We start from the raw sequence: 57671 nt of genomic DNA, 5'->3' as shown, positions 1-57671 counted from the left end.
GCGGTAATGGATTTAATTCGAGCAAAAACAGATCGAGCGATGAACGTCGCACTTGGACAAATGGATGGGAAGCTTTCAAGATTAATCGCTAGCTTAAGACAAGCTTTACTTGAAACACTCGCTCAAGTTGAAGTGAATATCGATTATCCAGAGTATGACGATGTCGAAGAAATGACATTGCCAATGATTATAGAAAAATCGGGATGGGTCAAAAAAGAAATCGAATATTTATTACAAACCTCTACCCAAGGGAAGATCTTAAGAGAAGGTCTTTCAACGGTTATTGTAGGGAGACCTAATGTAGGGAAATCCTCCCTATTAAATAGTTTAGTGCAAGAAAACAAAGCAATTGTTACGGATATCGCCGGGACGACGCGTGACATTATCGAAGAATATGTAAATGTACGTGGAGTTCCATTAAAATTGGTCGATACTGCGGGAATTCGTGAAACAGAAGACATTGTAGAGCGAATAGGCGTAGAAAGGTCTAGACAAGTCCTTAAACAGGCTGATTTGATTCTTCTAGTCCTAAACCAGTCTGACGAGCTAACACCTGAAGATGAGCGTTTATTCGAAGCGATCGAAGGTATGGATGTAATCGTCGTTTTAAATAAAACAGATTTAGAACGAAAAATGGATTTAGACCTTGTGAAACATTTAGCCGGTAACAGCAAAATTGTTACAACTTCCTTGTTATCAGATGCTGGTGTTGATCAGTTAGAAGAAGCCATCGCTACGATGTTCTTTGAAGGATCTATCGAAAGCGGAGATTTAACGTATGTATCGAATGCTCGTCATATTGCTTTATTACACCAAGCTAAAAATACAATCGAAGATGCGATTCAAGCTGCACATGATCGTGTACCAATCGATATGATTCAAATCGATGTAACAAGAACATGGGAAATATTAGGTGAGATTACTGGGGATACAGTGGAAGAAAGTTTGATTGACCAACTGTTTTCACAATTTTGTTTAGGAAAATAAAAGCTGCTGCGACTTTAAAGCTTAAAGGCAAAGCAAGCTTAATATAGAACTCGAAAGGAATGAACGAACATGCCGAATTTTGAAGCGGGCTCGTTCGATGTAATTGTAATTGGAGCAGGGCACGCAGGTGCTGAAGCAGCTTTGGCTGCAGCAGGTATGGGTGCAAAAACGCTTGTTCTTACCATCAATTTAGATATGATTGCATTTATGCCATGTAATCCATCCATCGGAGGTCCAGCAAAAGGAATAGTTGTCCGTGAAATAGATGCATTAGGCGGAGCGATGGGAAGAGTCATCGACAAAACACATATTCAAATGAGAATGTTAAATACAGGTAAAGGACCTGCTGTACGAGCATTACGTGCACAAGCAGACAAAGTGCTTTACCAAGCAGAAATGAAACGTTTAATGGAAGAACAAGATAACTTATCTATTCATCAAGCAATGGTTGAAGAACTGATCATTGAAGAGAATGAAGTTAAAGGTGTTATTACGCAAGTTGGAGCTATTTATAGAGCATCAACAGTGATTGTTACGACTGGTACCTTTTTACGAGGCGAGATTATTATTGGCGATTTAAAATATTCAAGCGGTCCAAATAACCAACAACCTTCATTAAAATTAGCAGATAATCTGCGTGATTTAGGTTTTGACTTAGTTCGATTTAAAACTGGAACACCGCCTAGGGTTAATAGTAAAACGATTGATTTTAGCAAAACAGAAATACAACCTGGTGACGATGTAGCAAGAGCCTTTAGTTATGAAACGACTGAATATATCACCGATCAATTACCATGTTGGTTAACGTATACAAATGAGCGTACACATCAAGTGATTGATGAAAACCTTCATTTATCACCAATGTACTCAGGGATGATTAAAGGAACTGGACCTCGTTATTGTCCATCAATTGAAGACAAAGTGGTTCGTTTTAATGACAAACCACGTCATCAAATTTTCTTAGAGCCTGAAGGTCGAAATACAAGAGAAGTGTATGTACAGGGTCTATCTACAAGTTTACCTGAACATGTTCAACGTAAGCTGTTAGAAAGTATTCCAGGGTTAGAGAAGGCAGAAATGATGCGTGCTGGCTACGCTATTGAATATGATGCAATGGTACCAACTCAACTATGGCCAACACTAGAAACGAAAAAAATTCGCAACCTATATACAGCTGGACAAATTAACGGTACATCGGGTTATGAAGAAGCAGCAGGACAAGGCTTAATGGCAGGGATGAATGCTGCAGCTCGTTCTTTAAATAAAGAAGAGATTATTTTAAGTCGTTCAGATGCGTATATTGGTGTCTTAATAGATGATTTAGTAACGAAGGGCACGAACGAGCCATATCGATTACTAACATCAAGAGCAGAATACCGCTTACTATTACGTCATGATAATGCAGATTTACGATTAACTGAGATCGGTCATAAAGCTGGATTGATTTCGGAAGAACGTTATAGTCGTTTTGTATCGAAGAAACAACGTATTGAAGATGAAATTAAACGTCTTCGTCAAACAATCATTAAACCGAATGAAGAAACTCAATCTGTAGTTCGCGAAAAAGGCGGTACAGAATTGAAGGATGGAATTCGAGGAAATGACTTAATGAAACGTCCAGAAATGACTTATGATGACATTGCAAAATTATCACCATCAACGATTGAATTAACGGACGAAATGAAAGAACAAATCGAAATTCAAGTTAAATATGAGGGTTATATTGAAAAATCTCTATTACAAGTCGATAAATTAAAAAAGATGGAAAACAAAAAAATTCCAGATCATATTGATTTTGATGCAATTTCTGGTTTAGCTACAGAAGCGAAACAAAAATTAAAAGAAGTTCGACCATTATCCATTGCTCAAGCTTCTCGTATTTCTGGTGTAAATCCTGCTGACATTTCCATATTACTAGTGTATATTGAACAAGGAAGAATCGCTAAAATATCCGGATAATTTTGAAGTGGCTATGTGCTCTAAAAGCTTATAGCCACTGTTTATATACGGAAGGGGAACATTATGAACGAAAAGCAATTTATCGAAGCTTTAAAAGCGAAGGGTATCGAATTGAATGATAAGCAAGTCAAACAATTCAATTTATATTTTGAACTTTTAGTAGAGTGGAACGAAAAAATGAATTTAACAGCAATTACAGACTTACCATCCGTATACTTAAAACATTTTTACGATTCAATCAGTATGGCTTTTTATGTAGATTTTACTAAACAACAATCTATTTGTGATGTTGGAGCGGGAGCGGGATTCCCGAGTATCCCATTAAAAATTTGTTTTCCTGATTTAAAAGTTACTATTGTAGATTCATTAAATAAACGAATTCAATTTCTCACTCATTTAAGTGAACAATTGAAACTATCTGACGTTCAATTCGTACATGCTAGAGCAGAAGAATTTGGACAAGATCCAAAATATAGAGAAAAGTTCGACGTTGTTACAGCTAGAGCTGTTGCTAGACTAAGTGTCTTGTCGGAATTATGTATTCCTCTAGTTAAACCAGGCGGTCAATTCTTAGCGATGAAAGCATCTGCAGCACAAGATGAATTAAGTGATGCCAGTAAAGCAATATCAACTTTAGGTGCCAGTAAAAAAGAAGAATTCACCTTCCAATTACCAGTAGAAAATAGTGAAAGATCACTATTTATATTTGATAAAATAAAAAACACACCTAAAAAATACCCAAGAAAACCAGGTGTTCCAAATAAAACACCTTTATAAATGATTTGTTCCACGTGAAACATTAATAGAGGATTGATGAGATTAATAGCGAATAGTACTTAAGTAGTGAGTTTCTTAAAGGTGGTGCCAAGAGGATGAAAAGTCCTTTTTCACGTTTTTTCAATAATGTAGATAAAGAAGAAGTTGAAACAAAGTCGAATGTTGAACATAACGAGGAAGTAGTCAAGATTCCCCTAATGTCGATCATTCCAAATAGATTTCAACCGCGAACAATTTTTGATGACTCAAAAATTGAAGAATTAGCGCGGACAATTCATACACATGGTGTTATTCAACCAATTGTTGTTCGAAAAATTGAGAACGACCAGTACGAGATTATTGCTGGTGAAAGACGTTTCAGAGCTATGACGAAATTGGAATGGTCAGAAGTGCCAGCCATTGTTCGAAATTTGAGTGATAAAGAAACAGCCTCAGTAGCACTCATAGAAAACCTACAACGTGAAGAGTTAACCGCAATTGAGGAAGCACTAGCTTATCAGAAACTATTAGAATTACATGAATTAACACAGGAAGCCTTGGCCCAAAGACTTGGGAAAGGGCAATCAACTGTTGCTAATAAAATTCGTCTACTCAAGTTACCTGATGCTATTCAAGAGTCTATATTAAAAAGAGAAATTTCTGAACGTCATGCACGAGCACTTATGCCGATCAAAGATAAAGAAGTTCAGATTTCGATATTCAAAGAGGCATTAGAGCAGAATTTCAACGTGAAGCAACTAGAAAAACGTGTGGATGAATATTTAAACCCTCCAGTAAAAGACGATTCGAAAAAAGAAAAACCGAAGCGGAAAGCAGTCAGTCGTGATGTACGTATTGCACTAAATACGTTAAGACAGACGTTCGCGATGGTTGCTAAAAGTGGAATTCGCATGGAAACTGAAGAAGAAGAACTTGAGGAATACTATCAAATCACGGTAAAAATACCTAAAAAGAAATCATAATTTAATCAAACTTGTGAACTCTTACTGTAAAAAGTAAGAGTTTTTATTTTGTAATCATAATATAATCCTATTTAGTTGAATAATTTGATAGAATGAGAGATAGCGAACAAAAATAAGGGATTTAATGAAGTTTTATTGTGAAGAAAGAGTCATTTTTTCATTCATATAAGTTGTTTTACTAAATAAATCACATAATTGGCTAAGACTTTGATGTTAAGAAGTACTAACTGAATTAGCTCATTTGTCGAAGAACGCTAAATATCAAGAGATATAATTAAAGAAAGCAGGTGCGAGGGTGGGAAGAATCATCGCAATCGCCAATCAAAAAGGCGGTGTTGGGAAAACAACTACATCAGTAAACCTTAGTGCATGCTTAGCTTATCTAGGGAAAAAAGTATTATTGATGGATACCGATCCCCAAGGCAATGCTACAAGTGGGGTAGGAGTCAATAAGGGTGATGTTCATCAATGCATTTATGATGTTTTAATAGATGATGTGGATGTCAAAAAAGTGATTATTGAAACAAAAGTTGAGAATTTACATATCATTCCGGCTACGATTTCATTAGCAGGTGCTGAAATTGAACTTGTTTCTACCATCTCACGTGAAGTAAGACTCAAACGTTCTTTACAAGAAGTGAAAGAACAATACGACTACATTATTATTGACTGTCCTCCTTCATTAGGACTTTTAACAATTAATGCGTTAACAGCATCAGATGCGATATTAATTCCTGTACAATGCGAATATTACGCACTTGAGGGATTAAGTCAGTTACTAAGTACAATACGTTTAGTTCAAAAACACTTAAATAATCAATTAGTGATTGATGGCGTACTACTAACAATGTTTGATGCCCGTACAAACTTAGGCATACAAGTAATCGAAGAAGTGAAAAAATACTTCCAAGACAAGGTCTATAAAACAATCATTCCTCGTAATGTTCGTTTAAGTGAAGCGCCAAGTCATGGTGAACCAATTATTATTTACGATCCAAAATCACGTGGTGCAGAAGTATATCTAGATTTGGCGAGGGAAGTGATTCGTAATGTCTAAAGGTTTGGGTAAAGGAATTAATGCACTTTTTCCAGGAGAATCGATTAATCAAATGGAAACCGTAGAAAAAATCTCGTTAAAAGAAATTAAAGTAAATCCGTTTCAACCGAGAAAGATTTTTGATGAAGCAGCGTTAAATGAGTTAGCGGAATCAATTAAAGAACACGGTGTTTTACAACCCATTATTGTTCGTCGAAAAGGGAAATCCTTTGAGATTGTGGTGGGTGAAAGAAGATTTAGAGGTTCGAAAATCGCAGGACTTACCGAAATTCCAGTAGTAGTAAGGGAATTAACGGATCAACAAATGATGGAAATTGCGATTCTCGAGAATTTACAACGTGAGGATTTAACGCCTATTGAAGAGGCGGAAGCGTATCAAAACTTGATGGAAAGCCTAAACTTAACACAAGAGCAATTGGCATTCCGTTTAGGGAAAAGCCGCCCTCACATAGCCAATCACATAAGATTGCTGTCATTACCTGAAGTAGTTCGTGGACATATTTCAGCTGGTAATCTATCGATGGGGCATGGTCGTGCGCTCCTTGGAATAAAACGCAAAAAACTAATACCAAGTATTTCAGATAAAGTGATGAAAGAAAATCTGAATGTAAGACAATTAGAATCACTTGTCCAAAAAATGAATGACGATGTTTCACGTGAAACATCAACAGGTGAAAAGAAGGATATCTTTATTGAAGAAAAAGAATCCCAACTTCGCGAATATTTTGGAACAACTGTAACGATTAAAAAATCAAAGAATAAAGGGAAAATTGAAATAGAGTTTTTCTCTGAAGATGATTTAGAAAGAATATTAGAATTATTAGAAGATTAATCTTGGCTGCCTATTCGCTCAATCTTGAGAGAATAGGTTCTATTTTTAACTGAAGCGGGGAACAACTATGGTTTTATTAGGAACAGTGATTAATGCGCTTCTTATAGTACTTGGAACAGTTATAGGGCGTTTATTGAAGAACATTCCAGAGAACATGAAGCAAACAGTCATGTATGCAATAGGTCTTGCAGTGACTGTGATTGGTTTACAAATGGGATTTGAAAGTGGTCAATTTTTAATTGTCATTATCAGCTTAGTATTTGGTGCTGTAATAGGCGAATGGATTGACTTGGATAAACAATTAAATCGATTTGGTCATTGGTTAGAATCTAAGGTGGGGAAAAATGCTAAAGGTGAAAACGTTAGTATTGCTCAAGGATTTGTTTCTGCAACGTTGATTTTTGTGATTGGATCTATGGCTGTGATTGGTTCATTAGATAGCGGTTTGAGGAATGATCACGATTTATTAATCGTCAAAGGATTAATAGATGGATTCACATCCATCATATTGGCTACAACCCTTGGAATAGGCGTTATGATATCAGCGATACCTGTCTTTCTATACCAAGGAACCATTGCTCTATTCGCTACTCAAATCAGTCGTGTCATACCGGATGAAGCGTTAGCTCTATTCATCCAAGAGATGACAGCAACTGGTGGCGTCATGATTGTAGCGATAGGTTTAAATATGATTGGATTGACGAAAATAAGAGTAGCAAATTTACTTCCAGGCATACTCATTGTTGCGATCGTCGTGACGATTGCTTATTACTTTCAGTTGGTGCCTTTGCCAAGCGAGTAACAAGGCACGAACTATTACTTTACCCATCTTATATGGAACTTGAAGCCGTGTATTTTGTAAAACGGTGTATTCCATAAAACCACTTACATTAACAATTCCCTTTATGGAAAGGTCGCCAATAGGTGGGAGTTCTTTTTTAACGGCTTTTCCTGGAAAAAGGGGCCCATCTTCAACTAAAATAAAACCAATACGGTCGAGCTGCCCTAAGCATGCGTCGATTGCAACGACAAAAGGGGCTTCCGATCGATCTTGAATACTTTGGGTCGTCTCACTTAAGTTTAAGGCGTGTAACGGCTGCTCTAATGTCCCAATAACCTCATAAGGAAATGTTGGGTGATCTTTTAACCAAGTTCCGATTAAAGGACCTAATGTATCCCCGGTAGAACGGTCAGTCCCAATGCAACAAAATGTAAGATTGGGTTGTTCGAAAGGGATACTTTTTAGAAAGTGAGAACTTAATCGCCAAGCAGCGCTAGAATCAGTATGTGAAAATAACTCTTGTCCTTTAGGGGAAGTATTTAATAGCATATTTGTAAACTCACTCTCTTTTTTTCTCAGTATACGTGGGAGGAAAGAGTTTTATTCAAAGGATGGTTGATTGAATGGAATTAACGAAAATGTTGAATCGCGTACAAGACAAACTTCTTCAAGAAGAAATATGGATAAATGCTGGCTTTGTTATATTAAAGATTATATTTATTATGCTTTTAGCAGCAATTGTTGTGAAAGTTGGCAAAATTATTATTCGCCAAGTTTTTTTGGTGCGAATGAAAACACCTTTACGCTACTCAGAGAGACGACAAAACACGATGCTAAAATTGCTTGAAAATGTGATTGCGTATGTCGTTTATTTCGCAGCCATTTTAGCCGTATTATCAGCGGTAACAATTGATGTAACAGGATTATTAGCAGGGGCTGGTGTATTAGGACTTGCCATTGGTTTTGGAGCTCAAAATTTAGTGCGTGATGTTATTACTGGGTTTTTCATTATATTTGAAGATCAATTTTCCGTAGGGGATTATGTTCGAATTGGACAAGCAGAAGGAACTGTGGAAGAAATTGGGTTACGTACAACTAAATTAAAAGGCTTGAATGGGGAAATTCATATCTTCCCAAATGGAACGATTATTGAAGTGGTCAATTTTTCGCTTAACAATTCTGTTGCGATCGTGGATGTCAGCATGGCTTATGAGGCGGATATTCCGAAAGCGGAAGAACTCATTCGAGATTTCTTAGCGGCGTTGCCCGCTAAATATGAACAATTAGTTAAAACTCCAGAATTGTTGGGCGTACAAAACCTGGCAGCTTCTGAAGTGGTTTTACGAATTACGGCTGAAACAAAACCAATGCAACATTTTGCGATTTCACGAATCATCAGACGCGACCTGAAAATATTTATGGATGAACATGGAATCGAAATTCCATATCCAAAAATGGTCATGTATCAGAAGAAAGCTGGCAACGCAGATGGTGGCACGGGTGATCCTGTAAAGATAGAAGATAAGGGGAAAATCTGATGATTGAAAAAACATTTGAACTTGGCGATATTGTAGAAATGAAAAAGCAACATCCTTGCGGAACAAATGAGTGGAAAATTATTCGCATGGGTGCGGATGTGCGAATAAAATGCGAAGGGTGCCAACACAGTGTGATGATTCCTCGACGTGAATTTGCGAAGAAGATGAAAAAAGTGTTGGTTTCTGCAGAGCGAACAACTGAAGAAGAATAGACTTTTATTCAGCAAAAATCTATAATAGAAGAGTTGTACGCGTAAGGTGTGCATTCGTTCATATAGCTTACCGATAATTCGTTTGTTCAATCATATAGAGAAATTTAAGAATCATGAGAGGTTGGGAATAAATATGGCATTAACAGCCGGAATCGTTGGATTACCTAACGTAGGGAAATCCACATTATTTAATGCAATAACAAAAGCTGGAGCAGAGGCAGCAAACTATCCTTTCTGTACAATCGATCCTAACGTAGGAATCGTAGAAGTACCAGATGAGCGTTTACAAAAGTTAACAGAGCTTGTTTCTCCTAAGAAAACAGTTCCAACTGCTTTCGAATTCACTGATATCGCTGGAATCGTAAAAGGGGCTAGTAAAGGTGAAGGATTAGGAAACAAATTCTTAGCTCACATTCGTGAAGTAGATGCAATTTGCCAAGTGGTACGTTGTTTTGCTGACGATAACATTACGCATGTTTCGGGTAAAGTAGATCCGATTTCTGATATCGAAGTGATTAACTTAGAGTTAATTTTAGCGGATTTAGAAAGCGTTGAAAAAAGATTGCAACGCGTTGGAAAAATGGCTAAACAAAGAGACAAAGATGCTTTGGTAGAAGAACCAGTCTTAATCAAATTGCGCGATGCTTTTGAAGAAGAATTACCGGCTCGTTCTGTAGAGTTTACAGAAGAAGAACGTCGTGTAGTGAAAGGTCTTCACTTGTTAACAGCTAAACCAATGCTTTATGTTGCAAACTTAGCTGAAGATGAAATCGCTCAAGCAGATGAAAACGAATACGTTCAAAAAGTACGTGAATTCGCAAAAGCGGATAATGCACAAGTGATTGTTATTTGTGCGAAGATTGAAGAAGAAATGGCTGAATTAGATGACGAAGAAAAAGCGATGTTCATTGAAGAGTTAGGTATTCAAGAATCAGGGCTTGATCAATTAGTTAAGGCGTCTTATAACCTACTTGGTCTAGCAACTTACTTTACTGCTGGCGTACAAGAAGTACGTGCATGGACATTCAGAAAAGGGATGAAAGCACCTCAATGTGCTGGCGTTATTCATACTGATTTCGAACGTGGATTTATTCGTGCAGAAACAGTATCTTATGATGATTTAGTTAAGAACGGATCGATGGCTTCTGCTAAAGAGGCAGGTAAGGTTCGTCTAGAAGGAAAAGAATATATCGTACAAGATGGCGATGTTATGCTATTCCGTTTTAACGTATAAGCAAGGTTACTATAAGTCGGGGGAGTTTCAAAAGTCATGAGAGGTGACTTTTGGAACTCTCTTTTTCTGTAGTAATAAATGTAGGGGTAGCCACACAATCTTAATTACTGCATGGCACTATTTATTCAAAAATTCTTAGCTACCTAAGGACGACTCAAACATCTTTGTAGGTATTAAATAATTTCCACTTAATCATCTTTTTTTATATGCCAATATACTAGGTAAGAATAAGCGTTATTGAAATTTTCATTTTTTTTAGGCATTAAGATTCAACTATTGAGAAGAGCGTTTAAATGTTCTTTACAAATCATTTTTATGTTGGTAATACTCTTTTAATTAGAAAGCTCTCTTCCTATTAAATACACCTTCATCCCCGAATTGCTCACTTCAATTATCGTTTAACTTTTAATCATTATTTTAAAAATGCACGTCTTTATCATTCTTGAATAACGTTAGTTATATTGGGTTAAAATGGCTATACAATCTATTGTAATTAATATTAGAAAAAGAGGCGAAATCATGTTATCAAACTATTTTAAATCGACATCATTCTTACTTATTCTTTTGATTTCTTTTACAGTCTTTGCAACACAAGTAAGTGCAGCTGGTGTAACAATTGATCTTAAAACAGCGAGTTCTTATGGTATTTTAGCTGATACGGCAACAGTCACTAATCAAACCCATATAAATGGGAATCTTGGCAGTAGAGGAATAACAGGAACTGCTGATGTTAAAGGGCAAACAAATGTAGCTAACACAGCATACTCAACAGCATTTTCAGATTTAGGGATAGCGATTGCAACTGCAGAATCACAGGCAACTGATATTACGCCTGTAAATTCTGATCTTGGAGGTCAAACATTAACTCCAGGTGTTTACAAATTTACGAATGCTGCATCAATTGGTTCAGATATGATACTTAACGGAGACGGGGTTTACATTTTCCAAATTGGTGGAGGGTTTACTACTGCGGCAAACACTAAAATTACTTTGATGGGTGGCGCACAATCTTGTAATATCTTCTGGGTAGCAGATGTAGCAACAATCGGAGCAGATAGCACATTAGAAGGAACTTTAATGAGTAAATCAGCTATTACACTTGGTGCTAACTCAACAACTAACGGTCGTATTCTTGCACGAACTGAAGTTACAGCTAATGCTGCAAATACAATTATTAATGTTCCGTCAAATTGTACTCCTGTACCAGAACCAGAACCAGAACCAACACCAGAACCAACACCAGAACCAGAACCAGAACCAACACCAGAACCAGAACCAGAACCAACACCAGAACCAACACCAACACCAACGCCAGCACCAACACCAACACCAGCGCCAGCACCAACACCAGTCTTTAATCCAATAGAAGCAGAATGTGTATCTCCTTTAGTTAGTGTTGAATTGACTTCACAAGGAGATTTGATTATTCATGCTACGTTACCTAATGACGCAAAAGGAACAGGTACTTGGGTTTTTAATGTAGGTGGAAAAACGTACAAAGTAAAAGGCAGTGAAGAAATAACCTATACAGCAGTGAATGTACCAGTCGGAACTTACAAAGTTGATGTGCAATTTATTCCAGATAATGATGGAGAAGTTGTTGATTTATCTTCATGTACAGTGTCTGTACCTACTGTGACAGGAGGTACTCTTCCAGATACATCTACACCTTGGTATAATGTGCTTCTAGTTGGAACAGTTCTATCGTTATTAGGGATAGCATTCTGGGCAAGAAGAAGGAAGATGTATGCATAGGAAACGTTCATCAAAAAAAAAGTTGAAAGGTTTTCATATGTTGCTGTCACCAGGATTATTGATTCTGGGGATTAGTTTTATTATTTGGGCGTCATATCAAATTCATGAAAATAAAGTGTCAACAACAGCACCACCCACACCACCCACACCAGAACAATTAGAAACCGCTATCCTTCCTCCTGTCTCAAAAGAAGTTATAGTAGAGAATCAAATTTTGTACCCTATAAGACCAACAGTAGGTGAAGATATTGGGAGTTTAACGATTCCAGCATTAGATCAAACGATACCTATTTTCCATGGGACAGATGAGGATGAATTACAAAAAGGGATAGGTCACTTTGCGCAAAGTGTGCTACCAGGTGAAAATGATAATTCGGTTTTATCAGGACACCGGGACACTGTATTTAGAAAATTAGGGCAGTTAAAACTTCAGGATAAGCTTATTGTGAAAACATCTGCAGGTGTGTTTACCTATGAGATAAAGGAAATTAAAATAGTTGGACAGTATGATAAAACAATTATTACACCAACAGAGGATGCAGCTTTAACCGTAACCACTTGTTATCCTTTTGATTTCATTGGAAGTGCGCCAGACAGATATATCCTTATCGCAGAGTTAATCAACAGTGAACAACTTTGAGGATGAAAATGACTGTGAGAAAAAATATTTAAGATTATAAAATAAAATTGTATACTAGTTATTAGAATCCAACAAAATAGACGTTGTTGGATTCTTTTTTTGTATTAAATATGTAATCGTATTTATTTACCTTAGATTTCTTTACTAATAAACAAATCTCCTTACAAATTTTAACTTCTAGGATATCACTTTATGAACCAATTATTTCGAGGTGGAAAAAATCAAAAACAAGTAGAGAAAAACCATTTGTTTCTCTCTACTTGTTTTAATAAGATAGTTATTGGACAACCGCGTTCCACTGATACGTAAAAGGAGGAATGCGAAATGAAGTTATTTGTTTATGGAACGCTGTGCCTGGGCGAGAGCAATCATCATGTGTTAAAAGGGGCAACGCGTTATAGTGAGAAGGCTTCCATTCATGCAGTCTTGTATGACACTGGATGTGGCTATCCAGCCGTTGAATTAAGCGAGTCTTCTACTGTTGTTGGAGAGATATATGAGGTTCCAGATCATCTATGGCCCGCATTAGATGAACTAGAAGGATACAGCGGAAATTCAGAAACGGATTTATACAACAAGGTAACTGTCATTGCGAAGATGGGTTTAGAAGAAATTGAAACGGTAGTTTATACGATTTGCGATGAGAGCATGAAGAAAAAAAATATACATTCAGGAGACTGGATAAAATATCGAAAAACAATCCATCAACAAAAGTAAAGCTACTCTTCAAATAGAAAGAGTAGCTTTACTTTTCTTCATAGACATAAAGTTTCGGAAGTTCCGGGTCATCCTTTATGAAAGCATTGTTAGAAACCTTCCGGAGTTCTTTATACATGGCAAAATCACCGAATGCACCAGCAATTAAAAAAGCACCTAATAATACAAGCAGCGAATGATTCATCCATAAACCTATGACAGTTGGTAATACACCTGTCGTCCAAAAGGGTAGGAGAAGTACACGTTTCATCGCTTTATTTCGCAAAGGTTCATGGGTCGTTGCATAGGCGATTCCTAATTTTAGGTTAACTCCATAGTTAAGAGAAGACCAAGGAACCTTTCCAAATAGAACAAAACCAATTAAATGAGATAGTTCGTGCAGAACAATTAATAGAATATAACCACTTATAAAGAGGATTAAGTTAATTAATGATAAGTTGAAATGAAAATCGTTATGAAGGAATGCCTTTAATAGTATTAATAAAATACTTAGTAATGCCGTTCCCAAAAAACTTTGCCAAGCAATTCGCTGTAAATTCAGTTCGATAATTTGTGTAGGTTGATTGATTGTGTTCATAATATTTCCCCCTGAATTTAGTATACAAGATGACCTTGTGAAATAGCATCTTGCACCGCTAAGCCATTTGTGCTACAATCAATTGATGTGAGTAATGAACGTTACTTGCTCCTTGTCCTGCTGTTAATCAGCCGGGCCAAAGTCCATAAGGAGGTGTCAAGAGATGAGAAAGTACGAATTAATGTACATCATTCGACCAACAATTGAAGACGATGCGAAAAAAGCTTTAGTAGAGCGTTTTAACGAAATCGTTACTTCAAATGGTGCTGAAATCATCGAGTCAAAAGAGTGGGGCAAACGCCGCTTGGCTTACGAAATCAACGATCTTCGCGAAGGTTACTACCAAATCGTGAAAATGAACGCTGATTCTAAAGCAGTTGATGAGTTCATCCGTTTAGCTAACATCAACGAAGATATTATTCGTTACGTAGCTGTACGCATTGAAGATAAAAAAGTTAAAGCTAAAAAATAATTTAAAGTCGAAAATTTTCGATACTACTTGCAGATGAGGGAGGTTAGATTCTGATGATTAACCGAGTCGTTTTAGTCGGAAGACTGACAAAAGATCCGGAGCTTCGTTATACACCAAGTGGTGTAGCGGTTGCACGTTTTACACTAGCTGTAAATCGTTCATTCTCTAACCAACAAGGTGAGAAAGAAGCGGATTTTATTAACTGTACTGTTTGGAGAAAACCAGCTGAAAACACAGCAAACTTCTTAAAAAAAGGAAGCTTAGCAGGTGTTGAAGGGCGTATTCAAACGGGGAGCTATGAAGGCCAAGACGGAAAACGTGTTTACACGACTGAAGTTGTAGCTGATAGTGTTCAATTCCTTGAACCACGCAATAGCTCTGGTGGAGATCGTCCACAACAAGGACAACCTTACGGTGGCGGTTCAAACCAAAACAATCAATATTCTTCAAATCAGCAGAATCAATCGCCAAATCAGCAAAACTATACACGTGTAGATGAAGATCCATTCTCTAGTGGAAGCGGTCCAATCGAAGTTTCAGACGACGATTTACCATTCTAAGAAACCTAGTAAATGTCTTTTAAACACACAAATAAAACCAAAAACTAAGGAGGCGAAACGATATGGCACCACGTCGCGGAGGCAAAAGACGCAAAAAGGTTTGTTATTTCACGTCTAACAATATTACGCATATCGACTATAAAGATGTTGATTTGCTTAAGAAGTTCGTATCAGAACGCGGAAAAATTCTTCCACGTCGAGTTACTGGAACAAGCGCGAAATACCAACGCAAGTTAACTTCAGCAATTAAATTATCACGTATCATGGCATTACTTCCATTCTCTTCTGAGGAGAGATAAATCGGTTCAGAACCCTTTAGGTCAATATGACTTAAAGGGTTTTTTGTTTGTTCAAAATTCATAAGTTTATGTAAAACCGAATTGGAAAAGCACCTTGAATCACAAGTACATATTTCTAACGTTTGAATTTTTTGTAACAAAATCATTCAGCCTATTTATATTTAAATATAGAATTAGTTTTGCACTGAAAACCAAAGAATGCTTATATACAAACAAATTTTTATTCCTTATTTGCCCTCTTAATTATGTTAAAAAAGTATCTCTTGAATATTTCCAAGATCTACCGATTTATTTTGTCGAAATTTGTTGAAAAAAGTAGGTAATAGGTCGATATAACATAGTATATTCAAAAGAATATCAAGATGGAAAAGGGGTGGGATTATGAAAGCATTTCAAAACATTCGAACGAAGTTAATTGCAACGATGGTTATTACATTAATCTTAGCTTTTGCAAGTTTACTTGGGATCGCGTCATACCAATTAAAAGAAAAAAACGAAAAAGATGTAGAGCAGCAATCAAAAGCGATTGTTAGTGAGCTCTCAAATAATTCTGAGCAATATTTATATCGAATTGCCAGTGGGATTGAGCAGTTATCTTTTAATGAAACAGTTGAAGAGTTTTCAGCTGCTGATTTAACAGCTGATGGAGATCAAAGTAATCCTGAATTAATAGCAACGACAACTCAATTAAACAATCAATTGTCATCTTATTTAGATACATATAAAGAAGCGACATCTGTTTATGTAGCTTTAGCGAATCAATCGATTTATATTGTCCCTAATGTAGACTTACCATCTGATTTTGATGCACGTACACGTGAATGGTATAAGCTAGCATCAGACGATTCCTCTAAAGTTCATTGGAGTGAACCGTATATCGATGTGGCTACTAATGAATATGTCATCACGGCTTCAAAAGGTTATTCTAATGGGGTAGCGGGCGTAGATGTGAAATTAGAAGATTTAACGAACCAACTTAGTGCAGTTAACCTAGGCTATAAGGGGTACCCGGTAATGTTGTCAGCGAATGGTCTTGGTATTATTCATCCTGACAAGAAAGGGGAAGACCTATCAGCTGAACCTTATGCTGAATTAACGTTAGGATCAGAAGACGAAAGTGGCGTAGTACCTTATAAACAAGGCGGAAAAGAGTACTTATTTATTTATGAAAAAGTACCAAGTACAGGTTGGATTATCGGTGCTATTTATGATCAAGCTGTCATTGCACAAGCATCGAATGATATTATCTTTAGTCTATTACTTACAGGTTTAATTACTTTACTAATTGTGATTGTTCTCATGTACTTTATTTCAAACCGATTTAGTAAACCGATTTTACACATTCGTGATGTAGTGAGCGAAGTGGCAGCTGGACGTCTTGATGTCCGAGCGAATGTGAAAGCAAAAGATGAAATTGGTGAATTAGGCGATCAATTAAATATCATGGTGGCTAAGCTTCATAATATTTTGCAAGTTGTACAATCATCTGTGATGAACGTACGTGAATCAGCTGAAGGTCTATCGGCTGTAGCAGAAGAAACGAATGCTTCAGGCGAACAAGTGGCCCTAGCAGCGAATGAAATTGCAGTCGGTGCCACCCGCTCAGCTGAAGAAGCAGAGGCTGCGAACCAGCGCTCAAATGATTTAAGTACGCAAATCAACCAAGCGGCAGATCAAACACATGAAATGTCAAAGATGGCGTCTCGAGCAGAAGAAATGAATAAAAATGGATTAACACAAATGGAGAAACTTCAAGACTTCCATCAATCGTCTAGTAGCTCCATCTCGTCGATGCAAGAAGTGATTAACGGACTTGGCGATAAAGTTCAAACAATCGAAACAGTTATGTCTACCATTACAGAAATTTCAAATCAAACAAATCTATTAGCATTGAACGCAAGTATCGAAGCTGCACGTGCTGGTGAGCACGGTAGAGGATTTGCAGTTGTAGCTGATGAGGTACGTAAATTGGCTGAGCAATCCGTTCAAGCTACTGATGAAGTGAAGAAAACCATTCAACTTATTCAAGAAGGTTCACGCTCAGCTATTATTGAAATGAGTAAAACGAATGATATTTTCACACAACAATCAGAAGTAGTAGACGAAACAAGTAAAATTTTCGCCCAAATTTCAAGCTTTGTCTCTCAAATGCAAGGTGCGATTGTATCGATTGTTAAAGAAATCGAGCAAGTGGCGGGTAGTAAGGATGAAGTCGTTAAAGTGATACAAGAAATGGCCGCAATGTCTGAAGAAACAGCAGCTGCAGCTGAAGAAGTAAGTGCATCAACTGACGAGCAACTTCGCGCAGTTCAAACTGTTTCGGAATCTGCTGAACACTTAACTCGTTTAGGTGAGCAACTACAAGAAGCGGTAGATCGCTTTAAAGTTTAATCAACAAGAGAGGATGCCGAGACGTTCAGTGTAAACTGAGTGACTGGGCATCCTTTTTTCATTTTCTTCGCTAGCTAGCCATTTTTGGCAAACTAGTTTTTATTTATTTACTTTTTGTATATCAACTACAAATAAATTAAAATCGTTTGCTTTAGCAACAGTATTAACAATTGTTTGAATGTTTTTTAGAGTATCTTTATCTTGTGGATCTAAGTTCTCCATAAGAATTGTCACGTATTGTTTATCGGACGAATATATCTGAAACGCAACTCCTCCATGAGGACTGTAACTATTCTGTTTTAATGCTTCTTCGATTTGAAAAGCCAATTTGGTTTCGTGTATTTTTTCCAAAATTTCATTAGCTTCTGTAATGCCATCAGTTTCTGTAATTTTATTATTATTAGATTCTTTAGCTAACGGTGAATTATTATAAAAAATAAAAATTGTTACCGTTAATAGTAAACAAATTAGTATAAAAACTTTATTAGGTTTTTTCATTTAATCCCTCCAATAAAGATTTCACTATAGGATATGCCTGTAACTACTCATTAATTAGAAAATAAAAAAAAGGTAGCAAATAGTTAATCTGTTTCAATTCCATCAATTTTCGCAACTTGAACATTGAAATCAAATCTTCATCTAAAACGAATAAAAACATGATAAACCGTCTTGTGACATAGTCTTTGTTAACAACAGTTTCGAACTTTTGTTGCATCTTGTCCGGCATGATACAATATAGAGATAAATGATTTTTAGTTAGGAAGGTTTTTGCATGCCGAATGAACAAACGAAACGGCTAACAATGGGCGCAATGATGATTGCACTCTTTACGATTTTGTTGGCGGTTTCTTTTTATGTACCAATCCTCAATATTGTGACTTCCTTTTTTATCGCACTCCCCATTATTTGGTACAGTGTTAAGTTTGATCGGAATTCAGCTATTTTAGTGACTGTGGTCAGTATGGGTATGTCCTTTTTTGTTGGAGGCCTATTAGCACTACCATTGGCGTTCATTCATGCACCATTAGGTTTGGTGATTGGAGATTCGATTCGAAGAAAGAAAAGTAAATTGTATTTATTTATTGCAGCGGGGATGATGTTTTTATTTACTACCGTTGTGCAATATTTAGTGGCTGTTCTATTGATGGGAATCAACCCAATTGAAGAGTTTATGGTTATGGTGCGAGAATCTTATGAGCAGTCAGGAAATATGCTCGAACGTTATGGAGCTCTTCCTGAAGGTTATGACAAACTGGTAGCTGAAACGCTATCCATGTTTGAAATTGTATTGCCTTCTATTATTATAATAGCTGTGTTTGTCTCAGCTTTAATCATCATAATCGTGAATTTACCTGTATTAAGACGTCTAGGTGTAGATGTTCCGAAATTCCCTCCTTTTAGCGAGATGCGTTTACCTAAAGCTGTTCTATGGTATTATTTAGTCGTATTAATCGTTAGTTTGTTTGTTGAATTAGAAAAGGGAACTTTTGCATTTATGGTATTTGCCAATGCAACGATTGTTCTCCGTGGGTTATTATTTTTACAAGGTATTTCATTGATTCATTTTTATATTCACGAACAAAAATGGCCGAAGTTTGTTGTAATTGTGGCTACTATTTTGGCGTTTCCACTTCAATCATTCGTCTTATTGTTAGGTGTAATAGATTTAGGATTTAATATTCGTTCATTCATGAAAGACATGAACAGAAAGTAAGGAGCTGAATCGATGGCCGCCTTTTTTAGAAAACGACCACTACGTTATCCGTTAGTTGTTCTATCCATCATCGGTGTAGTTGGTGCTCTGATGCTCATGTTTTGGCATGTTTGGGCTGGTATAATCTTTGCTGTTGTGTTTGCAGCAGCGATCTTTGCAGCTTGGCAAACGGAGAAACGTTCATTTATTGAAACAGAAAAACATCTTGAAACCTTATCGTTTAGGATGAAACGTGTTGGAGAAGAAGCACTGTTAGAAATGCCAATTGGGATTATGTTAATAAATGACCAATTCATTATCGAATGGGCAAATCCTTATATGACGCGTGAACTCGAATTTGATACCCTAATCGGTGCAGACTTATTTTCACTTTCAGATGAGTTACATACGTTAGTGAAACAAGATGATACAAAAGAGTTAACCATTTCATTAGCAGATAAGAAATATAAAGTCTTTTATAAGCAACAAGAGAAACTATTATATTTCTTCGATATAACTGAACAAATTGAAATGGAATCTTTATACTACGCAGATCGAACGGTTCTAGCTGTTTTATATATTGATAACTATGATGAGCTAGCACAAGGAATGGATGATCAGACACGCAGCCAGTTAAATAGCTTAGTGACTTCATTGATTAATAACTGGGGAGCGGGTCAAGGGATTTACGTAAAACGTATTTCTTCAGACAAATTCTTAGCGGTATTAAATGAATCCATTTTAATTGAGCTTGAAAAAACCAAATTCTCTTTGTTAGATGATATTCGGGAAGCAACATCTAAAATGAACCTAGCGTTAACACTGAGTATCGGTGTTGGAGCGGGATCTGCTTCACTATTAGAATTAGGTGAGCTTGCCCAATCAAGTCTTGATTTAGTACTCGGACGCGGTGGAGACCAAGTGGCGATTAAACAGCCAAGTGGTAAGGTGAAGTTTTACGGTGGGAAAACAAATCCAGTCGAAAAAAGGACGAGGGTTCGTGCACGTGTTATTTCCCACGCATTACGTGACTTAATTCAAGATAGTGATCAAGTATTTGTTATGGGCCATAAGCTACCTGACATGGATGCCATAGGAGCATCCGTTGGGGTTCGAAAAATGGCTGAGATGAATCAAATCGATGGATATGTTGTATTAGACTTTGATGAGCTTGACCATAGCGTTACACGCCTTATGGATGAGATTAAAAGCAAGCCTGCGTTATTTGATCGATTTATTTCACCTGAAGAAGCATTATCCAAGTTAACGGACAAAACACTGTTAGTAGTTGTCGATACACATAAACCTAGCATGGTTATAGATGAAAAGTTATTAAATAAAGCAGAGAAGGTTGTTGTTGTCGATCATCATCGACGCGGGGAAGAATTTATCTCCAATACGTTATTGGTATATATGGAACCCTACGCTTCATCAACTGCTGAGTTGGTGACAGAGTTACTAGAGTATCAACCAAAACACGATAAAATCTCCATGTTAGAAGCAACAGCGATGCTTGCCGGTATTATTGTAGATACGAAGAGTTTTACATTACGAACCGGTGCACGAACATTTGAAGCTGCTTCTTACTTAAGAACACATGGTGCAGATACTGTGCTGGTGCAACGATTATTAAAAGAAGATATAGAAACGTATATAGAACGTTCTAAAATCGTACAAACGGTAGAATTTTTCCGTGAAGGAATTGCAATTGGGCATGGAGAAGAAGATTCAGCATATAGCCAAGTTTTAATTGCACAAACAGCAGATATTTTATTAACAATGAAGGGAGTTTCGGCTTCCTTTGTTGTAGCGAAAAAAGATAATGGCGAAGTGGGAATTAGTGCAAGATCCCTTGGAGACATTAATGTTCAACTTATCATGGAACGATTAGGCGGAGGCGGTCATTTAACGAATGCGGCTAGTCAGATTCCAGATGGAAATGTTCAAGAATCAATTGAACAACTTAAACAAGCAATTGTCGAAATTGTCGAAGGAGGCCAAACAGAATGAAAGTTATTTTCTTAAAAGATGTTAAAGGCAAAGGGAAAAAAGGCGAAATCAAAAATGTAGCAGATGGCTATGCACATAACTTTTTATTGAAAAACAATTTAGCGATTGAAGCAAACCAAGCAAGTATCAGTGCATTGGATGGAGCAAAACGTAAAGAAGACAAGCAAGCTGAACAAGTGTTAGAAGATGCAAAAACGTTGAAAGAACAGTTAGAAAAACTAACGATCGAACTAAAAGCTAAGTCTGGTGAAGGCGGTCGGTTATTCGGTTCAATTACGACGAAGCAAGTGGCAGAACAGCTTCAAAAATCACATGGCATTAAAATTGATAAACGCAAAATGGACTTAGACGATGCAATACGTGCTTTAGGAGTTACGCAAGTACCTGTGAAGCTCCACCAGGAAGTAACGGCTACTTTGAAAGTTCATGTTACAGAAGAAGCGTAAGGAGAGACAAAAATGAGCGATCCAATATTGGACCGGATTCCCCCTCACAACCAAGAAGCTGAGCAGTCCGTCATTGGGGCTATCTTTTTAGAACCACAAGCGCTCATTACAGCAGCAGAAATTCTGCAGTTCGAAGATTTCTATCGAGTAGCGCATCAAAAGATTTTCCAAACAATGAACAGACTGAGTGACCAAGGTAAACCGATTGACGTTGTTACGGTAACGGAAGAATTAGCTTCAAAGAAAGAGTTAGAGGATGTTGGTGGGTTATCTTACTTAACGGAGATTGCCAATGCTGTGCCTACAGCTGCTAATATTGCGCACTATGCTCGAATCGTTGAAGAGAAGGCATTATTAAGAAGACTGATTCGAGTAGCTACGAACATTGTGGAAGATGGCTTTACACGCGAAGATGAGGTCGAAGCTTTACTATCAGAAGCTGAAAAGAAAATGATGGAAGTTTCAAGTCGAAAAAATGCTGGTGACTTCAGACATATTAAAGATGTTCTCGTGCAGACGTACGATAATATCGAACTTCTTCATTCACGCAAAGGCGATATTACAGGTGTCCCAACAGGCTTCCGCGATTTAGATAAAATTACCGCTGGATTCCAGCGCAATGATTTAATTATCGTTGCTGCTCGTCCTTCTGTAGGTAAAACGGCGTTCGCATTGAATGTTGCACAAAACGTTGCCACGAAGACAGAAGAGAATGTAGCCATCTTTAGTTTAGAGATGGGTGCAGAACAGCTTGTTATGCGTATGCTTTGTGCTGAAGGGAATATTGATGCTCAAGTTTTAAGAACGGGTGCATTAACAGTTGAAGATTGGCGCAAACTAACTATGGCCATGGGTAGTCTATCGAACGCGGGTATTTTCATCGACGATACACCTGGTATTCGTATTAATGAAATTCGGTCAAAATGTCGTCGCTTAAAGCAAGAGTATGGTTTAGGCATGATTTTAATCGACTATTTACAACTGATTGCAGGAAGCGGGAACGGCAAAGAAAACCGTCAACAAGAAGTTTCCGAGATTTCACGTTCTTTAAAAGCGTTAGCTCGTGAATTAAAAGTACCGGTTATTGCTTTGTCTCAGTTATCCCGTGGTGTAGAACAACGTCAGGACAAGCGTCCAATGATGTCCGATTTACGTGAATCAGGAAGTATTGAGCAGGATGCTGATATCGTATCTTTCCTATATCGTGAAGATTATTACGATAAAGAAACGGAAAATCAAAATATGATTGAAATCATCATTGCTAAGCAACGTAATGGTCCAACTGGAACGGTTACTCTTGCTTTCGTAAAAGAATTTAATAAATTCGTAAATGTCGATTGGAGCCAACATTCAGCTCCACCAGCTTAATATACGGTTCAACGAATACCTGTAAGATAGGTTTTACCAGAACACGAACGATAAATGTCAGAATACATTTTTACGTTCGTGTTTTTTGGTGTTTTGGATTGACTTCGACCTGTTCGGTTGATACAATGAGACTTGTTTGATTCAGGACGCGTGAAAGCGTCTGACGGAGGTGCTGACCATGACATCAGTAGTAGTAGTTGGAACACAATGGGGAGACGAAGGAAAAGGTAAAATTACCGATTTTCTTTCAGAGCATTCAGAAGTAATTGCTCGCTACCAAGGTGGTAATAATGCAGGACATACCATTATTTTTGGTGGAGAAACGTATAAACTTCATTTAATTCCTTCAGGGATTTTTTATAAAGATAAAATCTCTGTTATTGGAAACGGAATGGTTGTAGATCCTAAAGCATTAGTAAAAGAATTAAAAGGTCTTCATGAACGTGGCGTAACGACAGAAAATTTACGAATTTCAAATCGTGCACATGTCATTTTACCTTATCACTTAAAACAAGACGAAGTTGAAGAAGCACGACGTGGGGCTAATAAAATCGGAACAACTGGTAAAGGGATTGGTCCAGCTTACATGGACAAGGCTGCGCGAGTTGGGATCCGTATGGCAGATTTGTTAGATCACGTTGTATTCGAAGAAAAACTTCGCCATAACTTAAACGAGAAAAACCGTATGTTCGAGAAATTCTACGAAACTGAAGGCTTTACAGTGGAAGAGATTATGGAAGAGTATTACGGTTACGGGCAAGAAATTGCGAAATATGTAACGGATACATCTAAAGTGTTAAACGATGCTTTAGACGAAGGACGCCGCGTGTTGTTTGAAGGCGCACAAGGCGTTATGTTAGACATCGACCAAGGAACATATCCATTTGTGACGTCATCTAACCCAGTAGCGGGTGGGGTTACAATTGGAGCGGGTGTTGGGCCAACGAAAATTAGTCATGTTGTAGGGGTTTGTAAAGCTTATACATCACGTGTTGGTGATGGTCCGTTCCCAACTGAACTATTTGACGAAGTTGGAAATCAGATTCGTGAAGTAGGGAAAGAATACGGAACGACAACTGGTCGTCCACGTCGAATCGGTTGGTTCGATAGTGTTGTCGTACGTCATGCTCGTCGTGTTAGTGGTTTAACGGATTTAACAGTTAACTCAATTGACGTATTATCTGGACTGGATACGGTAAAAATTTGTACAGCTTACAAGTACAATGGTGAATTAATTACAGAATATCCTGCAAACCTTAGAATGCTTGCTGACTGCGAACCTGTTTACGAAGAGCTTCCAGGCTGGCATGAAGATGTTACGTCATGTAAATCATTAGATGAACTACCTGATAATGCACGTCATTACTTAGAACGCGTGTCACAGTTAACAGGCGTACCAATCTCTATTTTCTCAGTAGGACCTGATCGAAACCAAACGAATATTGTAGCGAGCGTGTGGCGCTAAAATTTTTAAAGCGGAGAAAGGAAACTTTCTTCGCTTTTTTTCGTATGTAAAAGATAGAAGGTTTTTCCAGGTGGGGGAGATTGAAATGATGTACGTTAAAAAGTATTGGTTTTGGTTAGCTATAATGGCAGTTTTAATCAGTTGGACAGCAAATACATGGTACTTTAAGTCAAAACAGATTGATGCACCCATATTTTTAACTCATTATATTGAGGAAAGCATCGGTAACACTACTTTTTTAACGCTTTATTACATTACAAACAAGTCCGATCATAAAGATCTACAATTGGTTAAGTTGGATGATTTACTATTATATCCGCAGCAGCACGATGGGTTCATTTATATGGACAGTGATCAATTACAGCGACAAAATGTTCACCAAGAATTTACTCATCATTATATTAGAAAAACAACCTTTGAGATTAATAAAGATCTTCTAAGTCCTCAGCACTTAAAAGACGGGATGGATGTAAAAAATATCGAAGCGATATTTTCAGAAAGAGCACCAATGACTGTTCCAATTGGACACATTCGGTTGTTACCTCCCGTTTCGGATACTAGGGTACTACATAGTCAAAGCAGTTCAAGTAGTAATGATGGTTCTAGGAGAGTAGCTTATACTGTAAGCGAACGAATGACAATTGAGGAAATTAAGAAGCCATTTGAGAAAGAAATAGGAAATGAATTTAAAATCCAGTTTATCAAACATAGTTCATCGCCAAATCAAGGTGCGAATAAAACACCAAAACAACAGCCAATCACCGAATGGCCACTTGAACTAGAAGTAAATGATGTGTTAATTACGAAGATACAATATAATTTGGAGTCAAAGAATGCGCTTAGTCCTCAACTTTTGATAAAAGGTAAGACTGATAGTGGAAAGGCGTTTCAAGTTCCCATATTTAACTACGGAGGAACATATTTAGAACTAGCAGACATTAATTGGTATATTAATCGATCGAAGGAGGTAAGGTGACATGCGAAATGCCTTTAAATATATCCTGACAGGTTATCTTCTCATCTTTCTCGATATCCACTTGATCATAGACATACTTCCAGACCCCATTGGCTATTTCATGATTTTACTGGGGACACGAAAAATCGAATTGAATGAATCCGGAATGCATCCAACTAGGATCGTAGCAACTTTATTGATATTTCTCTCAATGCCAACCGTCCTTATTAATCCTCAACTGTATCAAAATCAAGCTCCGGAATGGTGGGGAATGTACACCACAGCTACGGGTGTATTAGATCTCATATTGGTATATTTTTTATTTCAATTAATAAAGAGAGTGGTAGAGCTTCTTCATTCACCAGAGCTTACATTAAGAACGGAGAACACGTATAAATGGTACATGGTTGTCATGTTGATTATACTATTCATCCAACCGTTTTTAACAAATATGAGTGAACATACAGCTACAGGTTTCGCCATTTTCTTAGTATTAGCTGGTTTCATTATTCAAATTACATTTTTGGTTTTCTTACGTACTCTTCAAAAGCAATTTCCATACAAATCTTCTGATACAGGAGAATTCCTGAATTTAAAAGTATAAGAAAAGGTTCTCCCTACACGTTGTGAAAGGAGAACCTTTAGACTTTAGATAAATAAAAATGTTGATTTCCATTGTGGCGGACGCTTTCCGCGGGCAAGACTTCAGCCGCTTCCCTCGCGAGGCTCAGTCCAGGGTCTTCAGTTCTTGCTGATTCCGCCGGAGTCGCCACCACCATTCCAATCAACTGAAATAGAGTTCCATATCAATATATTAATGTGCAATTACACTCATAAAAGGTTATACATAACTGATATTATTAATTCCGACTACAAAATAATTTGTCAATACACGAGGTATGATTTGAAGCCTCAATAGTTAGATTAAAATACTTTGGAAAAGTCCACTGCTAATTTATCTTTGTAGTAAAGGGGTCAGCTATTTCTGAAGACTCCTGCGGAAAAACGAAATACGCTAGACCCTGCAGGACACTTGTCAGAGACAGCTGATCCGAGGAGGCTGGCGTTTCGTCCGCGGAAAGCGAAAGAAATAGCTGACCATCTACTTTTAAAAAGAGATTCAGTTTTAGTCTTTTTCATTAATACAACAGTCTTCTTCAAATAAAAGGTTCTCCCCACACGTTGTGGAGAGAACCTTTTAGCATTAATGAATATTTCGTTTCTTAAAGCGTCCGCCACGTACTTCTGCAATATTACCAATCGCAAGGAAAGCGTGAGTGTCAATATCTTCAACGATCGTCTTTAATTTGGCTTCTTCTAATCTTGTAATGACAGTAAAAATGATTTTCTTTTCGTCACCAGTATAAGCGCCTTCACCATGTAAATAAGTAACCCCACGACCAAGGCGGTCCATGATTGCTTGACCAACATCATCCACGTAATCACTGATAATATAAACAGATTTAGATTCATCAAAACCTTGAATCACAATATCTATTGTTTTAAATGCGATAAAATAGGCAAGTACTGAATACATAGCTTGTTCCCAAGTAAAAACGAAACCAGCAATCGTAAAAATCATTAAGTTAAAAAACATAATAATTTCGCCTACAGAAAGAGGGGTTGTTTTATTAAAAAGAATAGCAAGAATTTCAGTTCCGTCTAGTGAGCCACCATAACGGATAACTAAACCAACACCAACGCCTAAAGCAATACCGCCAAACACAGTAGCTAATAGTAAATCGTCAGTGAAACGTGGAACTGGGTGTAACAAATATGTACTAATCGAAAGAACAGTAATTCCTAAAACGGTTGAAAGTGCAAAGGTTTTACCTATTTGTTTATAACCGAGGAAGAAAAATGGAATGTTTAATAAGAAAATAAATAGTCCGAGCTCAAATCCAGTTAAGTGAGCAAGAATAATGGAAATTCCGACGATCCCGCCATCTAGCAAATGGTTTGGAACTAAAAAGAGTTCAAGACCCATTGCCATAAAAATAGCACCAGCAATGATCATAATAATCCTTTTGACCACTACTTTTTTGGGAGTTTTACGATGAGCCACATGAAGTTTCTGCTTGGATGGATTCAAAACAGTGTTTTCGACCAATTTCAGACCTCTTTTCATACGTGTGTATATCTAATTTTACCTTAAAAACGGTCAATCTCCTACGTTGTGGTCTTGAAATATGACAATTATGACAAAAAAATTGTAGAAAGAGTGAAAAAGAGGAAGAAAGATAGAAGAAAAATATCGAATTTTCAAATAAATTAGGTTTTCAGACATGATTTAATGACAAAATAAACCAATTAATACTAATTGATGGAATGAATGAGTCATTTTCTTTACATTATGGTCTATGATTACCAATTGAGAAAAAGAGTGTGGTAAATTAGAGGAGCGTGAAAATTCACGTCAATGCTACATTCGAATCAATCGGATGGAATTTTGGAAGGGGCTTTATCATGAATTTGAAATGGAACACTGGCGATAGTAAGAGGATTTCATCCGATCACAAGCCGTACCGCACATCAAATGTGATGAAAAAAGCAGCCGTTACAGCTTTGCTTATTTCTAGTTTTACATTCAACATAGGTTTTGCAAAAGATAACAAATCGGAATCATTGCAAAAAATCTATCATATATACGCTAGCGGTCAATATGTAGGGGCAGTATCTGATGAAACAGCAGTAGATACATTGGTTGATAATAAGATTGATCAAGCAAGCACCCAATACGATGGACTTAGCTTAAAAGATGGATCAGATATAACTGTCATCCCCGAGCAAGTATTTGCATCAAATACAGATGATCAAGAAACATTGGATAAGCTAGACGACTTGGTAACAGTCGCTGCTAATGCATTTGCATTATCCGTCAATGACGAGATTGCCGTCTACGTCAAAGACTTAGAATCTTATCATGAAGTAATTAAACAACTAAAACTTCAAGCTGTAACTGAAGCAGAACTCATCGAATTGGAAGCTCGCAAAGACTCTACTGACTCTTTACCACAATTAAAAGAAAACGAAACACGTATTTTAGATGTTTTGTTAAAAGAAAGTGTCTCAGGTGTTTCGAAATTAGCGAAACCAGAAACGGTACTGACTGTTGAAGAAGCTGTTAAATTTCTTCAAAAAGGTTCTTTAGAAGAAAAAGTATATGCGGTGCAAGCTGGAGATGTCTTTAGTGAAATTGCTCAAAAGCATGATTTATCTACTTCAGAATTAACAAAACTTAATCCTGGTTTTACGCAAGAAAGCGTTCTACAAATTGGACAAGAATTAAAAGTTACAGCCATAAAACCTCTTATAAATGTAGAAGTATTAAAAGAGAAGAAAGTTTCTGAAACAGTGAAATTCGAGAACCAAGTAGAAGAAACCGACACTATGTATAAAGGCGACACGAAAGTGAAGCAAGAAGGCAGTGACGGGAAAAAAGAAATGACTTACTTAATTCGAGAACAGAATGGTGTTCGAACTGGAAAGTCTGTTAAAGAAGAAACTGTTACAGTTGAAGTGAAAAACCATATTGTGTTAAAAGGAACAAAAGTCATTCCATCAAGAGGTTCAGGATCATTTATGTGGCCAGCTGAAGGTGGATATATTTCAAGTCATATGGGTCATCGATGGGGCAGAATCCATAAAGGGATTGACATCGCACGTCCAAGTGGTTTCACAATTAAAGCGACTGACAATGGGATCGTAACATTTGCAGGCAGAGATGGATCTTTCGGAAATAAAGTCGTTGTAGACCATCAAAACGGTTATCAAACAGTATACGCTCATCTTGCATCGATCGATGTTAATGTGGGACAAACCGTTCCTCAAGGTTCTAAACTAGGAATAATGGGTTCAACAGGTAGATCAACTGGAACTCACTTACATTTTGAAGTAATTAAAAATGGTAAACAAGTGAATCCAATTAGTTATTTAAGAAAATAAGAAGTAGGGACGGTCAATTTTGTATAAGTTGGCCGTCTTTTTATATAGAAATTTGTCGAATTATTACCCGGGAAATACTTCATTCCCATATGGATATCCGAGATAGATGCGTATTGATGAAAACCGTGATAGAGTAGGAATATAGAAGTTAATAAAATTTCCTGCCTATATAGATTGTATGAGAGAGGATGAAATATATGAGTAAAACAATTTTAGTAGTAGATGACGAGAAGCCGATTGCTGATATTTTACAATTTAACTTAAAAAAAGAAGGCTATAACGTAGTCTGTGCTTACGATGGAGACGAAGCGCTTGCGAAGGCTGAAGAGATTAAACCAGACTTAATGTTACTAGATATTATGTTACCGAACCGTGATGGGATGGAAGTATGTCGTGAAATCCGTAAAAAGTATGATTTTCCGATTATTATGCTGACAGCTAAAGATTCTGAAATTGATAAAGTTTTAGGATTGGAGCTTGGTGCAGATGATTACGTAACAAAACCATTCAGCACCCGTGAATTAATTGCCCGTGTGAAAGCAAATATGCGTAGACATCAAACGGTACAGTCTGAAGATGAAGAAGCTGCATCAAATGATATTGTCGTAGGCTCACTGATTATTCAGCCGGATGCTTATATGGTATTAAAACGAGATGAATCGATTGAGTTAACGCATCGTGAATTTGAATTGCTTCATTATTTAGGGAAACATATCGGACAAGTTATGACACGTGAACATTTACTTCAAACGGTATGGGGCTATGATTATTTTGGTGATGTGCGAACAGTTGATGTAACGATTCGTCGTCTTCGTGAAAAAATTGAGGATAACCCAAGCCATCCAGCATGGATTGTAACACGACGCGGCGTTGGGTACTATTTGCGTAATCCTGAACAGGAGTAATAAAAATGCAAAAGGTTGGTTTTTTGAAATCCATACACGTTAAAATTGTTCTTATTTATATTTTACTCATATTACTCGCTATGCAAATTATCGGATTGTACTTTGCACAGGAGTTAGAACAAAAGCTCAAAACTAATTTTACCGATTCGATTAAAGAGCGGGTGAATTTGGTTGAGTTTAGCGTGCGTGAAGAAATGACTCGAAAACGGGGAGAAGAAGATCCAACCCCTGAACAAAGTTTAAGAATGGCATTATCTAGTTTGAATTCGGATGACATAATTGAGCTTCGAGTAGTTGATAATCGCTACCGCATTTTAGCGACTTCGGATACAGAAAATCAATTAATCGTTGGGCAAAAATCAACGGAAAGTTTAGTGAGAAAGTCAATCACAGCTGCTAATCAATATGACGAAGTTAAACTCGATCGAGGAACGGGTGACCGTGTTTGGGTGCTATCTTCACCAATTGTATCGAATGGTGAAGTTATCGGTACATTATATCTTGAATCAAATATTGAGTCTGTCTATAAACAAATGACTGAAATTAATCGGATTTTAGCGGGTGGTACAGCTATGTCTTTAGCTATCACCGTTATACTCGGTATCTTTATTGCGCAAACCATTACACGTCCAATTGCTGATATGAGAAGACAAGCTCAAGCCATGGCAAAAGGAAACTTTTCGAGAAAAGTACGCGTTTATGGAAATGATGAAATTGGTCAACTAGCCATTTCATTTAATCATTTAACCAATCGATTGCAAGAAGCACAGTCAACAACAGAAGGTGAACGAAGAAAGCTCGCATCCGTTCTATCGAACATGACCGATGGAGTTATAGCGACAGACCGAAAAGGACGTATTATTCTAATCAATGATCCTGCGTTAAGACTATTAAGAGTGCCAAGGGATTTAGTTCTTCAACGACCAATTTCATCAGTGCTAGGGATTGAATCTCAATATGCTTTTGAAGATTTAATTCATATGAAGGAATCCATTAATTTAGATTTTAGTACCCCAGAACGTCCCTATATTTTGCGTGCTAATTTCTCGGTTATTCAAAAAGAAACAGGGTTTGTAAATGGACTGATCACGGTCGTTCATGATAATACAGAACAAGAGAAAATTGATATGGAACGTCGAGAGTTTGTTGCGAATGTTTCGCACGAGCTGCGCACACCTTTAACAACGATGCGAAGTTATTTAGAGGCACTTGCAGATGGTGCTTGGCAAGATACGGAATTAGCACCAACCTTCCTAAAAACGACACAAACTGAAACCGAGCGTATGATTCGTCTTGTAAATGATTTATTGCAATTATCTAAAATGGATAGTCGAGATTACGATTTGAATAAGGAAATGGTCGAGTTTAATAAATTCTTTAATCGGATTATCGATCGTTTTGAAATGTCCAAATCAAATAATGTGAATTTACAACGATTATTGCCGGATGCACAATACTTTGTGGAAATTGATACAGACAAATTGACTCAAGTAATCGATAATATCATTTCAAATGCTTTAAAATATTCACCAGACGGCGGGAACGTTCGATTTGGTGTTATCGTACAAGAAGGCTTTTTGAAAGTCATGATTTCTGATGATGGGATGGGCATACCGAAAGAGAACGTTGAACGAATTTTTGATCGTTTCTATCGCGTCGATCGTGCACGTGCAAGGTCGATGGGTGGAACTGGATTAGGTTTGGCTATTGCCCGGGAAATGATTGAGGCTCATGGTGGATTAATTTGGGCTGAGAGTGAAGAAGGGCATGGTACGACGATTTTCTTCACCTTGCCATTTGAGTTAGATGAGGCAGGTGAATGGGATTGAAATATGTTGAACATGTGAAGACAGCTATTTTATGGTTACTCGTCGTCCTAAGTATTTCTTTAACATTCTCTATTTGGACCTATACACCATCATACCCCACTATTCAACAAGCCCCAGTTGTCGATATTTCGATTGCTGATCGGAAAAGAATTAATGAGGTAGTAAAACCATATAAAATGGTTTTTAGTTTAAAAGATGGACTTTCAGGCACTACTTCTTTTCCTCAAGTAGAGAGAGTATTAGGCGTAATGAAGGATTGGGAGATACGAAATTTATCGTTAGTTAGCAATAATTTATCCCCAGCAGAACTAAACGAATATAGTCTAACGACAAATCGATTTACAATGATATATCCAACGGAAATTCCATTCGCTGTGTACGATAACATCATCCCATTTACCTCTACCAATATTCCAGGAGATGGTTTTGACCGTATGATTATTGACTGGAATCGACCTGAAGATGATGAATTAACGGTTTATTTCGCTAGCTCAATATCAAAACAACTCTATTCAGCTAAAGTGACGAAAGTAGATCCACAGCAGTTTCAAGAAAAAGTATTAACGCCGGCAGCAGATTTCACCAAATATACGCATGTTCATCGAAACGGCCAATTATCGATGTTTGTACCAACTGAAGAAATTGCTTCGATTCGTTATACGTATATTTTGAGAGATGTTCCACCAGCTCGATTTAAAGATGCCTTATTCGATAATCCAAATAAAGTTCGTCGAAGTTTTGTTGGAACTTATAATGAAGAGTATTCAGACGACACGGCACTATTGACTGTCGATTCGCTCGATCGAACATTAAGTTACGTATATCCTGCTGCAGAAACTGATGTCCCAGGTATACCTCATGAACTTGTATTTGATAGTATGGATTTTGTGAACGAACACGAGGGTTGGACAGACGATTACCGTTTAGTAGGGATTAATCCGGCTACTCAAAAAGTGGATTATCAACTTTTCTTATTAGGATATCCAGTTTTTAGTGATATGACGTCCACAACGATTTCGACTTATTGGGGAACAAACCGGATTTTCCGATATATTAGACCTTACTTCACATTAGACTTATCTTTACCATCCGAAACCGACGCAGCAATCCTACCTTCAGGTGTGGAAGCTGCAAAATTACTCGAACAAGTGGAAAGTATTGAAGAAGTAAAAGCATCTGGATTAACAGTTGGATATTATCTGACACGTGACGATGAAAGAGGTCTGTTGAATTTAGAGCCTTCTTGGTTCTATTTAGCAAATGGAATCTGGTCGAGACTTACTCCAGAAACAATAGGAGGTGGAGCATTTGGATTGGAATAAAACCAAAACCATCTTTATTATTGTATTTTCGATTCTAAATGTCTTTTTGTATACCCTCTATTTAAATAGACACACCGAGTCAAAAGAAATAGAACCACTTTCTGAAGCTTCGGTGTCTGACAGACTTCAAGCGGATAATATTCAATATGAAAATTTAGATTCCACAGTTGAACCAGAATCGTATGTAGCTGGAAACGTTCGAATATTTAAGAGTGAAACGATGGAACCGAGAGAGAACCAAACATTTGAGATTATTGAAGAAGGTTCTAAATTACTTGCTACTTTTAAAACGCCAGTTGCTATTCCAAACGTAAAAGATGCAGCAAGCTTTGAGGATTTTGCAGTCAAAAATATCGATAATGGATCTGTCTATAAACTATGGAAAATCGATAAAGAAGCACGGAAAGCGGTTTTATTCCAAACGGTTAAAAATCGTTTTATCTACTACAATTCTGGTGGAACTTTAACAATTTATTGGAATGAGGAAAGTGAAATCATTCGATACGAACAAACTCAATTTGCCGAACTGGAAGATTTCCCAGAAACGGTGGATTTATTACCTGAAGAGGACGCAGTTAGTGCTTTATATGGTCAAAGAATACTTCAGCCAAATTCAACGATTCTTGATCTTACTTTAGGATTCTCAACGCTCGTACAATTTACAGAGTCTCAAGTTTTTGCTCCCACTTGGCGAGTGAGAGTTGAGTTAGAAGATGGATCCGAAGAAGATTACTTTGTAAATGCAGTTGAAGGAAAAATAATTGAATTTGAAAACGAACCAAAGGAATTAGAAGAAGAGTAAGGAGTTTTTGTCATGCGTTTTAGTGTTCTAGCAAGCGGCAGTAGCGGAAATGCCATATACGTCGAAAATGATGAGCATGCTTTTTTAGTAGATGCCGGATTGAGCGGACGAAAAATGGAAGAATTATTTGCTTCTGTTGACCGCAACATGAAAAAATTAAGCGGAATTTTAGTAACGCATGAACATAGTGATCATATTAAAGGTCTTGGAATATTAGCACGTAAATACAATGTTCCGATCTATGCGAATGAAAAAACGTGGACGGCAATGGATCCCCTAGTGGGCAAAATTCCACTCGAGCAACGCTTCCATTTTGATATGGAAACGGTGAAAACATTTGGATCCATCGATATCCAATCATTCGCCGTATCACATGATGCAGCTGACCCGATGTTTTATGTCTTTCACGAAAATGGACGCAAATTAGTCCTAATTACAGATACCGGTTATGTAAGTGATCGGATGAAAGGTCATATTCAAGGTGCTGACTCATTTGTTTTCGAAAGCAATCATGATGTTGGCATGCTTCAAATGGGCAGATACCCTTGGTCAGTCAAACGACGCATCTTAAGTGACGTAGGTCATGTCTCCAATGAAGATGCTGCTGTTGCGATGAGTGAAGTGGTAGAACAAAAACCAACTCGCATGTATCTCTCGCATTTAAGCAAAGATAACAATATGAAGGATTTAGCCAGAATGAGTGTTGCCCAAACGCTTCAATCGTGTGGCATAGTACCAGGCGAATTTCTTCAGTTATATGATACCGATGCGAATAAACCAACTGAACTCGTCACCGTATAAACCTCACATTTTGTGGGGTTTTTATTTTGCGCAAAAATGTGTGTAGGGCTATGGAGATGGGTATTCTAGATTTCGTGGGGTGTATTCGAGGATCGGATGGTGGGATTCTAGATTTCATGTGGGACATTCAAGAATTCGAAAGGTGCATTCTCGATTTCACCGCTTTCATTCAAAAATTCATTTTTTTAAAACAATTTTAAATGCATTTTCATCTAATTTTAATGTTCGGTTGGTAAAGTAAGGATAACGAATAGAGAGAAAGGACGATGAACATGGGATATTACGATAGCCATACGCAAGAACCTCAAACAAGGGTTGTGAAAAAAGGAAGCAAAGGAGGTTATTTCTTTAGCGGTTTAATCGGAGTCATGATTGGGGCACTAATCGTTTGGCTGATGATGCCTTCGTTAGTGGGAATGATGCCCGGAGGAGTAAACGGAACATCATCCGATACTGAATCATCTTCTTTGCCATCGAACACGACACAAGTGTCAACTGACATAACGACAGATGTCACGTCGGCTGTTGAAAAAGTTGCAGGGGCAGTCGTTGGAGTGACCAATATACAATCATCTTCAGATTTCTTAAACCCATCCGGTGCATCACAGGAAGCGGGAACAGGATCTGGCGTTATATACAAAAAGTCTGGTGACAAAGCATATGTAGTTACGAATAACCACGTGATTGAAGGTGCCAATCAAATTGAGGTGACTCTCGCTGATGGTGCAAAAGTAGAAGCGAAATTGTTAGGAACTGATATTTGGACTGATTTAGCAGTGCTTGAAATGGATGCTGCCAAAGTGACGGCTGTCGCACAATTTGGTAACTCCGAAAAATTAAAGCAAGGTGAAACAGTCATCGCAATCGGAAATCCGCTGGGGCTTGATTTCTCAGGATCGGTTACTACTGGTGTCGTATCTGGTAAAGACCGAACCATACCAGTGGACTTAAACGGTGACGGCCAGCAAGACTGGCAAGCTGAAGTTCTACAAACGGATGCTGCGATTAATCCCGGAAATAGTGGGGGCGCATTAGTAAATTTAGCAGGAGATTTAATTGGCATTAACTCCATGAAAATTGCGCAATCATCAGTTGAAGGAATCGGTCTTGCGATTCCAATAAACTCAGCCATCCCGGTCATTGAAGATTTAGAACAATTTGGTGAAATGAAACGACCATCAATGGGTGTCACGTTAGTTGATGTAACAGATGTATCTGCCTTCCACCAACGAGACACACTTCGATTGCCTGAAGAAGTTACAACAGGAGTGGTAGTGGATGAAGTTGTAGGAGAATCTCCAGCAGATGTGGCCGGATTACAACGTTATGATGTCATTGTTGAAATGGATGGTGAAAAAATCGAAAACATCATTGAATTACGAAAACATTTGTACAACGAAAAAGAAGTCGGAGATTCTTTAACAATTAAAGTGTATCGTGCAGGACAACTGATGGAAATGAACTTAGAACTTACGGATAATTCGGCTCTATAATTGCTCGAAAATCACATGTGGATGAAGTAAAAGCATTGTGGATAAGATCCTGAGCTTAACAATTGATTTACACAGCGAGTAGGAGGTGCAAACCCGCACCTTTCCTACTCGCTTTAACTTTGTTAAAATAGATTGTGGATAAAGTTGTGTGAATTGTGTATAACTTAGTGAATACTTCGAAAATCGAAAGGAGAGGAAATAATGAAAATTACTTGCTGTCAAACCCATATAGACCATGCACTCGACATGTTTGTAGCGAAGCAAAATACCTTTCCGATTTTAACCGAATTAACAGATGAAGAAAAGTTATCCACAAAATGCGATCACTGTGATGACGCAGCAATATATTTAGTAGCGAACGAATGATTGCATACTATATATAGAATAAGCCTGTGGATATGTGCATAAGTCCTGTGGATAGCGTGTTTGTAAATTATATGTAAAGGTGGATAACCTGTGAATATCGCAATTGTCTCCGTAGGAAAATTAAAAGAAAAGTATTTAAAAATGGGCATTGAAGAATATTCAAAAAGACTTGGAAGCTATGCCAAAATCGATTTAATTGAAGTCCAAGACGAAAAAGCACCAGAAAATCTAAGTGATGCCGATATGGAAATCGTCAAGAAAAAAGAAGGCGAACGCATTTTAGCTAAAATTGGACCGGATACCTATGTCATTGCCTTAGCAATTGAAGGTAAAATGAAATCTTCCGAACAACTAGCCGATGATTTACAATCCCTCATGACGTACGGTCGCAGCAAAATCGCCTTTGTCATCGGTGGCTCACTTGGATTACATGAAGACGTTATGAAGAGATCTGACGAAAAGTTATCATTCTCGAAAATGACCTTGCCACATCAATTGATGAAATTAGTATTGGTGGAGCAGATTTACCGAGCATTTCGGATTATTAAAAATGAGCCTTATCATAAGTAAGTGAGGATTCTTATCATTGGGGAAAAGCTAAGCTTTATAAGAATAATATCTTTTTTTATTAAAACACAGTTCTTATATAGCCAAATACAAATCAGTTCAATTTAAAACGGAGTGCCAAAGAATTGGCGCTCCGTTTTTCCTGTTATATATTAACGTTTTAGTAAGGAGAGTGTGGAATGTTGTAAATTGAATATTGTGAGTATGGGTATGGACCCATCTCTTTCGTTACGACTTATTTAATCATCCCAATTGTTAGTTAAATTATAATCGTTGTTTAATATTTGGCACATTTCATAGCTATAAAATATTTACTTATCCTTATGGTGTCATATAAGTATTGATCTGCATATGGTACACCAAGTAATTGCCCAGTGATTTTAAAGGCGAAGTCCTTTCTTCTAATGGATTAAATCGAATTGTTACGAATCAAAAAGATATGAGTTATGGAACCGTAGCATACATTTATGGAGCCTAACTTTTTTTCAACACATAACAATAATTTTATAGGGAGTGGTTTGGGTTGGTTTGCTCATTGTGGTAGGCCTAAATACAACAAGTAAATTTCGGTTTACAGGTACAGTGATCCTACGACAATGTCATTTGATGCAGTAGCTAGAATTCTTTTAGAACGTAGGAAAGTGATGATTATAGGTATTAAGTAAAGGAGCATGTTATGAATAATTATTACGCTAGGACGAATATGAATTCTCCGAATGTAGTTTCGTTTGCTCGTGGAGATGTAACTGGGGATAGAATACTTGATAATGTCTATTTAACCGGCATAATGACTCCAGATAGTCCATTTATTCAAAATATCACCCTGCTCGTTCAAGATGGAAGATCTGGCGAGTTAACAAGTGTCCCACTTCGTGAAAATGCAGGCTACAATCCTACAGTATTCTTGGGGGATTTTACTGGGAATGGGGTAGATGATATTTTCATAAGTATTGCTACAGGTGGTAGTGGAGGAATAATGTACCATTATATTTATTCCTTTGTCGAAAATAAAGCACAATTATTATTTGATTTTAACGTATATAATGAGCAGTACCAATATGAGGTTACTTATCAAGATTATTACAAAGTGGAAGTTGTTAGCATGATAAATAATAAAAAGTACATTATAGACATCTCAACAAAAGGCACTGAGTATTTAAATGAAATATATGATGAAAATGGAAAACTGAAGAGTCCTATTACTGGATTTGTAAATCCACTTAGTGGTCTATATCCTGTAGATTTTGATTCAAATAAACGGTATGAGCTATTAGCCTATCAGAAAATTGCTGGGAGATATAATGCTGATTCTTTAGGGTTTGTTTTGAATACCTTAGCATGGTTGGATAATCGGTTTGTTTTGCAAAATCAGTATGTTGCTATTTTGGGATATTAGGATATTAAATTTATAAAAACCTCATTTAGATACATCACGGAGAACCTTATCATAAATAAGAATAAATACAAAATAAACCATCGAACTAGTACTGTTCCTAGTCTGATGGCTTATTTTACTTGTGATTTTAAAGAACATTAAAGCAGATATCTAAATTGCATACACACGGTTAAGGAGTAAAGAGATTGTTGACTATTGCCACTAAACGCCACGCACCTTCTTCATCTTGTTCGAAAACGAGGTTGAGACTTCTCCAATCCAATCCACTATATTGTTCGGTACCTGCATGATAAAACTCAACGATTTTTGAATCAGGAAAAACCGTTTTTAAATAATTGGAAGGGTCCACTTCTTGATTTTGTGTATCGACAAAGACTTCATCCGATTCAAAGAACCGCTGTACTTGAAGATGTGTATTGAAATAGTCCGCCGGTGTCATTTGTATTTCAGTATTCGCTTCACCATAGCCCCACAAATACGTTGTGTCACTATCTAATAAAGTTGGTAGTTCATTCTTTTCAAATCTTACTGTATCGTCCATCACTGAAAAATAAGGGGAAAACAGTAAACCTTTTTCTGTGTGCACATGACTGGATAGTACATCCATATCATGGTCATGGATTGCTTGTAGAATCTCTGTAGCTTGTTGCTCGAGCAGGACCGGATCATACAAATTGTTGTCCTCTTCTTCGCCAGGCGTCTGTACGACTTCTTGATCAACGTCCTGATCAATGGGTATAGGATTCTCTCCACTTGATGAGTTCGGATTATCATTTAATAGATTTACGGATAGAATACTAACGATTACGACAGCCGCCGCCGTAACAATCCCTACTTTTACTTTAATGAGAAACACTCCCTTTCGTTTTTGTCGGATATCAGAGTCTTCCAGTGTGTCCAACACTTGTTGATGGAGGAGAGCTTGAGTAGACTGGCTCATGCGATATGATGGAAATTCGTTTAATTTCTCCTCGACATTTTTTAGATTATCCTTCATGGGATTCCCTCCAATTCGGTTCATTTTGTAATGCCTTGATAGCACGATGATAGTTGGTTCGAACGGCGGTTTCTTTGCATCCTAGTATTTGTGCCGTTTCACTCACGGACAATCCTTGAATGCCCCGTAAAATTAGCACATCCCGATATTTCTTTTTTTGTTGATTGATCCTACGGTACAATTCTTGTTTCTCCTCATGGTCTATCAGAATTTGATCAGGAGAAAATCCGATGTGCTGATCCAAAGTCTCCTCATGGAAAGCCACACTCGTTCGACTGAACTTCGTTTCCTTCTGCCTCGCTTTGTCGATGGCTAAATTACGGGCAATGATAAAGAGCCATGTTTTGGGAGTCGCATGGTTTCGGTATGTGCTCATACCTTTAGCTGCTTTAATAAACACTTCTTGCACGAGATCTTCTACATCGAGAGTTCCGGAATAGTAAACTAAAAAATTGAAAACATCTTGGCTATAGAGATAAAACCAATTGGAAATAATCTCTCTTTCGTTATGCATCTATTTTGATCCTCCTATATATGTCTCTGCTTATTAGACGATTTTTATTTCATAGTGTGTCAAAAAATGGAGCAAAAAGTTTTTTGTTCTTAACACTAGATGGATTCTGCTGCAACAAGGTTGTAAATAGATACACGTATTGGAGAAAATGATGGAGTTTCAGTACAAGAGAAATGAAGAAGTATCAATAATTTAATTAACATTCCTTAGTTAAACACGAAATTGGTACATCAGCTGTTTCTTCCATTTTAGGGATGACGTAAAAGATGAAAAGTACCTCATTTAGAGTTTTTAGGAGGAGCCTTATCACAAGTAAATGAGGTTATACCATGGTATCAATGAAGACTGTTTTTCATACAATAATGTTGGGGTGAATAAATGCCAAGAGTAAAATACAAAAGTTCAGACATTGATTTAATGGCAAGGATGATGAGAGCAGAAGCCGAAGGTGAAGGAAAGCAAGGAATGTTATATGTGGGAAATGTAATTGTTAATCGTGTTAAAGCAGATTGTTTAGACTTTAAGGATGTAAGAACGGTTAATGATGTGATTTTTCAGGTACAAGGAAATAATTATTCGTTTGAAGCTGTTCAAAAAGGTAATATGTTTTATCAGAGAGCAAGAGAAGTAGAAAAAAGATTAGCAAAACAGAATTTGGATTTTTGGAGACAACACCCAGGGAAATATGCTCTTTGGTACTTTAATCCATATGGTCCTTGTCCTCCAACGTGGTATAATCAACCCTTTGCAGGTCAATATAAAAATCATTGTTATTATGAACCAATAGCTGGAACGTGTGACAGCGTTTATATGGGTTAGTTTGTCTTTTACAATGTGTCACTAGATGAAAAGTAAACGACGTTTGTTGTAAACCATTTTGTACGATCTGATATGGATTCAAACTACCATTTGTGAGGAGTTCTAGTCCCGCATTACTACTGCATGTGGCTATTTTAAAAGTTAGAAGAAATGACTTTTGAGGGTAAGCCTTTCTTCATCTAAAATATTGTTATAATGAACGAGTGTCAAAAGCTAAACGATAGCTTTGGATGCTCTTTTTTTTGTGCCTAACACGTATTTTATTACCCAGGGAGTTGAAATTATAGATGAATAAGAAGGATATAGCAGATATTCGCAAACGATTTAAGATGGATTCCGATTTACTAAAAATCGCTAACATTTATAATGTGTACATCAAGCAGGAAAGCAATGAAATCTATCATGAGGCGAGCAGCTCATTTTCTTTGTTGGACCGCGAACAGCAAGAGATGTTTCTTGATAACTTTAAAAAGGTTTTAGGCGGGAAGCTGGATGTGAAGCTATTTGAGGTGAAGTTTCAGCGTCAAGAAGAGGGGCAGACGGACCATACACAACAGCTATTATATGAGGGGCTTCGTAGGGATGATGTAAGTGCATGGAAAGTGGATATGCAACAAATTGCATTGAAGATGATTCAGGACACCCAATATGAAAAGGACATGGTGGTCACCTTCATTCGTGGAAATTATAATAAAACGACGAAACGCCAACCAGATGAAACGGAAATTGACATGAGGGATGAAGTGTTCACCACTCCTTTTATCCTCTGTAGTATGAATCAAACCGAACTGCCAAAACGTTCACTGGTGTTTGACTTTGTCGAGAAAGAGTTTAAGTCGAGTTTGCTGGTTGATCCCGTTATTAAACTGGCTTCTCCAATTGGTGGATTTTTGTTCCCTAGCTTCACGGATAACGCCGCAGACATTAATCACATCATGTATGCAGCAAGCAAAGCGAATAAACCGGATTTCCAATTTATCGAGAAGGTTTTGAACGGCGATGAAATCATGACTGCTGAGGAAGACAAAGCGGTATTTGAAGAAATCGTTAAAGTCGTGATTGGTGATGAAGTGAATTCGAGAACTCTTGCAGGTTTATATGATGAAATCAATCATATGCTTAAGGTGGAAGAAGATGATAAGGACGAAGATAGCAGTGTGCCTACTTTGGATACTGTAGAGGTTGCACGTGTGCTGAAGGCGAGCGGCGTAAAAGATGTCAATATAGAGAAAGTGGAAAGAGCCTTTCAGCAGGTGGTTGAAGATAAAAACTACGAAATGAAAGCAAGCCATATCGTTCCAAGCTACGCTTCCAAGTCAATCAAAATTAGCACAAAAGTTGCCAATATTGCGATAAGCCCCCAAGACTTACGATATGTTAAACAGGTCAATTACAATGGCAAACGCTGTATATTGATTGAGGTAGAAGAAGACACGATGATAGAAGGATTTAAGCTGCTTTCGGAAGATTTGTTGGATTAAAAGAGAGTAAGGTTGACGAGCAAGTTTCTAAAATGGAATAGGGATAAAACTCAATTAGACCAGCATATTAGAATCGCTCCAGAAATAAATAATACGAAAAACAACCACCTAAAACATGAAGTTAACAATGTTTTAGGTGGTTATTTTAAAAGGTTCAATATTACCTTGTAAATCTTTTAAAATCATTAATATTTTTTCCGAAATCACTTCAAAAAACGAGATTTATAGCTTGATAAACGTGCACAGAGATCTAAACAGTCAGTTTGTTTAATCAGATTTTATTTTTAATTGCATTTAAGTTACTCTAATAGAAAATACATAATTTCCAAAAGGTGATTCACATGCATTCACTACTATCCAAAATCAGCTACAATCAAGTGCAAACACATGAAGAAATGAAGTTACTGCCATATGCTCTAGAGTCATGTGATTGCGCCTATTGTCAAAACTACATCGCGAACATTCCTGCGTTTCCTAATGAGTTAATCTCATGGATAGAAACAATAGGAATAGATGCAAAAAAGCCAAGTGAGATTATGCAATTGGATGAGTTAGAAGAAGGGCATCTTTACTTGGCCATTTATCACTTTATTGGAAGTTGTTCAGGACTTGGAGTAGAACCGCTCATCCATAAAACGGAAAAATATACGCTTAATTTTACGACGGAGGAAATGGATTTTGTACCTATGACGTTTCCAGACAAGGTAGTACAATTAACGATAGAGATTATATTGCCATGGAAGATTGAAGAGAAGGAGTGAGATGATGAAAAAGAAATCCCTTACTGATGATCAAATGCAAGAACTATTCGAGACGTTGAAGCAGCGATTCGAAAAACATATGGATCGCCATACTCGCCTCTTATGGGACCAGGTAGAGAAGAAACTACAACAGAATCCAAATGCCGTTTGGTCACTATCGGAAATGGAGCGCACGGGCGGGGAGCCCGACGTGGTTTTGTATGATGAGAGCTCAGATATGTTTCATTTCTACGACTGCGCCAAAGAAAGTCCGAAAGAGCGCAGAAGTGTCTGCTATGACCGTGCAGCGCGAGAAGGACGGAAGAAATTTCCACCAGAAAGCTCAGCGCTGGAAATGGCTGCTGAGATGGGAATCGATTTATTGGATGAAGAGCAGTATCGCTACTTGCAGACACTTGGAGAGTTTGATCTTAAGACATCGAGCTGGATCATTACCCCTGCCGATATCCGTAAACTCGGAGGATCCTTATTTGGAGATCGCAGATACAATACCGTATTCGTTTATCATAATGGAGCCGATTCGTATTATGCGGCAAGAGGGTTCAGAGGTATTTTAAAAGTATAGTTTTCTTGGAAAAGAACAGTGGATACTTGATTCATTATAAATACAAACAGCACCGCCGAATGCATCATCGGGCAGTGCTGTTTTTAATATGGGCAAAACGGCAAATTAACATTTTGATTCTTCATTTAGTCCGAGCTTCATAGAAAACTCCGCTAGCATCTGCTGATAGCGAACATATTCCACTTCAGTCAGACCGAGAATTTCAACTAGTTTTTCAGGAATCTGTTGTGCTTCATTTTCTAAAGAAAGTCCCTTAGCAGTTAATTGAATCACGAGATGACGTTCATCGTCTGGGTTACGCGTTTTTTCAATGTAGCCAAGGGCAATTAGCTTATTGATGAGCGGAGTGAGAGTACCAGAATCTAACTTTAAGCGAGCTCCAATTTCTTTCATCGCAATTCGATCCTGTTCCCACAAAACAAGCATCACTAAATACTGAGGATAGGTTAAGTGAAGTGGTTCAAGAAGCGGCCGATAGCGTTTCGTAATCTCTTTTGAAATCGAATAAAACGGGAAGCATAACTGATTAGTTAAGTGTAATGCATTCAACGTGTGTACCTCCTAAAAGCATATGAATTGCTATTTCATTTAAATTGCCTATAATTAAATTGTGCACAATTTAATTATAACATAGTTATGAGGAGGAAACAGTATGCAAAAATTATTTACATCATCTGCAACAGCTGTAGGAGGTCGTCAAGGCAGTGTGACTTCTGAAAGTGGAACATATGATTTAGAACTTGGAATGCCAATGCCTGGCGTGGATATGACAGGTAAAACAACACCTGAAGAATTATTTGCAGGAGCATATGCAGCCTGTTTTGATTCTGCAATGAATATTGCGGCAATGCAGAAACGTATTCAATTAGCAGGATCAGAAATTACTTCTCATATATCTTTAAACAAAGGTGCGGAAGGCTATGCCATTTCAGTCGAAATGAATATTACGATTAAAGGCGTAGATCAGAAAACGGCAGAGATAATCGTTGAAGAAGGTCACAAAATCTGCCCATTCTCAAATGCGATTCGTAACAATGTAGAAGTAACATTCAACGTTAAGGCAGAATAAGCAAGTACAAACTTATATATATGAATAAACCTACTCATTTCAATCTAAAATGAGTAGGTTTATTTTATAATGAACATATTTATAAATGCATCCAAATACATATAATCTACTTGTTTAGCTATAAAATGATGATGTTCAAACCCTACAGTGGTGGGATTTATCATTTGAATGAGTATAATTCTTTATTTCTATGAAACCATCCAATCTTTTTAATTTACCGAAAATTCATAAAATTGAATACTTATCGATGTCTTTCTAAGAGATTCGAAGTTAAACTAGAAGTAGTTGCTTCTTACAATCTCAAAAAATATGTATTCGATGCTCAAATTTGGATGCTTAATACTTTTCAAATGTTCTCTACTTTATTATAATTCTAATGTAAGAATAACTATCCTTTATTAGAAGCACCCAGCATTATGATTTACAGATAGAAAGTCACTATTTTAATCATTTAGGAGGGTTTAGGAAATGGAAAACAACGTACATGATAACAATGATGAAAAGCGCCACACAGCTGCAGGAGATGCACAATGTCCAGTAACGGGCGGTCACAAAGATAGTGCGATTACGACTTCGACAAAACCAGGTCGTACGCAGAATAAAGACTGGTGGCCGAATATGATGAATATCAATATTCTGCATCAACATGATAAGAAATCGAATCCTTTAGGGGATGATTTTGATTATAAAAAGGAATTTGCAAAGTTAGATTATGATGCATTAAAACAAGATCTTCATGATTTAATGACAAATAGTCAAGAATGGTGGCCAGCTGACTATGGACACTACGGTCCATTTTTCATCCGTATGTCATGGCATGCAGCAGGTACTTATCGTACTGCAGACGGCCGTGGCGGTGGTTCTACTGGGAATCAACGTTTTGCGCCGCTAAATAGTTGGCCAGATAACGTTAACTTAGATAAGGCTCGTCGTTTGTTGTGGCCAATTAAACAAAAATATGGAAACAAAATTTCTTGGGCCGATTTGTTGGTGTTAACGGGAAATGTAGCACTTGAGTCGATGGGCTTTAAAACGTTTGGATTTGGAGCAGGTCGCGAAGACATTTGGGCTCCAGAAGAGGACGTATATTGGGGGAATGAAAAAGAGTGGTTAGCAGATAATCGTTATTCTGGTGATCGCGAATTAGAAAACCCTCTAGCTGCAGTTCAAATGGGCTTAATTTATGTGAATCCAGAAGGACCAAATGGGAAACCAGACCCTCTTGCAAGTGCCGTGGATATTCGCGAGACGTTTGCAAGAATGGGCATGAATGATGAAGAGACAGTTGCATTAATCGCGGGTGGACATACTTTTGGTAAATCACATGGTGCAGGAGACCCTTCTCATGTAGGGGATGATCCAGAAGCGGCTTTAATTGAAAACCAAGGAATTGGTTGGAAGAGTACGTATGGTTCAGGAAAAGGCCGAGATACCATTTCAAGTGGGATTGAGGGAGCTTGGACTGCTAACCCAACAAAATGGGACAATGGGTATTTTGAGCAATTATTTGAATACGAGTGGGAGTTAACTAAGTCTCCTGCTGGTGCGTATCAATGGGCTGCAAAAAACTTACCAGAAGATCATATGGCACCGGATGCAGAAGATGCTTCGATTAAAGTGAAAACAAATATGACAACTGCAGATATGGCACTTCGCATGGATCCGTCATATGAAAAAATCTCTCGTCGTTATTATGAAAACATGGATGAATTTGCAGATGCGTTTGCTCGCGCATGGTTCAAACTTCTTCACCGTGACATGGGACCAAAAGAGCGTTACTGGGGACCAGAAGTTCCTGAAGAGGTATTAATCTGGCAAGATCCAGTACCAAAAGCAGAGAACACGCTAACGTTTGAGGAATTAAACGATTTGAAAGAGAAAATCTTGGCAAGCGGGTTAACTTCTCAACAGTTAGTTAAAACAGCTTGGGCTTCTGCAAGCACATATCGTGGTTCAGACAAACGTGGTGGTGCAAACGGAGCTCGTATTCGATTCGCTCCTCAACGTAACTGGGAAGTAAACGAGCCAGAAGAGTTGGCAAACGTGCTCAATGTCTATGAAAACTTGAAAACAAGTACTGGAAATAAAGTAAGTCTCGCTGATTTGATTGTCCTTGGAGGAAATGTTGCTCTAGAACAAGCTGTAAAAGCAGCTGGTTTTGATCTGACCGTTCCGTTCACTCAAGGTCGCGGAGATGCACTCGAAGAACAAACGGAAACGGATAGCTTTGATGTATTAGAGCCAGTCTCAGACGGTTTCCGAAACTACCAAAAGAAAGAATATGCAACAAGCCCAGAAGAAATGTTGCTTGATAAAGCACAATTACTTGGCTTAACAGCACCAGAAATGACGGCATTAATTGGTGGTATGCGTGCTTTAGGTGCAAATTATCAAGGGGCAAGAGAAGGAATCTTTACCGACACCGTTGGCTCATTAACAAATGATTTCTTCGTCAACATACTAGATATGAACATTGAATGGACGCCAGCAGGTTTCAATAAATACGAAGGTAAAAACCGTGTGACAGGTGAAGTTGTTCGCACAGCAACACGTTTTGACTTAGTATTCGGCTCTAATTCAATTCTGCGTGCAATTACTGAAGTGTATGCACAAGATGACAATAAAGAAAGATTCGTTCGTGATTTCATCCAAGCATGGACCAAAGTGATGAATGCCGATCGTTTTGATTTGCAAAACTAATTAGAAAAAATCCTAGTCAGAAGCTTATTGCTGACTAGGATTTTTTGCGAATAATCAATAACCCCGAACGTTTCATAAAAACGTCCGGGGTTATTATAATTCAACGTCTTAGCAGTGATACAATTTTTTCTTTAAATTTATACGGGAAAACTGTATCAAAAAGAAACGGTATAGTTTTGATTGGGGAGATCTCTGGCTATAAATCTTTGCAAACTTTAAACTATTTTTCGTCTTCGGAATCCTCACCATAAGTGAATATAGTGAGGATGGAATCTAGTGGTTCAGTCCCCTTTGCAATCGCATTAACTTTATCAATAAATTGCTTATTCATTAAATGTTTTAGCGGTTGTTCTACATCTTTGAAATACTTGAATGCCTCTTTGGCCATCGCATCCCACTCTGCATAATAGATTAGATAGTCATTTGCAGTCACTTTTGTCCGTGCTGTTCCTTCTTCAGGCATACATTCAAACTCTTCATCATCACCAAGTGCGCCATAATCAGCTGTTAATTGTTCTCCAGGATGAATGTCTCTCACAGCTAACTCAAAATCATATGCTGTATCTACACAATTTGGATTGAAGCTGTGATTTACAAACCTAGCGTGATCCCAACAAAGAACGTATTCTCCGTCATTATCTTCATAGGCGTATTTATAAATAAAATTTTTTCGATTTTCATCAAGGCTATCAATAAATTCTTCATCAAAAATAATATCCAAATCATCTTTAATCCATACAATGGTTCCTTTAGGGATTAATTTTGTTGCGAACACACCAACGCCAATTTCTTCACTTACATATCGAATTTCTGTATCTGGATGCATCATTTTGAACGTCCTCCAAGTATTCAATTCGTTTTATTGGTAAAGAATCGCAGGTTACACTTCATTAATGCAGTGTTTTCATGGAACAAACATACTTAAGTAAGATGTTCTTTGCCATTGTTGAAGAAATACCTATCTGACAAAAGAACGTAAACCTTCCAAAAAAAAAATAAGGCCACTGTCAATATCATTATGCGAGTACTTTAGGTTTGACTTAGTTTTAAAACCTAATAATTAATAATTTTTTGAAGAACGAAGATTGTCACTCTCAAAAAGTAGCTTTATCGTAAAATGCTTTTTTTACAGGGGGACGGACAGTTGGGATAATAAAGTGAACCCTATCATAAGTAAATGCAAAGAAAATGTTATGGAGTGGAGAACCTACATAATGAGCCACAAAAAGGTAAGTAGGCCGTTGAATAAGTAGTCTTCTTATTTCTTTATATAGGCCAGCCAACAATAAGATTCTATCTATGCTTCTCCAAGTGTCCGTAAATGACAGTTCAAGCTTTTAAGGCTATAATAAAACGCATTGTAATCACCCTTCAACTTCGAGAAAGGGGTTTTTTTATGATTAAATTACATGGTGTCAGTAAAAGTTTTGGACGATTTCAGGCGATTAAATCTGTTTCTTTGACGATAGATAAAGGTGAGATTCATGGGATTATTGGTGCAAGTGGAGCGGGTAAATCCACTTTGCTGAGGCTAATGAATTTGTTGGAAATTCCGGATGACGGTGAAGTCGAAGTAAATGGTCAAAACTTAACAAATTTGAGTAGTAAAGATCTTCGACAAGAACGAAAATCGATCGGGATGATTTTTCAACATTTTAATTTAGTGGCGAATAAAACGGTTTATGAGAATGTAGCTGTATCCTTACAATTAGCGAGTTTTCCAAGGAAAGAACGTAGAAGCCGCGTGATGACCTGTCTTGAATTTATAGGGTTAGAGACTTTTAGTGAAAAATATCCTGCACAATTAAGTGGCGGAGAAAAGCAACGCGTTGCGATTGCAAGAGCCCTAGCGAATAATCCCCGAGTTTTATTATGCGATGAACCCACCTCTTCGCTTGATCCCAATACAACTGCTGAAATTTTAGGGGTATTAGAAGATGTCAATAAAAAGCTAGGTGTTACTATTGTCATTGTCAGTCATGAGATGGAAGTCATTAAAAGTATATGTAATCGTGTCACCGTCCTCGCAAATGGTGAAATCTATGACACTGTGTTGATTGAACCAAGTAGGATTCAAAAGATTGATAATAACCCTAGATACTTTGTCGAGCAACTAACCGCGGGTGGGGAGATTCATGATGCCTGAAATATTAGTTCAATATGAAGTAGAAATTTTATTGTCTATTGGAGAAACCTTTGTAATGGTAGGTGTCTCTATATTAGCGGCGATTCTTGTTGGTCTCCCGGTTGGAACGTTCCTTTTCCTATTAAGGAAGGGGCAAGTGCTTGAAAACCGATTTGCGTTTTCGACTTTGAATTTATTGGTGAATATCATACGTTCTTTTCCGTTTTTATTGTTAGTTGTTTTTTTAATTCCTTTTACAAGGTTCGTCATTGGAACGGCTATTGGAACTGCGGCAGCAACAGTTCCGTTGGCTATAATAGCAATTGCGCATTATTCGAGATTAGTCGAACAAGCTTTATTGGACGTGCCAAAAGGGGTTATGGAAGCTGCCATTTCGATGGGTGCTTCTGTTAAAGAAATAATCGTTAAATTTCTATATGTGGAGGCTCGTTCGGGATTGGTTCTCGGATTAACAACATCGATTATTAGTTTCATTTCCTATTCGACGATTATGGGAGTCGTCGGAGGCGGTGGTATTGGGGACTTTGCCATTCGATATGGATATCAACAATTTAAAACAGACTTAATGATTTACATGATTATTATTATGGTCATACTGGTACAACTAATCCAATTTACTGGGACAACTGTATCGAGACTGATTGATAAAAGATAAACAATAGGAGGAAATATGAAAAAATTACTTTTACTTATTACAATGTTTGTACTTATTTTAACTGGTTGTGGCAAAGAGGAAGAGACGAAGGAAAAAGGCAATGTGCAAGAAAATGATCAAGAAGAAGTAACGTTGAAAGTGGCTTCTTTGATTCCCCCAATGACCGAAATTTTGGAGCTTGTTAAACCAAAACTTGCAGAGGAATCCATTAATCTCGAAATCGTTGTTTTAGGAGATAATGTTCAGCCTAACAGTGCGCTTGCAGCAGAAGAAGTGGATGCGAATTTCTTTCAACATGTTCCTTACATGGAGGAATTCAATCGAAATAATGATTCAAATTTAGTGCCTATCGAACCGATCTATTTTGCGAATTATGGTACGTATTCGAAAGACTACAAGTCGATGGACGAATTACCTGAAGGAGCTGTCATTGCCATTGCGAATGACGTATCAAATATAGATCGTTCTTTGTCTTTATTAGCACAACATAATGTCATCACGTTAAAAGAAAAAACAGGTCCATATTATACGACAGCCGATATTGAAGAGAATTCAAAGAACTATAAGTTTGAGGAAGTCGATTTGTTAATGTTAGCGAGAATGTATGATGATGCTGATGCGGTAGTCATGACACCTGCTTATGCAGCACCTCTTGGTTTAACGCCTAAAAGTGATGCTCTTCTATCTGAAGGAGACGAAAACGACTTTGCCATTACGTTAGTGGCTCGCAAGGATAATGAAGATTCAGAGGCCATTAAAAAACTAGCTGAAGCTATGACTAGCCCAGAAGTACGCAAGTTTTTAGAAGAAAATTATGATGAAACGGCAATTCCAGCTTTCAAATAATAAATCAGAAAGGGCTATTCGAGTTGACTTCCAACTGAGAATAGCCCTTTTTTGATAATAAATAGATCAGTAAAGTTCTCTAATAGAAAGAACAATCACTATGCATACAACATTTGAAGTCGCACCATCAAAGCACTGTATAGTTTCACTGACGGCTTAATATGTGTTCTTAGGACCTGCTGTATAAACTTTTGTTTCTAAATAGCTTATAATGGTAGGTAGTAGTAATGTTTTAATCTATTTAAAATTGTATTACACTATATTATGGACTTCATTGAAACAGAAAAGGTGTGTGACTAGGTCTCGCCTAGGCTTTGTGTGTATCCTAAGCAGGAGCGCCTACATCCGTTCTGCAATTTTAGGGTAAGGATGGTTGGTAAAAATGAGCATTGAAGAAAAAAATACAGACGTCATCTTAATTGGTGCCGGAATCATGAGTGCGACTTTAGGAACCCTTTTAAAAGAATTAGTACCGGAATGGAATATTACTGTGTTTGAGAAGCTTGAGAGTGCGGGAGCAGAAAGCTCTAACGAGTGGAATAATGCCGGAACAGGGCATGCCGCATTGTGCGAACTGAACTACACGAGTGTAAAGCCAGATGGCTCAATAGATATTAGTAAAGCGATTCAAATTAATGAACAGTTTCAGCTTTCTATGCAGTTTTGGTCTCACCTTGTAAAAAATAAATTGATCAGCAATCCGCAAGACTTCATCATGCAATTGCCTCATATGAGTATGGTACAAGGGGAACAAAATATTGCATTTTTAAAGAAACGCTTTGAAGCAATGTCAAATAACCCTCTATTTCAAAATATGGAATTTTCCGATGACCATGAAGTTCTAAGGGAATGGATTCCATTGGTTATGCAAGATCGCCCAGCGAACGAAGCGATTGCGGCTACTAAAATCGACAATGGAACAGATGTTAATTTTGGTGCATTAACACGTTTGCTGTTTAACCATTTAAAGAGTAACAATGTCGATATCAAATATAAGCATAGCGTTGAGAATATGAATCGTACGAGTGACGGTTCATGGGAGCTAAAAGTACGGAACGACAAAGGTACCGTAGAACGCCATAAGGCTAAGTTTGTCTTTATTGGAGGCGGAGGCGGAAGTCTTCATTTACTGCAAAAGTCTGGGATCCCAGAAGGAAAACAGATTGGCGGCTTCCCGGTAAGTGGCTTATTTTTAGTTTGCAACAAGCCTGAAATCGTAGAGCAACATCATGCCAAAGTATACGGCAAGGCTAAAGTTGGGGCTCCCCCAATGTCAGTTCCACATCTAGATACAAGATTTATCGACAATAAAAAATCGTTGCTATTCGGACCATTTGCTGGCTTCTCACCGAAGTTTTTAAAAACAGGTTCTATGTTAGATTTAGTCACTTCTGTAAAACCAGACAATCTAGTCACGATGTTAGCAGCTGGCGCAAAAGAGATGTCGTTAACAAAATATTTAATCGAACAAGTTATGCTGTCGAAAGAAAAACGCATTGAAGAGTTACGAGAGTTTATTCCAAACGCGAAACTTGAGGATTGGGACATCGTAGTAGCTGGACAACGCGTGCAAGTGATAAAAGATACTGAAGCGGGTGGCAAAGGTACACTTCAATTCGGTACGGAATTAATCACAGCAGCTGACGGTTCGATTGCCGCATTACTAGGTGCTTCTCCAGGGGCTTCAACTGCTGTGCAAGTAATGTTGGATATTATTAAAAGATGCTTCCCACAACATGTTGAAGAGTGGGAACCGAAAATTAAAGAAATGATTCCTACTTACGGTATGTCTTTAATGGACAACCCTGAGCTTTTACAAGAAATGCACTCGTCTACAGCAAATGCACTTGGCCTAATCAAAAAAGAACAGCCAATCATTGATTCTACTTCTCTTGAAGAAGAAACAATTGTGGATGCAGGAGATAGCGAAGAAAACAATGAAATTGAAGTAAATGAAGTAAATGAAGTAAATGAAGTAAATGAAGTGAATGAAGTGAATGAAGTAAACGAAAAAGTTTAAGCAATTCCTTTTGCTAATAAATAAAGAGAAGTAGAGAGCTTATTACACTAAGCTTCTACTTCTCTTTTTATGTTCATGAAATTAGTCGTACAAGGTAGTGTCTATTTAAAGAATGATACTCTTTTTAGCATAATCGCAACAGGGATGGCTACGATAATCCCGATTACATTTTGAACGATATTCCCAGGAATTGAGGCAACTGGTGCAATCCAGTTATTATATAAAATTCCTTCACATACATAGTAAACAGCTAACATCGGAGGGATAGAAACGATCATCGCTAGTAAATTGAAAGCAACGCTGCTCCCATTACGACCATTTGACCAAGCAATTTTTCCTACAATATATCCTTGTAAACCGCGAGCGACGATCGTAAATGGTGCCCACAATGTCCATCCAGCGAATAAATCGAATAATCCCATCCCAACAGCTCCAGCAATCGCAGCTTTTTTAGGGCCAAATAAAATAGAAGCGATAAATAGCATAGCGGTTCCCAAATGCACTAATCCGCCATTTGCTGCAATGGGCAGTCTGATATTTAATGAATTAGTCGCAACGAAAACGAGTGAAATGAGCATAGAAGTAATAATTAAATTAAATGTTTTTTTACGTGAACTTGAATAGCCTTGTATATGTTGCATAGTTAGATACCTTCCTCACCTTTTAAATTCAAAGATAAGATTAGCAAAGGTCTGGCATATTTAAAAGTATCAGTTTTGATTAAAGTGTAGGGGTCAGTTTTAGAAGGAAGGCAAATATTCAGCAAACGATTCTTTTAAAATGAAAGAAACTACTAAATTCACATATAGTAATTCTTTCCTATTACAGTTTGATTTCAAATAAATATCTATCCTTCTTGCAAAAATGCGTTCTATTTCAAGAGATTTTAAATTGTATATTTCACCTGTAATGATGTTGTAAAAAACCATCCATATATTAAGAGGTTTATTAACCTTCCAAACTATTTATCATGAAGATATACCAAATTGGAAGGATTGAGTCGATGTTTAAAAAAGTAGGAAAAGTCACAATAGCTTCATTACTATCAATAGCTTTATTCTCCCCAACAACAGCTATGGCAAATAGTACATATAAAGTAGTTTCAGGAGATTCTCTTTGGAGAATTGCAGTGAAAACACAAACGGGTGTTAAGGAATTAATTGAGTCAAATCCAAATCTTGCGAATCCAAATTTGATTTACCCTGGACAAACGATTAATGTCCCGACAAAAGAACAAGCGAGTATCGAACAAGAAGTGACCAAACTCGTTAACGTGGAAAGAGCAAAAGCTGGACTTCCAGCTTTGAAGAGTGATTGGGAACTTGCAAGAGTGGCAGAGTTTAAGTCTCAAGATATGCGTGACAAAAACTATTTCAGTCACACAAGCCCAACGTATGGCTCACCGTTTACAATGATGAAAAACTTTGGCATTACGTATAGATCTGCTGGAGAAAACATTGCAAAAGGTCAAAGAACGGCATCTGAGGTAGTACAAGCATGGATGAATAGCGAAGGTCATAGAGCGAATATCATGAGTAAAAACTTCACACATATTGGTGTAGGACATGTAGAAGGAAATTACTGGACACAGATGTTCATTCAAAAATAATAGAAATACGAAAGCACATCAGCGATTACCGTTGATGTGCTTTTTGATATTAAAGGAATCGATTACGTTCATTCATCTTTTCTCATAATAAAACTTAAATGCCTGCCGCTCTTCTTGTCTTGACGATAAGAGAAACCATCAGGGCTTACATAAGTACAAGTGGGATCAATTTTAATGTGAGAAGCGGGAATACCAGCTAACTCACATTGCTTTTTCACAGTTTGTTGATTATCAATATGATACTTGTTGGACTCTTCATTGTAGTACATAAACTCATCCGCGTAGCCAAGGGCTTTAAATTTCAAGTATACATCTTCATCAACTTCAAACTTTTCCTGACTTAGCGCTGCACCAATTTGAACATGGACATCACGTAAATCACATTGTTCTAGTTGTTTTAAATGCTCAAAAAGTTTCAAGGAAATTTCTTTTATTGTCCCTTGCCATCCAGAGTGAATGACGCCAATAAGGCCAGTAATTTCATTGTGAAAAATAACGGGTACACAATCGGCAGTAAAACTGCTTAATACTATGTTAGGCTCATACGTGTATAATGCGTCCGTGTCTACAATCGCTGTATCTGTTCGATCCGCTCCGCGTCCTTTGTCTGCAAATGTTACCTTATGAAAGTTCGCGCTATGTGTTTGATTCGCACAAACGAAATCACTCAGTCCACACTGCAAGGTCGCAGCCAATTTTTCGCGATTTGCTAGGACAAATTCAGGGTTTTCACATGCATGGAGCGCCATATTGTTGTGTTCTGGTTCAAGAGAATCTTTCATTGTCGTACCCATTATTAAATTTTCGTTGTCTATATACATAGTTGTTTGCATTTCATCACCTGTTTCTAATATATAGCAGGGTAGGGATGATGTATAGGATAGTCAATTAGTGAAAATGATTAAAAACACTTCTATTACTCTTTGCTGCTTGACTCTCTCTCAGATTTTTTTGTTCTAATAAATGAGTTTAAATCTCGAAAAATAATACAATACCCAAGCAACGCCAGAGCTATCGTTAAATATGCAACAGTAGGGTAATCATCAAATAAATATTCTCTTTGAGCGATGATGAAGTAATGTGTCAATAGTAATAAAAGAAACGTATGAATGATTGAAATCATTTGTTTATGTTTCCTGAAAACTAATACAGAAATTAGGTATACAACACCTAAAGCCCACAAAGCATTAATCACAAATAATGATATTTCTATTTCCACTATTAACACACCCCTAATAAGAATTTGCTACTTATTAAATATTTCTTGTACCTTATAAAATACCTTTAGAAGTTCAATCTTCAACTCCTGGATTTATTTTAAATAAGTACAGTCCAACTGAACCAAATACACTAGTTACAGCAATCACAGTGATAGCAAATATAGCTTTTGATGTTAAGTGAGCTCCATATGACAATGAACTAAACCATACTAACTCAAAAAATAAAATAAGACCCCATAGTATATAAAAGACTTTCAATAGGTCATTGTTCAAACTAATGCCTCCCAAAAATAATAATCATTATTAAAATGCCAGTTTCTTGGTCGTGATACCAAATTGCAAATCAGCAAACATATTCATTTTTTGTACTCACTTATAACTTCGGACAGGTGTTTGTCGAACTCACTTGCTTCGCTATAATATTCATAGATAATAAACATATCTTCTACCACATATAACTTGTGGGCTACCATATCCATCGATTCTGTTTTCTTAATAAAAGTATCTCTTGCCTTTTGAGCTAAGCTTTTATTCGGATACTTATAGATATGCAGGAAACCTTCACTCGTAATTTCAATGTGATGGGGTTCCATTCCGACCAGTCTTTTATCAAATATAGATTTATGGTTAATTGATACTTCATTAATTTCAATGCTTTCTTCGCTTAAGTATTCTTTAAATCTCTCGATACTCCCTTTATAAAAAAATAGTCCAATAAATAAACAAAGGGTAATAAGGATAATAGAGATAATTTTCTTCATTTTGAGCACCCCTAATTCAGAAATAAACTCTTCTTCAAATAACCCGATGTGTTAGTTCAATAAATTCAACAAAAAAAGCGTTAATCCTCCTCGGATCACCCTAACTATATTTCAAACTTCAATTCCGGTTTTTGAAAATCCACAAAAAGACAGACTTCCTATGCAGAAGTCTGTCTGTCATGTATCAAAATAATCCAGGAGAGTACTTAATGAAATAGTAAACAACGTAAATCCAGCTTAAGCAACCATGTAGAATAGCCCAACCTATGGACTGGTAAGCACTGTAAGATATGATCATGGACAGGCAAGTTCCGTAACTGATTCCCGTTTTGATAACATTTGCCGCTTTATATTCCTTTGTCAGAGTGAATGATCCCTCCATCCAACTATTTATG

Annotated in this window: 58 protein-coding genes (1 of these 58 cut by a window edge); 45 read left to right on the top strand and 13 right to left on the bottom strand. The window is 37.3% G+C overall.

The genetic code is table 11. From position 1 onward, the window contains the following. From mnmE to AC3EA5_RS00890, 7 genes are all read left to right on the top strand, one after another. Nucleotides 1-987, top strand: partial view of a tRNA uridine-5-carboxymethylaminomethyl(34) synthesis GTPase MnmE gene (mnmE, locus tag AC3EA5_RS00920; RefSeq protein WP_488606678.1) — the 3' portion only. Its footprint begins 399 nt before the window's first position; the window shows 987 of its 1386 coding nt (coding positions 400-1386); its start codon lies beyond the left edge, outside the window; it ends in the stop codon at nt 985-987. A gap of 69 nt (nt 988-1056) precedes the next feature. Next, nucleotides 1057-2946 carry a tRNA uridine-5-carboxymethylaminomethyl(34) synthesis enzyme MnmG gene (gene mnmG / locus AC3EA5_RS00915; protein WP_488606677.1) on the top strand — a complete coding sequence of 630 codons (1890 nt, stop codon included), beginning with the start codon at nt 1057-1059 and terminating at the stop codon, nt 2944-2946. A gap of 63 nt (nt 2947-3009) precedes the next feature. After that, complete coding sequence (gene rsmG / locus AC3EA5_RS00910; protein ID WP_488606676.1) at nt 3010-3723, top strand: 16S rRNA (guanine(527)-N(7))-methyltransferase RsmG; 714 nt, start codon at nt 3010-3012, stop codon at nt 3721-3723. Between the two features lie 95 nt (nt 3724-3818). Further along, nucleotides 3819-4685, top strand: coding sequence for a nucleoid occlusion protein (gene noc, locus AC3EA5_RS00905; protein WP_488606675.1), 867 nt, complete (start codon nt 3819-3821; stop codon nt 4683-4685). Nucleotides 4686-4980: 295 nt separating this feature from the next. Continuing rightward, nucleotides 4981-5742: a ParA family protein gene (locus AC3EA5_RS00900; RefSeq protein ID WP_488606674.1), complete on the top strand. Its 762-nt coding sequence runs from the start codon at nt 4981-4983 to the stop codon at nt 5740-5742. Continuing rightward, on the top strand, nt 5735-6574 hold the full coding sequence (locus AC3EA5_RS00895) for a ParB/RepB/Spo0J family partition protein (RefSeq protein ID WP_488606673.1): 840 nt from the start codon (nt 5735-5737) through the stop codon (nt 6572-6574). The genes AC3EA5_RS00900 and AC3EA5_RS00895 overlap by 8 nt, the downstream gene beginning before the upstream one ends. Before the next feature lie 67 nt (nt 6575-6641). After that, entirely contained in the window at nt 6642-7376 is a 735-nt protein-coding gene (locus AC3EA5_RS00890; RefSeq protein ID WP_394189845.1) for a DUF554 domain-containing protein, read from the top strand. Here the strand turns inward: AC3EA5_RS00890 and yyaC are convergent. Beyond that, nucleotides 7296-7904, bottom strand: a complete 609-nt coding sequence (yyaC, locus tag AC3EA5_RS00885; RefSeq protein WP_488606672.1) for a spore protease YyaC — start codon at nt 7902-7904, stop codon at nt 7296-7298. The genes AC3EA5_RS00890 and yyaC overlap by 81 nt on opposite strands. Before the next feature lie 74 nt (nt 7905-7978). Between yyaC and AC3EA5_RS00880 the strand changes: the two genes are divergently transcribed. From AC3EA5_RS00880 to AC3EA5_RS00855, 6 genes are all read left to right on the top strand, one after another. Next, nucleotides 7979-8893: a mechanosensitive ion channel family protein gene (locus tag AC3EA5_RS00880; protein ID WP_488606671.1), complete on the top strand. Its 915-nt coding sequence runs from the start codon at nt 7979-7981 to the stop codon at nt 8891-8893. Beyond that, complete coding sequence (locus AC3EA5_RS00875) at nt 8893-9105, top strand: DUF951 domain-containing protein (protein WP_488606670.1); 213 nt, start codon at nt 8893-8895, stop codon at nt 9103-9105. The genes AC3EA5_RS00880 and AC3EA5_RS00875 overlap by 1 nt, the downstream gene beginning before the upstream one ends. Before the next feature lie 133 nt (nt 9106-9238). Beyond that, entirely contained in the window at nt 9239-10339 is a 1101-nt protein-coding gene (gene ychF / locus AC3EA5_RS00870; RefSeq protein WP_488606669.1) for a redox-regulated ATPase YchF, read from the top strand. A 519-nt stretch (nt 10340-10858) separates the two neighbouring features. After that, a complete protein-coding gene (locus tag AC3EA5_RS00865) occupies nt 10859-12094 on the top strand; it encodes an ice-binding family protein (RefSeq protein WP_488606668.1) in 1236 nt (411 codons plus the stop codon). Beyond that, a complete protein-coding gene (locus AC3EA5_RS00860; RefSeq protein ID WP_488606667.1) occupies nt 12087-12734 on the top strand; it encodes a class D sortase in 648 nt (215 codons plus the stop codon). The genes AC3EA5_RS00865 and AC3EA5_RS00860 overlap by 8 nt, the downstream gene beginning before the upstream one ends. Before the next feature lie 324 nt (nt 12735-13058). After that, nucleotides 13059-13451 carry a gamma-glutamylcyclotransferase family protein gene (locus tag AC3EA5_RS00855; protein ID WP_488606666.1) on the top strand — a complete coding sequence of 131 codons (393 nt, stop codon included), beginning with the start codon at nt 13059-13061 and terminating at the stop codon, nt 13449-13451. A gap of 28 nt (nt 13452-13479) precedes the next feature. Here AC3EA5_RS00855 and AC3EA5_RS00850 read toward each other — a convergent pair whose 3' ends face one another. Beyond that, nucleotides 13480-14028, bottom strand: coding sequence for a DUF3267 domain-containing protein (locus tag AC3EA5_RS00850; protein ID WP_488606665.1), 549 nt, complete (start codon nt 14026-14028; stop codon nt 13480-13482). 163 nt (nt 14029-14191) lie between these two features. On the opposite strand from AC3EA5_RS00850, the gene rpsF reads away from it, so the two are divergent. From rpsF to AC3EA5_RS00830, 4 genes are all read left to right on the top strand, one after another. Then, nucleotides 14192-14500, top strand: a complete 309-nt coding sequence (gene rpsF, locus AC3EA5_RS00845; RefSeq protein WP_394189859.1) for a 30S ribosomal protein S6 — start codon at nt 14192-14194, stop codon at nt 14498-14500. A gap of 53 nt (nt 14501-14553) precedes the next feature. Then, nucleotides 14554-15060 (top strand): single-stranded DNA-binding protein, encoded by a 507-nt coding sequence (gene ssb, locus AC3EA5_RS00840; RefSeq protein ID WP_488606664.1) that lies wholly within the window; start codon nt 14554-14556, stop codon nt 15058-15060. Nucleotides 15061-15122: 62 nt separating this feature from the next. Beyond that, a complete protein-coding gene (rpsR, locus tag AC3EA5_RS00835) occupies nt 15123-15359 on the top strand; it encodes a 30S ribosomal protein S18 (RefSeq protein WP_394189863.1) in 237 nt (78 codons plus the stop codon). Between the two features lie 381 nt (nt 15360-15740). Beyond that, on the top strand, nt 15741-17750 hold the full coding sequence (locus AC3EA5_RS00830; RefSeq protein WP_488606663.1) for a methyl-accepting chemotaxis protein: 2010 nt from the start codon (nt 15741-15743) through the stop codon (nt 17748-17750). A 99-nt stretch (nt 17751-17849) separates the two neighbouring features. Here the strand turns inward: AC3EA5_RS00830 and AC3EA5_RS00825 are convergent, their stop codons facing one another. Next, nucleotides 17850-18248, bottom strand: a complete 399-nt coding sequence (locus AC3EA5_RS00825; RefSeq protein ID WP_488606662.1) for a hypothetical protein — start codon at nt 18246-18248, stop codon at nt 17850-17852. 274 nt (nt 18249-18522) lie between these two features. Here AC3EA5_RS00825 and AC3EA5_RS00820 point away from each other — a divergent pair, with 274 nt between their 5' ends. From AC3EA5_RS00820 to AC3EA5_RS00790, 7 genes are all read left to right on the top strand, one after another. Continuing rightward, nucleotides 18523-19464: a YybS family protein gene (locus AC3EA5_RS00820; protein WP_488606661.1), complete on the top strand. Its 942-nt coding sequence runs from the start codon at nt 18523-18525 to the stop codon at nt 19462-19464. A 12-nt stretch (nt 19465-19476) separates the two neighbouring features. Beyond that, nucleotides 19477-21453, top strand: a complete 1977-nt coding sequence (locus AC3EA5_RS00815) for a DHH family phosphoesterase (RefSeq protein ID WP_488606660.1) — start codon at nt 19477-19479, stop codon at nt 21451-21453. Then, nucleotides 21450-21899 (top strand): 50S ribosomal protein L9, encoded by a 450-nt coding sequence (gene rplI / locus AC3EA5_RS00810; protein WP_394189870.1) that lies wholly within the window; start codon nt 21450-21452, stop codon nt 21897-21899. The genes AC3EA5_RS00815 and rplI overlap by 4 nt, the downstream gene beginning before the upstream one ends. A gap of 12 nt (nt 21900-21911) precedes the next feature. Beyond that, a complete protein-coding gene (gene dnaB, locus AC3EA5_RS00805) occupies nt 21912-23267 on the top strand; it encodes a replicative DNA helicase (RefSeq protein WP_394189872.1) in 1356 nt (451 codons plus the stop codon). Nucleotides 23268-23445: 178 nt separating this feature from the next. Then, nucleotides 23446-24732 carry an adenylosuccinate synthase gene (locus AC3EA5_RS00800; protein ID WP_488606659.1) on the top strand — a complete coding sequence of 429 codons (1287 nt, stop codon included), beginning with the start codon at nt 23446-23448 and terminating at the stop codon, nt 24730-24732. A gap of 85 nt (nt 24733-24817) precedes the next feature. Next, the gene (locus tag AC3EA5_RS00795; protein ID WP_488606658.1) at nt 24818-25708 is read left to right on the top strand and encodes a hypothetical protein; all 891 of its coding nucleotides are present in this window, start codon (nt 24818-24820) and stop codon (nt 25706-25708) included. 1 nt (nt 25709) lies between these two features. Beyond that, a complete protein-coding gene (locus tag AC3EA5_RS00790; RefSeq protein WP_488606657.1) occupies nt 25710-26291 on the top strand; it encodes a hypothetical protein in 582 nt (193 codons plus the stop codon). Nucleotides 26292-26891: 600 nt separating this feature from the next. Here the strand turns inward: AC3EA5_RS00790 and AC3EA5_RS00785 are convergent. Then, the gene (locus tag AC3EA5_RS00785) at nt 26892-27704 is read right to left on the bottom strand and encodes a YitT family protein (protein WP_463510139.1); all 813 of its coding nucleotides are present in this window, start codon (nt 27702-27704) and stop codon (nt 26892-26894) included. A gap of 449 nt (nt 27705-28153) precedes the next feature. On the opposite strand from AC3EA5_RS00785, the gene AC3EA5_RS00780 reads away from it, so the two are divergent. The 10 genes from AC3EA5_RS00780 to AC3EA5_RS00735 all read left to right on the top strand — a co-directional run bounded on the left by AC3EA5_RS00780 (nt 28154) and on the right by AC3EA5_RS00735 (nt 39113). Next, nucleotides 28154-29632 (top strand): peptidoglycan DD-metalloendopeptidase family protein, encoded by a 1479-nt coding sequence (locus AC3EA5_RS00780; protein WP_488606656.1) that lies wholly within the window; start codon nt 28154-28156, stop codon nt 29630-29632. A 197-nt stretch (nt 29633-29829) separates the two neighbouring features. Then, a complete protein-coding gene (gene yycF, locus AC3EA5_RS00775; RefSeq protein WP_488606655.1) occupies nt 29830-30537 on the top strand; it encodes a response regulator YycF in 708 nt (235 codons plus the stop codon). Nucleotides 30538-30542: 5 nt separating this feature from the next. Beyond that, the gene (gene walK / locus AC3EA5_RS00770; protein WP_488606654.1) at nt 30543-32366 is read left to right on the top strand and encodes a cell wall metabolism sensor histidine kinase WalK; all 1824 of its coding nucleotides are present in this window, start codon (nt 30543-30545) and stop codon (nt 32364-32366) included. Beyond that, a complete protein-coding gene (locus AC3EA5_RS00765; RefSeq protein WP_488606653.1) occupies nt 32357-33688 on the top strand; it encodes a YycH family regulatory protein in 1332 nt (443 codons plus the stop codon). The genes walK and AC3EA5_RS00765 overlap by 10 nt, the downstream gene beginning before the upstream one ends. Next, on the top strand, nt 33675-34490 hold the full coding sequence (locus tag AC3EA5_RS00760; RefSeq protein WP_488606652.1) for a two-component system regulatory protein YycI: 816 nt from the start codon (nt 33675-33677) through the stop codon (nt 34488-34490). Before AC3EA5_RS00765 ends, AC3EA5_RS00760 begins: the two co-directional genes overlap by 14 nt. A gap of 12 nt (nt 34491-34502) precedes the next feature. After that, nucleotides 34503-35291, top strand: coding sequence for an MBL fold metallo-hydrolase (locus tag AC3EA5_RS00755; RefSeq protein WP_488606651.1), 789 nt, complete (start codon nt 34503-34505; stop codon nt 35289-35291). A 272-nt stretch (nt 35292-35563) separates the two neighbouring features. After that, nucleotides 35564-36784: a S1C family serine protease gene (locus AC3EA5_RS00750; protein ID WP_488606693.1), complete on the top strand. Its 1221-nt coding sequence runs from the start codon at nt 35564-35566 to the stop codon at nt 36782-36784. Between the two features lie 201 nt (nt 36785-36985). Next, nucleotides 36986-37150: a CxxH/CxxC protein gene (locus AC3EA5_RS00745; RefSeq protein ID WP_488606650.1), complete on the top strand. Its 165-nt coding sequence runs from the start codon at nt 36986-36988 to the stop codon at nt 37148-37150. Between the two features lie 90 nt (nt 37151-37240). Further along, nucleotides 37241-37720 carry a 23S rRNA (pseudouridine(1915)-N(3))-methyltransferase RlmH gene (rlmH, locus tag AC3EA5_RS00740; RefSeq protein WP_488606649.1) on the top strand — a complete coding sequence of 160 codons (480 nt, stop codon included), beginning with the start codon at nt 37241-37243 and terminating at the stop codon, nt 37718-37720. A 673-nt stretch (nt 37721-38393) separates the two neighbouring features. Continuing rightward, a complete protein-coding gene (locus AC3EA5_RS00735; protein WP_488606648.1) occupies nt 38394-39113 on the top strand; it encodes a VCBS repeat-containing protein in 720 nt (239 codons plus the stop codon). Between the two features lie 169 nt (nt 39114-39282). Here AC3EA5_RS00735 and AC3EA5_RS00730 read toward each other — a convergent pair whose 3' ends face one another. Both AC3EA5_RS00730 and AC3EA5_RS00725 read right to left on the bottom strand, forming a co-directional pair. Further along, nucleotides 39283-40110: a hypothetical protein gene (locus AC3EA5_RS00730; RefSeq protein ID WP_488606647.1), complete on the bottom strand. Its 828-nt coding sequence runs from the start codon at nt 40108-40110 to the stop codon at nt 39283-39285. Beyond that, entirely contained in the window at nt 40100-40624 is a 525-nt protein-coding gene (locus AC3EA5_RS00725) for an RNA polymerase sigma factor (protein WP_488606646.1), read from the bottom strand. Before AC3EA5_RS00725 ends, AC3EA5_RS00730 begins: the two co-directional genes overlap by 11 nt. A 378-nt stretch (nt 40625-41002) precedes the next feature. Here AC3EA5_RS00725 and AC3EA5_RS00720 point away from each other — a divergent pair, with 378 nt between their 5' ends. The 4 genes from AC3EA5_RS00720 to AC3EA5_RS00705 all read left to right on the top strand — a co-directional run bounded on the left by AC3EA5_RS00720 (nt 41003) and on the right by AC3EA5_RS00705 (nt 44250). Next, nucleotides 41003-41443, top strand: a complete 441-nt coding sequence (locus AC3EA5_RS00720; protein WP_394189904.1) for a cell wall hydrolase — start codon at nt 41003-41005, stop codon at nt 41441-41443. 287 nt (nt 41444-41730) lie between these two features. Further along, nucleotides 41731-42924 (top strand): DUF4317 domain-containing protein, encoded by a 1194-nt coding sequence (locus AC3EA5_RS00715; RefSeq protein ID WP_488606645.1) that lies wholly within the window; start codon nt 41731-41733, stop codon nt 42922-42924. A 341-nt stretch (nt 42925-43265) separates the two neighbouring features. After that, nucleotides 43266-43685: a hypothetical protein gene (locus tag AC3EA5_RS00710; RefSeq protein WP_488606644.1), complete on the top strand. Its 420-nt coding sequence runs from the start codon at nt 43266-43268 to the stop codon at nt 43683-43685. Nucleotide 43686: 1 nt separating this feature from the next. Continuing rightward, nucleotides 43687-44250: a DUF4256 domain-containing protein gene (locus tag AC3EA5_RS00705; RefSeq protein ID WP_488606643.1), complete on the top strand. Its 564-nt coding sequence runs from the start codon at nt 43687-43689 to the stop codon at nt 44248-44250. A gap of 105 nt (nt 44251-44355) precedes the next feature. On the opposite strand, the gene AC3EA5_RS00700 is transcribed toward AC3EA5_RS00705, so the two are convergent. Next, a complete protein-coding gene (locus tag AC3EA5_RS00700) occupies nt 44356-44799 on the bottom strand; it encodes a MarR family winged helix-turn-helix transcriptional regulator (RefSeq protein WP_488606642.1) in 444 nt (147 codons plus the stop codon). Nucleotides 44800-44902: 103 nt separating this feature from the next. Between AC3EA5_RS00700 and AC3EA5_RS00695 the strand changes: the two genes are divergently transcribed. Both AC3EA5_RS00695 and katG read left to right on the top strand, forming a co-directional pair. Next, a complete protein-coding gene (locus AC3EA5_RS00695) occupies nt 44903-45319 on the top strand; it encodes an Ohr family peroxiredoxin (protein WP_488606641.1) in 417 nt (138 codons plus the stop codon). Between the two features lie 468 nt (nt 45320-45787). Then, a complete protein-coding gene (gene katG / locus AC3EA5_RS00690; protein ID WP_488606640.1) occupies nt 45788-48019 on the top strand; it encodes a catalase/peroxidase HPI in 2232 nt (743 codons plus the stop codon). Nucleotides 48020-48239: 220 nt separating this feature from the next. Here katG and AC3EA5_RS00685 read toward each other — a convergent pair whose 3' ends face one another. Next, entirely contained in the window at nt 48240-48848 is a 609-nt protein-coding gene (locus AC3EA5_RS00685; RefSeq protein ID WP_488606639.1) for an SET domain-containing protein, read from the bottom strand. A gap of 567 nt (nt 48849-49415) precedes the next feature. Between AC3EA5_RS00685 and AC3EA5_RS00680 the strand changes: the two genes are divergently transcribed. The 4 genes from AC3EA5_RS00680 (at nt 49416) to AC3EA5_RS00665 (ending at nt 53686) form a co-directional block, all read left to right on the top strand. Then, nucleotides 49416-50165, top strand: a complete 750-nt coding sequence (locus tag AC3EA5_RS00680) for a methionine ABC transporter ATP-binding protein (RefSeq protein ID WP_488606638.1) — start codon at nt 49416-49418, stop codon at nt 50163-50165. Continuing rightward, entirely contained in the window at nt 50158-50820 is a 663-nt protein-coding gene (locus AC3EA5_RS00675; protein WP_488606637.1) for a methionine ABC transporter permease, read from the top strand. Before AC3EA5_RS00680 ends, AC3EA5_RS00675 begins: the two co-directional genes overlap by 8 nt. Before the next feature lie 15 nt (nt 50821-50835). Continuing rightward, entirely contained in the window at nt 50836-51666 is an 831-nt protein-coding gene (locus AC3EA5_RS00670; protein ID WP_488606636.1) for a MetQ/NlpA family ABC transporter substrate-binding protein, read from the top strand. A 382-nt stretch (nt 51667-52048) separates the two neighbouring features. Beyond that, nucleotides 52049-53686, top strand: a complete 1638-nt coding sequence (locus AC3EA5_RS00665) for a malate:quinone oxidoreductase (RefSeq protein WP_488606635.1) — start codon at nt 52049-52051, stop codon at nt 53684-53686. Between the two features lie 101 nt (nt 53687-53787). Here the strand turns inward: AC3EA5_RS00665 and AC3EA5_RS00660 are convergent, their stop codons facing one another. Then, nucleotides 53788-54327 carry an ECF transporter S component gene (locus tag AC3EA5_RS00660; protein WP_488606634.1) on the bottom strand — a complete coding sequence of 180 codons (540 nt, stop codon included), beginning with the start codon at nt 54325-54327 and terminating at the stop codon, nt 53788-53790. Nucleotides 54328-54689: 362 nt separating this feature from the next. On the opposite strand from AC3EA5_RS00660, the gene AC3EA5_RS00655 reads away from it, so the two are divergent. After that, nucleotides 54690-55295 (top strand): CAP domain-containing protein, encoded by a 606-nt coding sequence (locus tag AC3EA5_RS00655; protein WP_488606633.1) that lies wholly within the window; start codon nt 54690-54692, stop codon nt 55293-55295. Nucleotides 55296-55363: 68 nt separating this feature from the next. Here AC3EA5_RS00655 and pgeF read toward each other — a convergent pair whose 3' ends face one another. From pgeF to AC3EA5_RS00635, 4 genes are all read right to left on the bottom strand, one after another. Beyond that, on the bottom strand, nt 55364-56128 hold the full coding sequence (gene pgeF / locus AC3EA5_RS00650) for a peptidoglycan editing factor PgeF (protein ID WP_488606632.1): 765 nt from the start codon (nt 56126-56128) through the stop codon (nt 55364-55366). Nucleotides 56129-56211: 83 nt separating this feature from the next. Continuing rightward, a complete protein-coding gene (locus AC3EA5_RS00645; protein WP_488606631.1) occupies nt 56212-56514 on the bottom strand; it encodes a hypothetical protein in 303 nt (100 codons plus the stop codon). Nucleotides 56515-56587: 73 nt separating this feature from the next. Next, nucleotides 56588-56788 (bottom strand): hypothetical protein, encoded by a 201-nt coding sequence (locus AC3EA5_RS00640; protein ID WP_488606630.1) that lies wholly within the window; start codon nt 56786-56788, stop codon nt 56588-56590. An 83-nt stretch (nt 56789-56871) separates the two neighbouring features. Next, the gene (locus AC3EA5_RS00635; RefSeq protein ID WP_488606629.1) at nt 56872-57276 is read right to left on the bottom strand and encodes a hypothetical protein; all 405 of its coding nucleotides are present in this window, start codon (nt 57274-57276) and stop codon (nt 56872-56874) included. Nucleotides 57277-57671: the final 395 nt, after the last annotated feature.

This window comes from Paenisporosarcina sp., from assembly GCF_057785155.1.
This window is presented reverse-complemented; position numbering and strand designations above follow the sequence as displayed.

Bases quoted from the DNA above. Each gene is read 5' to 3' on its own strand.
- AC3EA5_RS00830 (WP_488606663.1), top strand. From the start codon at position 15,741: ATGAAAGCATTTCAAAACATTCGAACGAAGTTAATTGCAACGATGGTT.
- AC3EA5_RS00815 (WP_488606660.1), top strand. From the start codon at position 19,477: ATGGCCGCCTTTTTTAGAAAACGACCACTACGTTATCCGTTAGTTGTT.
- AC3EA5_RS00875 (WP_488606670.1), top strand. From the start codon at position 8,893: ATGATTGAAAAAACATTTGAACTTGGCGATATTGTAGAAATGAAAAAG.
- AC3EA5_RS00890 (WP_394189845.1), top strand. From the start codon at position 6,642: ATGGTTTTATTAGGAACAGTGATTAATGCGCTTCTTATAGTACTTGGA.
- AC3EA5_RS00710 (WP_488606644.1), top strand. From the start codon at position 43,266: ATGCATTCACTACTATCCAAAATCAGCTACAATCAAGTGCAAACACAT.
- mnmG (WP_488606677.1), top strand. From the start codon at position 1,057: ATGCCGAATTTTGAAGCGGGCTCGTTCGATGTAATTGTAATTGGAGCA.
- AC3EA5_RS00790 (WP_488606657.1), top strand. From the start codon at position 25,710: ATGCGAAATGCCTTTAAATATATCCTGACAGGTTATCTTCTCATCTTT.
- AC3EA5_RS00860 (WP_488606667.1), top strand. From the start codon at position 12,087: ATGCATAGGAAACGTTCATCAAAAAAAAAGTTGAAAGGTTTTCATATG.
- AC3EA5_RS00725 (WP_488606646.1), bottom strand. From the start codon at position 40,624: ATGCATAACGAAAGAGAGATTATTTCCAATTGGTTTTATCTCTATAGC.
- AC3EA5_RS00735 (WP_488606648.1), top strand. From the start codon at position 38,394: ATGAATAATTATTACGCTAGGACGAATATGAATTCTCCGAATGTAGTT.
- AC3EA5_RS00680 (WP_488606638.1), top strand. From the start codon at position 49,416: ATGATTAAATTACATGGTGTCAGTAAAAGTTTTGGACGATTTCAGGCG.
- AC3EA5_RS00730 (WP_488606647.1), bottom strand. From the start codon at position 40,110: ATGAAGGATAATCTAAAAAATGTCGAGGAGAAATTAAACGAATTTCCA.
- AC3EA5_RS00765 (WP_488606653.1), top strand. From the start codon at position 32,357: ATGGGATTGAAATATGTTGAACATGTGAAGACAGCTATTTTATGGTTA.
- yycF (WP_488606655.1), top strand. From the start codon at position 29,830: ATGAGTAAAACAATTTTAGTAGTAGATGACGAGAAGCCGATTGCTGAT.
- AC3EA5_RS00820 (WP_488606661.1), top strand. From the start codon at position 18,523: ATGCCGAATGAACAAACGAAACGGCTAACAATGGGCGCAATGATGATT.
- dnaB (WP_394189872.1), top strand. From the start codon at position 21,912: ATGAGCGATCCAATATTGGACCGGATTCCCCCTCACAACCAAGAAGCT.
- pgeF (WP_488606632.1), bottom strand. From the start codon at position 56,128: ATGCAAACAACTATGTATATAGACAACGAAAATTTAATAATGGGTACG.
- AC3EA5_RS00695 (WP_488606641.1), top strand. From the start codon at position 44,903: ATGCAAAAATTATTTACATCATCTGCAACAGCTGTAGGAGGTCGTCAA.
- AC3EA5_RS00800 (WP_488606659.1), top strand. From the start codon at position 23,446: ATGACATCAGTAGTAGTAGTTGGAACACAATGGGGAGACGAAGGAAAA.
- AC3EA5_RS00670 (WP_488606636.1), top strand. From the start codon at position 50,836: ATGAAAAAATTACTTTTACTTATTACAATGTTTGTACTTATTTTAACT.
- katG (WP_488606640.1), top strand. From the start codon at position 45,788: ATGGAAAACAACGTACATGATAACAATGATGAAAAGCGCCACACAGCT.
- AC3EA5_RS00755 (WP_488606651.1), top strand. From the start codon at position 34,503: ATGCGTTTTAGTGTTCTAGCAAGCGGCAGTAGCGGAAATGCCATATAC.
- AC3EA5_RS00660 (WP_488606634.1), bottom strand. From the start codon at position 54,327: ATGCAACATATACAAGGCTATTCAAGTTCACGTAAAAAAACATTTAAT.
- AC3EA5_RS00865 (WP_488606668.1), top strand. From the start codon at position 10,859: ATGTTATCAAACTATTTTAAATCGACATCATTCTTACTTATTCTTTTG.
- AC3EA5_RS00655 (WP_488606633.1), top strand. From the start codon at position 54,690: ATGTTTAAAAAAGTAGGAAAAGTCACAATAGCTTCATTACTATCAATA.
- AC3EA5_RS00715 (WP_488606645.1), top strand. From the start codon at position 41,731: ATGAATAAGAAGGATATAGCAGATATTCGCAAACGATTTAAGATGGAT.
- AC3EA5_RS00785 (WP_463510139.1), bottom strand. From the start codon at position 27,704: ATGATCATTGCTGGTGCTATTTTTATGGCAATGGGTCTTGAACTCTTT.
- AC3EA5_RS00795 (WP_488606658.1), top strand. From the start codon at position 24,818: ATGATGTACGTTAAAAAGTATTGGTTTTGGTTAGCTATAATGGCAGTT.
- AC3EA5_RS00880 (WP_488606671.1), top strand. From the start codon at position 7,979: ATGGAATTAACGAAAATGTTGAATCGCGTACAAGACAAACTTCTTCAA.
- AC3EA5_RS00895 (WP_488606673.1), top strand. From the start codon at position 5,735: ATGTCTAAAGGTTTGGGTAAAGGAATTAATGCACTTTTTCCAGGAGAA.
- rplI (WP_394189870.1), top strand. From the start codon at position 21,450: ATGAAAGTTATTTTCTTAAAAGATGTTAAAGGCAAAGGGAAAAAAGGC.
- AC3EA5_RS00635 (WP_488606629.1), bottom strand. From the start codon at position 57,276: ATGAAGAAAATTATCTCTATTATCCTTATTACCCTTTGTTTATTTATT.
- AC3EA5_RS00705 (WP_488606643.1), top strand. From the start codon at position 43,687: ATGATGAAAAAGAAATCCCTTACTGATGATCAAATGCAAGAACTATTC.
- ychF (WP_488606669.1), top strand. From the start codon at position 9,239: ATGGCATTAACAGCCGGAATCGTTGGATTACCTAACGTAGGGAAATCC.
- AC3EA5_RS00780 (WP_488606656.1), top strand. From the start codon at position 28,154: ATGAATTTGAAATGGAACACTGGCGATAGTAAGAGGATTTCATCCGAT.
- AC3EA5_RS00855 (WP_488606666.1), top strand. From the start codon at position 13,059: ATGAAGTTATTTGTTTATGGAACGCTGTGCCTGGGCGAGAGCAATCAT.
- AC3EA5_RS00850 (WP_488606665.1), bottom strand. From the start codon at position 14,028: ATGAACACAATCAATCAACCTACACAAATTATCGAACTGAATTTACAG.
- AC3EA5_RS00750 (WP_488606693.1), top strand. From the start codon at position 35,564: ATGGGATATTACGATAGCCATACGCAAGAACCTCAAACAAGGGTTGTG.
- walK (WP_488606654.1), top strand. From the start codon at position 30,543: ATGCAAAAGGTTGGTTTTTTGAAATCCATACACGTTAAAATTGTTCTT.
- rpsR (WP_394189863.1), top strand. From the start codon at position 15,123: ATGGCACCACGTCGCGGAGGCAAAAGACGCAAAAAGGTTTGTTATTTC.
- AC3EA5_RS00685 (WP_488606639.1), bottom strand. From the start codon at position 48,848: ATGATGCATCCAGATACAGAAATTCGATATGTAAGTGAAGAAATTGGC.
- AC3EA5_RS00720 (WP_394189904.1), top strand. From the start codon at position 41,003: ATGCCAAGAGTAAAATACAAAAGTTCAGACATTGATTTAATGGCAAGG.
- AC3EA5_RS00745 (WP_488606650.1), top strand. From the start codon at position 36,986: ATGAAAATTACTTGCTGTCAAACCCATATAGACCATGCACTCGACATG.
- noc (WP_488606675.1), top strand. From the start codon at position 3,819: ATGAAAAGTCCTTTTTCACGTTTTTTCAATAATGTAGATAAAGAAGAA.
- AC3EA5_RS00665 (WP_488606635.1), top strand. From the start codon at position 52,049: ATGAGCATTGAAGAAAAAAATACAGACGTCATCTTAATTGGTGCCGGA.
- rsmG (WP_488606676.1), top strand. From the start codon at position 3,010: ATGAACGAAAAGCAATTTATCGAAGCTTTAAAAGCGAAGGGTATCGAA.
- AC3EA5_RS00675 (WP_488606637.1), top strand. From the start codon at position 50,158: ATGCCTGAAATATTAGTTCAATATGAAGTAGAAATTTTATTGTCTATT.
- yyaC (WP_488606672.1), bottom strand. From the start codon at position 7,904: ATGCTATTAAATACTTCCCCTAAAGGACAAGAGTTATTTTCACATACT.
- AC3EA5_RS00825 (WP_488606662.1), bottom strand. From the start codon at position 18,248: ATGAAAAAACCTAATAAAGTTTTTATACTAATTTGTTTACTATTAACG.
- ssb (WP_488606664.1), top strand. From the start codon at position 14,554: ATGATTAACCGAGTCGTTTTAGTCGGAAGACTGACAAAAGATCCGGAG.
- rpsF (WP_394189859.1), top strand. From the start codon at position 14,192: ATGAGAAAGTACGAATTAATGTACATCATTCGACCAACAATTGAAGAC.